The following is a 50284-nucleotide window of genomic DNA, read 5'->3' as shown; positions in this document are numbered from 1 at the left end:
GCGGGCGCTCCCGTGTAATATCTGTCCCATAATTCCTCCTGTGTCGGTAGCAAATCATACAATACACCATCACAATGCGGGACCAAACAGGTAGTGCAGTGTGATGAACTCCTACTTCAGCCCGTAACTCCTTATCCAGCCGGGTGTAGGCCTGACTGAACACTAAACTGTTGTCTGAGCGTAGCAGAGAGGGCTTCCTGACACGTCCAAGCGTGCCATACCGGCAGATTAAGTGTAATCCCCTATTTATAATGGGTTCCAAAAGTAGAGATCGGGCTACTATGGCCGACTTCTATTTCGGAGTGACGCTTCCCCAATATGCGGCACAGATCGGTCGCTCAGCGCTGATCAGACCGGCTCGCTACTGACGGTAGTGCCTTGATGGGGCGGCGATAATAGAGGGTATACACCGAAGCACATCAAACTCTAGCAGCACAGCTGGCTGACACTTGGGATTCCTCCTTTCCTTAAGCCCTGTTGCACTCGGTTGATCAGCTTTTATTCTTGCGCAGCAAGGTATCCAGCTTTTTCGGGCGCGTGATTCCAGTATTGCCTCACCTCGCCATAGGGTTCCTGCAACTTCTTGATCTCGTGCTCGTACTGTTCGCGTACATCCTTGGGGAATAATACTGGGTCATTACAGTTGCATGGATACCTGCCAGTCTGTATCAACATATCTGCTTACCCCGCATAATTCGATGAATCGTATTGATGACATCCTGATCGGGTTAGTCTTTTAATTCATATCCCTGTGTCGATTCTTATACTCCTTAAATGCTGAATGTTGCAGCACACTTGATTTAGGTGAGAGGCTCGTTACTGATGAATCCAGTACGAAAATTTTTGAAGGTTCACCATCAACAGCGTTATCTTTAGAGGAAAAGAAAAGTTTCTTCAGTAGCAAGAAATATAAAATCAGATGTGGGAAGAGCAACATGACAGGCAAATGTTATTGTCGATACCGAAGCGGGTGGCTGGTATGTTGCGAAATATGCTGCTGGATTTGCGCGGTAAAGAAGTCAAAACTTTACATTGATTGATAGTGTTGTGAATCTGCATGTAAAGTTTTCAGAAATTTAATGAGCGTCGGGTTTTTTATCAGAGGTAGTCATGAATCAGTTAAGCAAGTGGGTAGGTTGGTCACTGTTTTCCCTGCTGGGTGCGGCAGCTTTCGGTGTCATTGCCCTCAACCGAGGTGAATCGATTAGTGCAATCTGGATTGTTATTGCGGCAGTGTGTGTGTATTTGATCGCCTTTCGTTTCTATAGTCAGTTCATTGCCAATCGGGTATTGAAGCTGGATACAACGCGTATGACTCCAGCATATAAGCACAATGATGGACTGGATCATGTTCCAACCAATAAATATGTATTGTTCGGGCATCATTTTGCTGCGATTGCCGGAGCCGGGCCACTGGTTGGGCCGATTTTGGCAGCACAAATGGGGTATTTGCCGAGTATGTTGTGGCTGCTTGCTGGAGTCGTATTCGCCGGTGCAGTGCAGGATTTCATCGTACTGTTCATATCGATGCGGCGTAATGCCCGGTCACTCGGTGATCTGATCAAATCCGAACTGGGGCATGTTCCCGGTATGATCGCATTGTTCGGTGCGTTCTTCATCATGCTGATTTTACTTGCTGTATTGTCGCTGATTGTCGTCAAGGCATTGGCTGAATCACCATGGGGGACATTCACCGTTGCGGCGACGATCCCTATCGCAATGTTCATGGGGATTTATTCGCGTTATTTCCGGCCGTGTGCAATTGCTGAGATATCGCTGATCGGATTTACGCTGCTGATTCTGTCGATCATAGCCGGCCAGTATGTTCAGGAGGACCCTGCATGGGCAGCGGTGTTCTCGGCAACCGGTGAACAACTGACCTGGGTATTGATTGGCTATGGCTTTATTGCCTCAGTATTGCCGGTATGGTTGTTGCTGGCGCCACGCGATTATCTGTCGACTTTTCTTAAAATTGGCACAATCGTTGGTTTGGCAATCGGTGTCATTATTCTTTCACCGGAATTGAAAATGCCTGCGCTGACACAATTCATTGATGGTTCAGGCCCGGTCTGGTCGGGTGATCTGTTTCCGTTCCTGTTCGTGACAGTAGCCTGTGGTGCGGTTTCCGGTTTCCATTCGTTGATCGCATCCGGCACTACACCCAAAATGATCCAGAATGAAACTGATGCACGTTTCATTGGTTACGGCGCAATGTTGATGGAATCGTTTGTCGCGATCATGGCGCTGGTTGCCGCAGCAGCACTTGAGCCCGGTATTTATTTTGCCATGAATAGTCCGGCGGCGATCATCGGCACTACGGTGGAATCGGCTGTACAAACGATTTCCCAGTGGGGGTTCCATATCACTCCGGAAATGATCACACAAACTACACAGAACGTCGGTGAACACAGCATCATCTCGCGAACGGGCGGTGCGCCAACGCTGGCGGTGGGTATGGCGCAGATTTTGTCGGGAGTGATCGGTGATACTGCGATGATGGCGTTCTGGTATCACTTTGCTATTTTATTTGAAGCATTATTTATTCTGACGGCGGTTGATGCCGGGACGCGTGCCGGGCGTTTTATGTTGCAGGATCTGCTCGGTTCATTCATTCCGGCGATGAAACGGACTGATTCGCTGACAGCAAGCCTGATAGCTACAGGTATCTGTGTATCCGGCTGGGGGTATTTCCTGTATCAGGGCGTGATCGATCCATTGGGGGGTATCAATACCCTGTGGCCGCTGTTCGGGATCGCCAACCAGATGCTCGCCGGTATCGCACTGATCCTGTGCACATGTGTGCTGTTCAGGATGAAGCTCGATCGCTTTGCCTGGATTACAGTGATTCCGGCAGTATGGGTTTGCATTTGTACACTGACTGCTGCCTGGCAAAAAATATTTCATGATAATCCGCGGATCGGTTTTCTCGCGCATGCAGAAAAATATCAGGATGCAGTGATACAAGATATTGTGCTGGCACCTGCCCGGTCGATCGGGCAAATGCAACAGGTTATATTTAATGACTATATCAACGTTACACTGACGGCATTGTTCATGGCGGTACTCATCAGCATACTGATGTTCGGTATTCGAACTATTCTGCAGGCACGTATCATCCTTCATCCGACAACTCGGGAAGCGCCGTTCGAACTGTTACCTGCTTATGCATCTATTGAGAAATAATCGGGAGGAATTGCAATGATCAATAATCAAATAAAGCACGTCTGGCAACGGTTTGCGCAAAGTTTTCGCCTGATGGTAGGTGTGCCGGAATATAGAGTTTATGTCGAGCACATGAGAAGTGCACATCCCGAACAGGCGATCATGTCGCAAGAGGAATTCTTTCGTGAGCGTCTGGAAGCACGTTATGGTAGCAAAGGCAGGCTTAATCGCTGCTGCTGATTGGCACCTCAATGACTCTGGCCTCTCCCTCGACCTGTTTCCGAATGTTCAGCCGCTGGGTGAAAGCAGGCGAACTATGCAAGATGTGAGAGATCTGGAGGAGTAAGGTGGAATCGATTTCACGGAATACTTTATCGACGGTACCTTCACGGTGATAAAAAAGAGCTCCAAAATCAGGAAGATTAAGCGAGACAAAGATACGAAGCTCATGGTTATTGCAGATGTTGCTGTCTTACACTTACCGTGCGCACAGCTTCTGCTTCGCCACATGAAGTTACCCTTGTGAAGCGACGCTTGCTGAGACCATTACGTGGGATGGCCCTGATGAATTATGGAGGATCGTACCTGCGGCAATTATCCGCTTGATCAGTAAGTTGACAGCCCAGGGAATCGAGCTGATTGCCCCGTACCGGAAGAACCGTGTCCGTTGGGCAACTCAGGATGGTCGTTCACTCGAGCGTTGCCAGCAGTACCCCATTGTCCCCATTTCCCAACCCGGCTGATTTCTGAAACATTGTATAGTCGGATCTATAGTTTCTCAGGGGATTTCTGACGGTGAATCAGTGTTAATCGGGATTTACAGTCTTGCATTTGTATTCGGCGCGCTCTGGTTGCAACAGCAGTCGGTTCTGCCGGAATTTTATTGGGCAATCGGGCTGATACCAGTAGCGTTGGGGGTGCTGGTTCTTCTTCGATTTCAGACGCGCTTTTCTATACTGGCAGGTAGAGGTCTTCTGCTTGCTGTCATGCTGGGTGCCGGTTTTTTCTGGGCAGCGTTATGGGCGCAGGTCAGGCTGGCGGATGATCTTCCTTCTGCTTGGGAAGGGCAGGATATTGCGGTGATCGGGGTGGTTACGGAAATGCCGCAACTTACCCGGCAAAGTATGCGTTTCCGGTTCGAGGTCGAGCGAGTGTTGACGCCGGATGCTGCGGTGCCAGCCCATGTTCAGCTTTCCTGGTATCGCGATGGCAGGCGTGACGAAGGAAATTTGCCTCGGATCACGGCAGGTGAACGCTGGCAGTTGACTGTCCGGTTGAAGCGTCCGCATGGCAGTGCCAATCCGCATGTTCCGGATTATGAAGCCCGGTTGTTTGAACGGAATGTGCGTGCAACAGGATATGTGCGGGCAGGGGAGAGCAACAAACGGCTCGAGGTTCAGGAGATTCATCCGGTTTATTTGTTCGAGCGCAAACGGGATGAAATTCGCAGCCAGTTTCAACATTATCTGGCGGGTTATCCGTATGCAGGGGTGCTGATTGCACTGACAGTGGGCGATCAGCAGGCTATTCCGTCGGAACAGTGGGAGACTTTTACCCGTACCGGTACCAGCCACCTCATGGCGATTTCCGGTTCGCACATTACGTTACTGGCTGGGATGGTGTTTCTGCTGGCATACCGGGCCTGGCGGTATGCTGGTCTGGCGTTGTGGCTGCCTGCCCGCAAGTTTGCGCTGGTATGCGGGTTGATTGTCGCAATCGGCTATGCGCTACTGGCCGGTTTTGCTGTACCTGTGAGGCGCGCACTGTTCATGATGGCGATCATCGTGGTGGCATTCTGGAGAAATCAGCGTGTGCGCACGTTGCCAGTGTTGGGATGGGTGTTGTTACTGGTCGTGGTGCTGGATCCGTGGTCGGTGATTGCGCCGGGTTTCTGGCTGTCTTTTGCGGCGGTTGCGCTGATTTGTCTGGTTATATCAGGCCGGATTGGTCGGCCGGGGGTGGTAGCTGGCTGGATGCGTATCCAGTGGGCGATTACGCTCGGTTTGTTTCCGCTGCTATTGATTCTGTTTCAGCAGATTTCACTGATATCGCCCATCGCCAATGCTGTGGCGATTCCAGTGATTAGTTTCATCATCGTACCGCTGGCACTGCTGGCGACTATCCCGGGGCTGGAATTCCTGTTGCTGATTGCTCATCCCGTTCTTCAGATTACGATGGGGGTGTTGCAATGGCTGGGAGAGCTTCCTTTGGCAACATGGCAGCAGCAGGCGCCGCCTTTGTGGGCTGTGATTGCGGCCACTCTCGGCGTGGTATGGTTGTTACTGCCAGGTGGGCCGGGGCTGGGTGTATCAGCGGGTTTTCCTGCACGCTGGCTGGGAATCCTGGCAGGGGTACCATTATTTCTGATTTCCCCAGAAAAACCGGCCGAGGGAGAACTCTGGCTGACAGTGCTGGATGTGGGGCAGGGGTTATCAGTGGTGGTACGTACCCGCAACCATACTTTGCTTTACGATACCGGGCCGGGGTATGGTGAAAATGACAGCGGGAAGTATGTGGTTCTGCCGTTTTTGCGAGGGGAGGGCGTACAGGCGCTCGATATGATGATTGTCTCCCATGTCGACTCGGATCATAGCGGTGGGGCATTGTCGGTACTGAAGAGAATAAAGACAGATGTACTGCTGACTTCAATTGAAGATAATCATCCGATTCGTCAGGCTGTTCCCGATAATCGCCATTGTCTTGCAGGCGATGCGTGGTGGTGGGACGGAGTTTATTTCGAAATCCTGCACCCGGTCAAACCAGATACTTTGATTCGTAAACGTAAAACCAATGAATCAAGTTGTGTACTCAAAGTGACAACCTCGCATGGCAGTGTATTGCTGCCGGGAGACATCGGTCGGGTAACGGAAGAAGATTTGTTGCAACGTTATGCTCGTGAGCTTGCGTCCAGTGTGCTGATCGTGCCGCATCATGGCAGCCGATCATCGTCATCAGAGGTATTCGTGCGACAGGTTGATCCTGATCATGCCATCTTTACAGTGGGGTATCGCAGCCGGTTCGGGCATCCGCATGCAGAAATAGTCGAACGGTATCTTGAGCACGGCAGCCGCTTGTACCGCAGTGATCATGACGGTGCAGTACTGTTACGCTTTGTCAGCGGTAATATCACAGCTGATACGTGGAGAAGGCTCAATCGCCGTTTCTGGCATGATGAATGGCCTTCAGCAGACAGGGAGGATTGAATATTTTCCCGGATTCCCAGTGTGGCAGACTTTTCACTGATATGCCCGATATATATATGTCGTATGCATCGATGTTGCAATAGCAGCTGGAAACATCCCCTTCCGGTCTGTAGGAAAAATTCCTACAAGCTTTCCAGTCAAATTCCTACTGAAGATATAGTGGTAGCCTGCTTTACGGTATCTGCTCCCGGGTTAAAAATGCACACATCATTTTTGGAGTAACCCGGTTCAATTTGTACATATCAAAAGGAGCAGTGGAAATGGGGACAAATCAGATTCTGGATGAAATCAGGGAAGTCAATCTCAGTTATTTGCTGCTGGCTCAACAAATGCTGCGTGAAGACAGGATTGCTGCCATGTACCGTTTGGGTATCGATGAGGATATAGCCGATATCCTGGTCAAACTGACCAATAGTCAGTTGCTCAAAATGGCCGGATCCAACATGTTGTTGTGCCGGTTCCGTTTTGATGACAGCCTGATTGCAGAAATACTTACCAGTCATAAACAGGATCGTGCACTGACACAATCCCACGCCGCAATACTCATGGCAGGTCTGCCTGCTGAGAAAATTTCCTGAGTTCCCGCATAAAGGAGGAAAAATCATGAAAGGGAAAAGTATTTTATCCGAAGGTAAACAGATTCAGCTTGCTACGGAACTGGTTCGTCTGGGTGCAAGACTGCAAGTGCTCGAAGCATCCACCACGCTCAGCCGGGAACGACTTGTGAAGCTGTATAAGGAAGTCAAAGGTGCTTCTCCTCCCAAAGGTATGCTTCCCTATTCGGAGGACTGGTTTACAGGATGGCAGCCTAATATGCATTCATCATTGTTCATCAATATCTACAACTACATTACCCGATACACGAAAGTGCGCGATATCGATGCGATTATCAAGAGCTATCAACTGTATCTGGAACATATCGAAGCCAATCGCCTGCAGCGTATCCTGAGCTTCACTCGTGCCTGGACGCTGGTGCGTTTCGTAGAGAGCAAAGTGTTATCCGTCACATCCTGTGTCAAATGTACCGGTAATTTTCTGGTGCACAGCCTGGATATTCAATCCAATCATGTCTGCGGACTTTGCCATGTTCCTTCACGCGCCGGTAAAACCAAACGGGTGGCACAGGAAGCCAGGGCAGCACAAGAAGCTGGAGCTGGAGAACTGTGTGTGATCTGATGTTGAATAATATCTATTCTGTTTTGTTTTCACTGATTTATTCCCGATAACAAGCACCTGGCTCATAAATGACTGCCGGGTGCTTTGCTCCAATTTCCCGGAAAACTGACAGGACGTTGTAAATATACCTCACGCACGATATCAGCAAATTCTGGTGCTTGATCCTGAAATCCAGGATAATCGGCCATAATTAACTCTTTCCGGCCGATGGGGGTCATTTCCTGAGAATCCCCAGGCTTGTCAGCATTACCCATCCCGAAAATATTCTGACAATTGAATCTGCTCAAAGCACTGGCCACTGTCAGCAGTATGACACTGGTTTCACGTATCCTTGGTTTTGTACGAGATCTGATCATTGCAAGGATATTTGGTGCAGGGGTAGCGACCGACGCCTTTTTCGTAGCATTCCGTATTCCAAACCTGTTGAGGCGCCTGTTCGCGGAAGGTGCTTTTTCCCAGGCATTCGTTCCTGTTCTGGCGGAGTATAAAAACAACCGTACGGAGGAACAGACCCGGGAGCTCATCGATCACGTGGCAACCTTACTGGGTAGCGCATTATTCATCGTTACACTGGTGGGTATCCTGGCAGCACCATTGATTATTTATATCAGCGCGCCGGGTTTTGCCGGTGTGCCGGATAAATTCGAACTGACCATCGCGCTGCTTCGAATCACTTTCCCTTATATTTTTTTCATTTCATTGGTGGCGCTTGCGGGTGGAATATTGAATACTTACAGCCATTTCTCAGTGCCTGCCCTGACTCCGGTTTTACTGAATCTCTCCTTTATCGGTTGTGCATTATGGCTGGCACCATTGATGGATCCGCCTGTTCTTGCACTGGCCTGGGCTGTATTCATTGGCGGTATGTTGCAGCTGGCTTTTCAGATACCTTTTCTATTGCGCCTGAAAAGAATGCCGCGTTTACGTTTTGGATTCCGTGACAGCGGGGCATGGCGTGTACTCAAGCTCATGGGGCCAGCAGTATTCGGAGTTTCGATCGGGCAGATCAGTCTGCTGATCAATACTATTTTTGCATCACTGCTGATCACTGGCAGTGTTTCCTGGCTGTACTATGCTGACCGGCTGATGGAATTTCCGGCAGGTATGCTGGGGGTGGCGCTGGGTACCGTAATTCTGCCGTCACTGTCACGCCACTATACGCAGAACAGTACAGAGGAATTTTCACGTCTGCTGGATTGGGGATTGCGTCTGACTTTTCTGCTGACACTGCCAGCTGCTGTAGCCCTGGCATTGTTGGCCACTCCTCTCATTACGACGCTGTTTTATTATGGTGCTTTTACCGTGGAAGACGTGTGGATGACCCGTGAAGCACTGATTGCCTACAGTGTCGGGTTGCTTGGGTTGATACTGGTGAAAGTGCTGGCACCAGGCTTTTACGCCCGGCAGAACATCAAAACTCCGGTCAAGGTTGCAATTCTGACGCTGGCGGCGACTCAACTCATGAATCTCGCATTCATAATTCCCCTGAAACATGCCGGTCTGGCACTGGCCATCAGCCTGGGCGCTTGTCTCAATGCAGGGGTACTTTACTCCAAGTTGCGTTCGCAGGGAATTTATCAACCCTTGCCTGGCTGGGGAATTTTCATATTCAAGATTCTGGTTGCATTGATCGTAATGGGTGCCGGATTGTGGCTGGCAACCGGAAATAGTGCTGAATGGTTTGTGCTGACGGCGACCGAGCGTGCGATAAAACTGGGGCTGGTAGTAATACTGGGAGGGATTGGCTATTTTGCGTGCCTGTGGATGCTGGGGTTCCGATTGCGTGATTTTGCGCGGCAATAGCCTTTCTCGATGTGCACCGACAGATTCATTCTGCATATTTATCCGATCCTGCGTCAGGAGATGTCTCAGTGTACTGGATGCTGGTTTTATTTTTCCGACGTGAATCAAATTAAGATTGCTTCCCCGAGCTTGAGCCGAGAGATATTTTTGTTATATACTGCCGGCCGCAGCAAGATTTTATGAAATTTTTTAAAGGAACTTTTATAATGAAATTTGCTTACGCAGCTGTTATCGCCACCGCATTTCTGCTGGTAGCATGTGGACGTCCGTCGCAGGCTCTTCCAGAAACTGAAAGAGAGAATTACGAGAAAATCATATCCGGTCAAAAAATTGAATGTCCGCACGGTATTGACGGAAATGGCAAGTGTTTGAAAGAAGGTGAAACTGGTATCCCGGAAGGGCACTAAACTATACAGCTTCAAAATAAAACCGCCTTTCAGGCGGTTTTTTTATTATGGATGAACCAGTCGCAGCATTGTTTGAGGAGTATAGCTCGACGTAGAAACTGGGTTGAGTTATATACAGATGAGCCGCCAGATTGCCCATATCTTCAGGGAGGCGGTATGCACGTACTGTTCTGAATACTTACTTGAGTTGTTCGCGCAACAAGTCAAGTATGCGTTGAGCAGTTTCTGAACCTTCCGCAACACCATTCGCATTGAGCACGCTGACTTCACTGTTCAACCCAACCTCGCTTATTTTGATCTGGTATTTCTCCGCTGAAGCATCCTTATTATTATCATCAGTATCACTTGACCAGAAAGCCAGCTTGGAGAGTAAACCTTTACCTTCAGCCGCTCTGCGAGTTTCTTCATCAGGGCTGATATATCGGACAAAATAGATTCCACTCGAGCGATCCCGGTCTTCTACGGTAAAGCCGATCCGGTCGAGCTCATTGCCCACCCGTCGCCATGCGCGATCAAACGGCTCCTTTATGATCAATACGCCTTTACGGGTCTTGTCCAGGAAGGCACGTTCCTCGACTGTGCTGCTGGCAGCAACTTCGGCAGTTGCACGTTCCTCATCCACACCAAAGCGTTGCATCAGGCGGCTGAGCATTTCCGCTTCCAGCTCAGGGTCGGATTTGCGTGGTTGCCAGATGGTACGATTGGTGTTGCGATCTGCCAGTACCTCGATCATGCCGCGGTGGCTGATATAAACCTCGGTTATACCAGGTTGCTCCTGTTCCAGGCGAGTGCGGAACTTATCGCGCTCAGCGGTGGAATAAAGGCCATCCAGGAAAGTTGATAGTGCGCTTCGGATAATATCCTGAGGAATCTTGGCGCGATTTTCCGCCCAGTCGGTTTCCATGATTCCCACATCAGGTGCTTCCATTTTGAGCAGAAACCCCATGTCTTGCCAGAATTCCTTGATAACAGGCCATACTGTAGCAGGTTCACGGGGTATGACCAGCCAGCGTTGTGTGCCGGATCGTTCGATATGAATTCCATCCTGTGCCGCGGTGGCAGAGAGTACGGGTGATCCTGATCGATCTCTCAATTGCCCATTACGTGCGTTGCTGTAGGTTGAGAATGTTGCACTGCCGGATGCATCTACATCCGGTACGGCAAACCGGTCGTTTGTTTCAGGGCTGGTCAGATCTGGCGGAACTTCAAGCGGCGGAAGTTTGCCAGCCGACTTGTAATCAATCTTTTTGTTTTCGGGCAACAGACTGCAACCCGGAATAAGAGCCGCAAGTATGATATTTGCAATCAGAAGCGTTGCCAGATGCTTGTTGCGCATGGTAAACCTTTAAACCGTGATGCCAGCCTGGAGCATGGCTTTTCTGATTAGTTCGTGATATTGACTGGATAAAGCTGTCAATGGCAGGCGCAGACTATCGTTGATCAATCCCATCCTTGCGACGGCCCATTTGACCGGAATCGGATTGGCTTCGACGAACAGATCAATATGCAGCCTGAACAGCCGGGTATTGATTTCCCGTGCCCGGGCCAAGTCACCGGCAAAGGCAGCGGTGCACATCTCGTGCATCAGCCGGGGTGCGACATTGGCTGTTACCGAGATAGTGCCATGACCGCCGAGTAGCAGCAGTGCCAGTGCAGTAGCATCATCTCCGCTGTAGACCGCGAAATTATCGGGCACACGCTGCAATAAATCACATCCCCGCGCAATGTTGCCAGTGGCATCTTTGATACCGACGATACCGGGAATCTGCGCCAGCCGCAACGCAGTGTCGTTGCTGATATCTACTACGGTTCGTCCCGGTACGTTGTACAGAATCATCGGGATATCGACTGCTTCGGCAATTGCTTTGAAGTGTTGGTACAACCCTTCCTGGGTGGGTTTGTTGTAATAGGGGGCTACGGATAAGCAGGCGTCTGCGCCGGCATTCTTCGAAAATACCGTCAGCTCGATTGCTTCGCGCGTCGAATTGGCGCCTGTGCCGGCAATGACCGGAATGCGTCCGGCTGCGTGGGTGACAGCCGTGCGGATCAGCAGATGGTGTTCATCGAAATCCACGGTAGGAGATTCGCCTGTGGTACCAACCACGACGATACCATCCGTTTTCTGTTCGATATGAAAGTCGATCAGGGCGCAGAATCTGTCGAGATCCAGCGCCCCGTCTTCGAGCATGGGTGTAACGATAGCTACCAGGCTACCTGTGAACATGGCATATTATCCATCTGAAAACAATGATCGTTATTCTACCCGAAACCACCTGCCTTCATCCAACTTCAGCGATGGGTCATGAGGCAGTTTAACGTTGTGCGGTAAATTGCATGTGGCCGTTACTGTATTCCACCAGAATAGTATCTCCGGCAGAAAAATGGCCTTCCAGCAGCTCTTTCGCCAACGGATTTTCGATCTGAGCCTGAATGGCTCGTTTCAGCGGCCGTGCACCGAATACCGGATCGAACCCGACTTCGGCCAGTTTGGTCAGTGCCGGTTCTGAAACTACCAGTTTCATTTCCATTTGTGCCAGTCTTTTGCCCAGGTTGCTCAGCTGAATCCGGGCAATCGATTTGATATGCGCTTCACCCAGTGCATGGAAAACGACTACTTCGTCGATACGATTGATGAATTCAGGCCGGAAATAGGTTTTAACCTCTCCCATCACTGCCAGTTTGATGACCTGGTAATCGTCTCCGCTCATTTGCTGGATCATTTGTGAACCCAGGTTGGAAGTCATGACGATAACCGTATTCTTGAAATCCACGGTACGGCCCTGACCATCCGTCATCCGTCCGTCATCCAGCACCTGCAGCAGGACATTGAATACATCCGGATGCGCTTTTTCCACTTCATCGAGCAAAATGACGGAATAGGGTTTGCGCCGCACCTGTTCAGTCAGATAACCGCCCTCCTCATAGCCGACATATCCCGGTGGCGCACCGATCAGGCGTGCGACCGAATGTTTCTCCATGAATTCGGACATATCTACCCGGATCAGGTGTTCCTCGGAATCGAACAGAAATCCTGCCAGTGCTTTGCACAGCTCGGTCTTGCCCACCCCGGTCGGCCCCAGAAACAGGAAAGACCCATACGGGCGATTGGGATCAGCAAGCCCGGAGCGTGAGCGGCGGATTGCATCGGAAACCAGGCGGACGGCTTCATCCTGGCCGATGACACGTTCATGCAACTTGTCTTCCATGAACAGCAATTTCTCACGCTCACCCTGCATCATCTTGGAAACCGGAATGCCGGTTGCACGCGAAACGACTTCGGCGATTTCTTCGGCACCTACCTGGGTACGGAATAACTTTGGTTGTACAGCTTCCTCGGCCGATTCGGCGTGATGGAGCTGTTCGGCAAGCTGTGCTTCCAATTGCGGAATACGGCCATACAGTAATTCAGAAGCTCTCTGCAGATCTCCCTTGCGTCGGGCAGCTTCCTCTTCACGGCGTAGTTTATCCAGTTCTTCCTTGATTTCCTGTGAGCCTTTTGCACGGGACTTCTCTGCTTTCAGTATTTCATCCAGATCAGCATATTCCCGTTCCAGTTTGCTGATTTCTTCTTCAAGCAATGCCAGGCGTTTTTTAGAAGCATCATCCTTTTCTTTCCTGACAGCCTCACGTTCGATTTTCAGCTGGATCAGACGCCGGTCGAGCTTATCCATGACTTCCGGTTTGGAATCCTGCTCCATGCGAATGCGTGCTGCAGCTTCGTCAATCAGATCGATGGCTTTGTCCGGCAGAAAGCGGTCAGTGATATAGCGATGGGAGAGTTCGGCTGCTGCCACGATAGCCGGATCGGTGATTTCCACGCCGTGGTGCAATTCATATTTCTCCTGCAGACCGCGCAGAATGGCAATCGTTGCTTCAACGCCGGGCTCATCCACCAGCACTTTCTGGAAACGGCGTTCCAGTGCGGCGTCCTTTTCAACATATTTGCGATATTCATCCAGTGTGGTTGCGCCTACGCAGTGCAGTTCTCCGCGTGCCAGCGCCGGTTTGAGCATGTTGCCCGCATCCATGGCACCTTCCGCCTTGCCGGCTCCCACCATCGTATGCAGTTCATCGATGAACACGATGGTGCGGCCTTCATCCTGCGCCAATTCTTTCAGCACGGCTTTCAATCGTTCCTCGAATTCTCCGCGGTATTTGGCACCTGCCAGCAGCGCTGCCATATCCAGTGACAGCACCCGCTTGTTTTTCAGTGTTTCAGGTACTTCCCCGTTGACGATGCGCTGTGCCAATCCTTCCACGATTGCCGTTTTCCCGACCCCGGGCTCGCCAATCAGGACCGGGTTATTTTTGGTGCGCCGCTGCAGCACCTGAATCGTGCGCCGGATTTCATCATCGCGTCCGATCACGGGATCGAGCTTGCCTGACCGAGCACGCTCAGTCAGATCCAATGTGTATTTCTTCAATGCTTCACGACTGCCTTCTGCTTCGGCATCGGTCACCTTTTCTCCGCCACGCACGGAATCGACCGCCTGTTCCAGCGCAGCACGTGTCGCTCCATATTGTTTCAGCAATCGTCCGGTTTCTCCTTTGTCTTCCAGCGCTGCCAGCAGGAACATTTCCGAGGCGATGTACTGATCTCCTCTTTTCTGCGCTTCCTTGTCCGTCAGATTGAGCAGATTGGCCAGATCGCGGGAAACATTGATTTCTCCGCCCGTACCTTCCACTTTAGGCAGAAGTTTGAGGCTTTGCGTCAGTGCTTGGCGCAATGGTTGGGCATTCACACCGGCGCGCTGCAGCAGAGAAGTGATGCTGCCGTCATCCTGCTGCATCAGGGCGAGCAGCAGATGCTGCGGTTCGATATAGGGATGATCCTGACCCAGCGCCATGCTTTGCGCATCGGCGAGTGCCTGTTGAAACTTGGTGGTGAATTTGTCAAACCGCATATCATCTCCTGAAAATAAAATAGGTTGGAATGCCCCTACTATATGATGTAACCGTGAAATTTCAAGCTGGCTGCAGGATTTGATTTTGTAATCAAAAATATCTTGTTCCGCATAATGTGTTTTGTCTAACAGAATGATCCAGTCGGTGAGTGGCGGTATAATCGGCCCTTTCCAAATACAGCAAGATTATTGTCTTGAGTCGTTTTATGTCTTCCAAACCTGAACTTTTCCAAAGGACGCCATGGTTGAATGGCGAAGATATCGAAGCCAAACGTACAGAGTTGCGGGCCTATTTTCACACTACCCTGGACAAGTACGAGCAGCTGTTCGAGACTTTGCGCGGTGACGAGGCCTATTACGACAGGCCGATTTCATTGCGTCATCCCCTGATTTTTTATCTGGGACATACCGCTACTTTTTTTGTCAACAAACTGGTGTTGGCCGGAGTACTGGCAGAGCGTATCAACCCGAGGCTGGAATCCATATTTGCGGTGGGTGTGGATGAAATGAGTTGGGATGATCTGAATACAGCTCACTATGACTGGCCGACGGTTGAGGAGGTGATGGCTTACCGCCGCGCCATGCGTGACAAGGTGGATGCGCTGATCAGCTCCTTGCCGCTGACTTTGCCCATTTCATGGGAAAGTCCGTGGTGGGCGATCGTGATGGGTGTGGAACACGAACGTATCCATCTTGAAACTTCTTCCGTATTGATCCGCCAGCATAAACTCAAATATGTACAGTCTCATCCCGCCTGGCAACCCTGTCGTAACAGCGGAAATGCACCGGAGAACGAGATGATCCTGGTTCCGGCGGGGAAAGTGGTTCTGGGTAAAGACAAGGCAGATCCTGTTTACGGATGGGATAACGAATATGGTCACCATGAGGCTGAGCTTTCTGCCTTCCAGGCCAGCCGTTATCTGGTAAGCAATCAGGAATTTCTTGGTTTCGTGGAAGCACGAGGGTACGAAACGAATGATTACTGGGAAGAAGAAGGGCTGGCGTGGCGGCAGTTCAGTGGGGCTGCGTGTCCGACTTTCTGGATACGGGAAGGTGACCAGTGGCGCTTGCGCCTGATGACAGAGGAAGTACCCATGCCCTGGAACTGGCCGGTGGAAGTCAATTACCATGAGGCCAAGGCATTCTGTAACTGGAAGCAGAAAACAACCGGGCAGCCGGTGCGTTTGCTGACCGAAGACGAGTGGTACCGTTTGTATGATGTCGCAGGGCTGACCGAGGTACCGCATACGGAACCGGCAAAAGGTAACATTCATCTCGATCACTATGCTTCCAGTTGTCCGGTGGATGAATTTCAGCAGGGTGAATTTTTCGACATCGTGGGTAACGTCTGGCAGTGGACGGAAACACCCACCTATCCTTTTACCGGTTTTGAAGTGCATCCGTTGTACGATGATTTTACGACCCCCACTTTTGACGATCGGCACAATCTCCTCAAAGGAGGATCGTGGGTCGCGTGCGGCAATGAATCCATCTGGGTGTCACGCTACGCTTTCCGCAGGCATTTTTTTCAGCATGCCGGATTCCGTTATGTGATTTCCGATATGCCTGCCACCCACCACAGTTCACATTATGAAACTGACAAACTGTTGTCGGAGTATGCCGAATTTCACTATGGTGATACCTATTTCGGGGTGCCCAATTTCTCGGTGGCACTGGCCGAGTTGGCCATTGCTGCGATGAGCGGCCGTCCGGCACGCAGGGCGCTCGATCTGGGGTGTGCTTCCGGGCGTGCAACGTTCGAACTGGCACGACATTTCGATCATGTCACCGGTGTCGATTTTTCTGCGCGTTTCATCAACCAGGGCGTGGCACTGGCGGAACATGGCATCCTGCGTTATACCCTCGTGGATGAGGGAGAGCTGGTTTCCTACCGGGAACGTACACTTGCCGGACTGAATCTGGAGAGTGTCAGGCACAAGGTCGAGTTTTTCCAGGGGGATGCCTGTAATCTCAAACCGATACTGACAGGTTACGATCTGATTCTGGCAGTCAACCTGATCGACCGTTTGTATGAACCTGCCAAATTCCTGACCATGGTGCATGAGCGGCTGAATCCGGGGGGGATGCTGCTGATTGCATCGCCTTATACATGGCTGGAAGAACATACCAAACGGGAACACTGGATTGGCGGTTTCAAACGGGATGGTGAAAATTTTACTACGCTGGACGGCTTGAAAGAAATACTGGGTAAACATTTCCGGCTGATTGGAGCGCCATGTGAAGTGCCTTTCGTGATTCGTGAAACCCGGCATAAATTTCAACATACCTTGTCGGAAGTGACAATCTGGGAGAGAGTTGTTTGAGCGTCGATTTCGACCGCGAAATCGATCGTACCGGGACATGCAGTACGAAATATGACGGCCGTCAGGCAACGTTCGGTCATCCGGATGTCATGCCGTTGTGGGTGGCGGATATGGATTTTGCTGCTCCGGCAGCAGTGACTGAAGCACTGGTCGCACGCGCTGCCCACCCGGTTTACGGCTATACGCTTTTTCCTGACAGTCTGTATGAAGCGTTGATCAACTGGCTGAAATTGCGTCATGGCTGGAAAGTAGAGCGGGAGTGGATCGTCCTTTGTCCCGGGGTAGTCCCTTCACTGAGCACGGTAATTCTTGCGCTGAGTGGGCCAGATGAATCTGTCATCGTTCAGCCGCCGGTATATTATCCGTTCTTCTCGGTGATCAAAAAGACAGGTAGAAAACTTCTGACCAGTGCATTGCAACTGGTGGAAGGAAGCTATCGGATGGATTTTGCTGATCTTTCACAGCAGGCGGTTTCTGCGCGCATGCTGCTGTTCTGTTCACCACATAATCCGGTTGGCCGGGTGTGGAGCAGACCGGAACTGGAGAGGTTGCTGGATATTGCCAGACAACATCGACTCATCATCGTATCCGATGAAATTCACGCTGACCTGATTTACCCCGGTAACAAGCATCATATCCTCGCCAGCCTGGCCGGTTCTCCAGAATCAATTATTACTGCTGTCGCACCGAGTAAAACGTTCAACATCCCCGGACTTAATTTATCTGCTTTGATTGTTCCCGATCCGGCGTATCGGGCAGCTATTCGTGACCGGCTGGAAATGATGCACGTCAGTGCCGCCAATCCGTTCAGCGTAGTGGCGTTTGAAGCAGCTTACCGTGCCGGAGGTGAATGGCTGGAAGCGCTGATGACCTATCTCGCAGATACGCGGGAAATGGTACGACAATATCTGGCTGAATATCTGCCGGAGATTCGGCTGATTCTTTCACAGGGTACCTACCTGTTGTGGCTGGATTGTCGCAGGTTGGACATGAGTGACGATGAAATCAAACATTTCTTCATTTTCGAGGCGGGGATCGGTATGAACCCCGGCATCTCGTTTGGCAAGGAAGGCAGCGGTTTCATGCGTATGAACATCGGTGCGCCCCGACACCGTATCAGGCAGGCGCTGGAGAGCATTCGCAGCGCACTTGAACGAAGAAGAAACAGCATTTCCTAAAAAGGATTGATTTATTTTTCAGGAAAATGCTGGTAAATAGATGAATACGATTGTAACTGCGAGTTTTTCTGTTTTTTACATTCTGGAATTTCCGCTATGTCTCGTAGCCCTCGGCAAGAATCACTATCCGATCCCGTCAATAGCAGTGAACTCACCATTACCGATGTTCTGACGCACGCAAAACCACAAACCAAGCAACAGGCAACTTTCCAGCGCCTGATCCGGCAAATTGACGAGCAACGAGCTCAGGTTGCGGAGTGGCACACTTATAGCGAACGCTACGGTCAGCGCGTGGGCAGCGAACTGATGCCCCTGTTTGCACAACTGCGCGAAAAACGCATCGCCATGCTGCATCTGCTTGACACGCAATTTCATCAGCGCAATGTCATTCGTGGCAAGCAACAGCGCGCAAAGTTGTGCGACATCATTCTCAACCTGGCGCATGAGTTGTTGCTTGAGCAGCGCGATGAGGAAATCGTGGCGCTGTATGACAAATATAGCGATCCCAGTTATGACGATCAGGCCGGGATTGATAAGACCATTTCGCAGGATGTGATCGAAGAACTGTTTGGTGTGCGTCTGGACGATGACAATGCGGATGTCAGCATGGAGGAAATGCTGGCAAAAGCCATGCGCCAACGGCAGGAAGAAGAAGCCAAAAATAAAGCCGGATCAGGCTCACGCCGCCGTAAATCAGCCAAACAGGCGGCCGCTGAGGAGAAACGTGCGGCAGCAAAAAAAGAAATCAGCCAGTCCGTGCGTGAAATTTATCGCAAACTGGCCAGTAGCCTGCATCCTGATCGCGCAAGCACCGATCTGACGGCGGATGAGAAAACCACCCTGATGCAGCGCGTCAACCAGGCTTATGATCGGAGCGATTTGCTTGAGCTGCTGAATATCCAGCTCGAAATCGAACAGATTGATACCAATTACCTCACCAACCTGCCTGATGAACGTATTGAACATTACATTCAGGTACTGCGTGAGCAACTGGCGGAACTCAAGGCGGAGCTTGCGTCGTTATTGATGCCCTACTGGAAGCTGGTGCCTTATACACAAAAGATCAGGCCGACTCATGTTGACAAGGCAATGGATGCTGAAATCACGCGGCTGGAAATGGATCTGCGGCAAGCTGATATTGATCTCATCGCTTTCCAGGATGCCAAACAGCTCGCGACCTTTATTAAGCACTATCAGGTGAATGATGGGTTTGACGAGTTTGATGATGGGTTGCAAATGTTGGGTGATTTACTGAGCAGTTTTTCTGCGCCACCTCCCCGCCGACGTAAGCGCTGAACACCCATCCGGGCATACCTCAAATGCCGGGACGGCAAATTTGATTTTTCAATAATGAGACCAAACTAAACAACCACCGGCTTTAGCCGGTGGTTGTTTAGTTTCATAAAGCTATCTGTAGCGTCCTGGTTTGCTTTGCGCCGGTAAAGCGCTACCATAGTTGAGCAAACTGATTTGTTAACAAGAAAGGAAATCACCATGAAAACTGTCAAACATTTGCTACAGGAAAAGGGGCATACTGTAGTTGCCATTGGTCCGGATGATTCAGTATTTAACGCCATGCAGAAAATGGCAGCCGATAATATCGGTGCATTGCTGGTCATGAAAGATGAGAAACTCGTCGGTATTCTTACAGAGCGTGATTTTTCCAGAAAATCGTATCTGCTGGATAAGCCGGTGAAGGATACACAGGTGAAGGAAATCATGACCCGTCAGGTGGCTTACGTCGATCTGAACAATACCAATGAGGATTGCATGGCCCTGATAACAGAAATGCGTGTCCGGCATTTACCTGTTCTGGATGATGGCAAGGTTATCGGTCTGCTTTCAATAGGGGATTTAGTGAAGGATGCTATTTCGCAGCACCAGTTCGTCATTAATCAGCTTGAACGCTACATTTACGATACGCGGGAAATTTGACAGGAAAAATCTTCCCGCGTTATTAAAAGGGGTGGTTATTGAGCTAATATGATGCATGGAATATTCCATGCATCTGGCGAGATGCCAGGAATGATTACGTCACTAAACCATTTTCGGTTTAGTCTGTTTATCTGCTTGTACAGATCTGCCTGTGCAGACAGGCAGATCTGAAATGAAATACCACGCATCGAATCAGTAATGGCGAGTAGAGAAATTATCGCAATCGTTGTCCCTGGCCATCCTGGTCGTTGCTAGTCGCGTGAGTGGTGTGGCAATCCAGAAAATACCGTGACGGTAGGTGTGATGGTTATCCTGTGCGTCCTGTCAGTTCCATCTCGGATGGCTTCACCCCCCAGCGTTTGTCATGACGGAGGATTATCGTTACGCCTGAAGCGTTACAGGTATATTAATGATTGAGTGAGCCGATTCAATTCTGGATTGTTACAGTTCTGCGGGGACCACGTTGGATAAAAACACAGGACGAACAAAGACCTCTTTTCTTCGATCATGTTTATCAAACTAAACAAGGGGTTGGATCTGCCTATCAGCGGCGAGCCGGAGCAGTGTGTGTATGCTGCGACTGCAGTACGCCATATCGCTGTGGCGGGAGTGGATTACATCGATCTCAAACCGACCATGAAGGTAACAGAAGGTGACAGGGTCAGGCTTGGACAACCCTTATTCGAATATAAAAAACTGCCTGGTGTCGTATTCACTGCTCCCGGTGCCGGGCGCATCGTGGCGATTAACCGGGGGACAAGGCGCATACTATTATCGGTCGTCCTTCAACTGGATGAACAGGAGGATGAAGAGACTTTCATCAAATATGCTCCGGATGAACTATCTAATCTGGCAGATGAGCAGGTCAAAGAGAATCTGCTGATCTCCGGCTTGTGGACGACATTACGTACTCGTCCCTATAGTAAGGTGCCTGATCCTGCTACACGGCCTGCCGCAATTTTCATTACCGCTATAGACAGCAATCCCCTAGCTGCGGATCCCGTACCCATTATCACGGCAGAGATGGAATCCTTTAATCACGGCCTGAGAATTCTGTCGCGTTTGACTGATGGGCCATTATGGGTCTGTCAGAGTCCCCAGGCGAAATTATCGTTACCTGAAGATTTGCCACAATTGCAGCAAGCCCGGTTTGCCGGGCCGCACCCTGCCGGTCTTCCCGGTACGCATATCCATTTTCTTCAGCCAGTCAGTGCATATAAAACGGTCTGGTATCTGAATTATCAGGAGGTAATTGCCATCGGTAAGCTGTTCGTAACCGGGCGCCTCTGGACTGAGCGTATCGTGGCGCTTGGCGGGCCCGGGGTCAAGAAGCCGCGTCTGTTACGTACCCGGTTGGGAGCTTCACTAGAGGAGTTATTGGCTGGTGAACTGGTTGAATCAATGGATAAGCGTGTTATTTCCGGTTCAGTCTGGTCCGGTCGCAAGGCGGTAGATGAACTGGCTTTTCTGGGGCGGCATCATTTGCAGGTCACTGTAATTGGAGAGAAGAGTGAGCGGGAATTCCTGGGTTGGCTTAACCCCGGGGGAAATAAATATTCCAAGTTGAATGTACTGTTTTCCAGTTTCTTTCGCAAAAAGAGAAAGTTCGAATTTACGGCCAGCCAGCAAGGCAGCCCGCGTGCCATGATTCCGATCGACACTTTTGAAGAAGTCATGCCACTCGATATATTGCCTGCACAACTCTTACGCGCGTTGCTGGTGATGGATACCGATATGGCGCAAAAGCTGGGTTGTCTCGAACTGGATGAAGAAGATCTGGCGTTATGTTCATTCATATGTGTGGGTAAGCATGACTATGGTGTAATCCTGCGAGAGAATTTACGACAAATCGAGAAAGAAGGATAAGCACTCCATGCGTCGTCTGCTTAATAATATAAAACCACATTTCGATCGAGGCGGAAGATTCGAAAAATATTACGCCTTATACGAAATGGTGGATACTTTTTTATATACGCCAGACGACTCGACCCGCTCTGCACCGCATGTGCGCGATGCGATTGATCTTAAGCGCCTGATGAGTTATGTGGTCATCGCATTGCTGCCCTGTATTCTATGGAGTTGGTATAACACTGGTTATCAGGCGAATCTTGCGCTGCAGGAACTGGGAGAGATCGGCCAGAACTGGCGTAACAATCTGCTGCTGACACTGAATGTCGGATTCGATCCCGGCAGTGTCCTGGCCAGCACAATACATGGTTTACTGTATTTCCTGCCTATTTACCTGACGACACTGGCGGTAGGTGGATTCTGGGAAGTGTTGTTCGCGTTGGTACGTAAACATGAGGTAAATGAAGGATTCCTGGTTACTTCCATGTTGTTCGCATTGACCTTGCCACCTAATATGCCGCTGTGGATGGTTGCACTGGGAATCAGTTTCGGAGTGGTGATCGGCAAGGAAGTTTTTGGCGGAACCGGTAAGAATTTTCTCAATCCTGCATTGGTGGGGCGCGCGTTTCTCTATTTTGCCTACCCTGCGGATATTTCGGGTGATCTGGTCTGGGTAGCGGTTGACGGTTACACGAGTGCGACACCATTGGGATTGGGTGCGATTGGCGGCATGGAAGCGGTGACGGCAGGTGGCTACACCTGGTGGAATGCCTTCATCGGTTTGATGCCTGGTTCCCTGGGAGAAACTTCGACGCTGGCTTGTCTGCTGGGTGCAATATTTCTGATTTATACCAAGGTCGCATCCTGGCGTATCATTTTTGGTGTGTTCTTTGGGATGGTGGCAACCAGTTTTTTGTTTAATATATTAGAAAGCGATAATCCGATGATGGCCATGCCCTGGCACTGGCATCTGGTGCTGGGTGGTTTCGCTTTCGGTATGGTATTCATGGCGACTGATCCGGTTTCTGCTGCCATGACCAACGCCGGGCGCTGGGTGTTCGGTTTATTGATCGGTTTTATGACGGTCTTGATCCGGGTGGTGAATCCGGCTTTTCCGGAAGGGATTATGCTGGCTATCTTATTTGCCAATGTATTTGCACCGCTGATCGATTATGTTGTCATCCAGCTTAATATTCGTCGGAGGCTGCGTCGTCATGGCTGAGCCGAATTCAGCTCCCGTTCAGCATAGTGCCCGGAGAACGGTGGGTGTAGCGCTGGCCGTGTGTCTGGTTTGCTCCCTGTTCGTGACCAGTGCTGCAGTGACGCTCAGGCCGATACAGATAGCCAATCAAGTCAAGGAACGTCAACGTGTGCTTGTAGAACTTGCCGGTCTGACTGCATTGGGATTATCTATCGAGAGTGCTTATCGTCTGTTCGACGTGCGTATGGTTGAGCTTGCGAGTGGCAACTTCGTGGATGATCAGGACACGGAACGATTCGATATTACCAAAGCAGCCAAGGATGAGGCGCAATCCACCGCATTGACGCGTGAAGAGGATATCGCGCAGATTCAGCGGAAACCTAAATATCTGCCAGTTTATCTAATTCATAATGAAGCTGGAAAACTGGAAACATTGATCCTGCCCATATACGGCCACGGATTATGGTCTACGCTTTACGGTTTTATTGCCTTGGAAGGGGATTTGCGCACAGTCAAAGGGCTCCGGTTTTATCAGCATGCGGAAACACCGGGATTAGGAGGCGAAGTGGACAATCCGCGCTGGCTTACCTCGTGGGAAGGTAAAGTCATTTTTGACGAAGCTTGGCAACCGCGTATCGAATTGATCAGAGGGTCAGTTGGAAGCGCTACGCCTGACAGTCAGCATAAAGTGGATGGTTTATCCGGTGCAACCATGACTACGCGAGGCGTCGATAATTTATTGAAATTCTGGTTTGGAGAGAATGGTTTTGGCCCTTTCCTGCTTCGTTTACGTGAAGAAAGGAGTTGAATGATGGCACAATCCGTCCGCAAAATTTTATTTACACCCGTTGTTAACGAAAATCCGATTACACTGCAAGTACTGGGGATCTGTTCAGCGCTGGCGGTTACCAGCAAAGTATCTACAGCTTTGACTATGTGTATTGCTTTGACGCTGGTCGTAGCCTGTTCCAGCATGCTGATCAGTCTGATTCGTCATTACATCCCTACGAATATTCGTATTATCATACAAATGACGATTGCCGCCTCGCTGGTGATCGTGGTTGACCAGTTCCTGCGGGCATTTGCCTATGAGGTCAGTCGGGAGCTCTCGGTATTCGTCAGTCTGATCGTTACCAATTGTATCGTCATGGGGCGGGCAGAGGCATTTGCCATGAAAAATCCGCCCTGGCCGAGTTTCCTTGATGGATTGGGTAATGGTCTCGGGTACAGCGCGATTTTGCTGATAGTCGGGATAATACGTGAACTGTTCGGTTCGGGCTCCCTGCTGGGAGTTACGATCCTGCCACTCATTCGGGATGGTGGTTGGTATGAACCCAATGGATTGTTATTATTGCCGCCCAGCGCTTTCTTTCTGATCGGATTGATCATCTGGGGGGTGCGCTCCTGGAAAACGAATCAAGTCGAGCAACCCGAGTTCCGCATCCAGCAGACCCATAATCCTACTGAGATCATAAGATGAACAGTCTGGCCGGTTTATTTATTACCGCAGTTTTCGTCGAGAATCTTGCGCTTACTTTTTTTCTTGGCATGTGCACTTTTCTGGCCATTTCCAAAAAAATAGAGGTGGCGTTCGGCATGGGAATTGCCGTGATCGTCGTCCAGACATTGACGGTTCCCATCAATAATCTGGTTTATCAGTACCTGCTTCGTGACGGTGCTCTGGTCTGGGCAGGTCTGGCGGAGATTGATTTAACTTTCCTCGGGCTCGTCAGTTATCTTGGGGTTATCGCCGCGATAGTACAGATTCTGGAAATGTTTCTGGATCGTTTCATGCCGGCTCTGCACAGTGCATTGGGCATCTATCTGCCACTGATTGCCGTGAATTGTGCCATTCTGGGTGGTTCATTGTTCATGGTGGAACGTGACTATAATTTTACTGAGAGCCTTGTATATGGTCTCGGCTCCGGTTTCGGTTGGGCGTTGGCAATTGTTGCGCTGGCTGGTGTACGTGAAAGACTCAAATATTCGGATGTGCCAGACGGTTTACAGGGACTGGGCATTACTTTTATCAGTGCGGGATTGATGGCTATGGGATTCATGGCCTTCTCCGGCATTCGGCTTTAACATTTGTGAATAAAATCGTTATATCCCCTCCCTGTTTCCATGGCATAGCAGACGCGATATTTGCGACTCATCTATCCGACATGCTTCGTCATTGTATGTTGAATACTTTATTTCCAGGCTATTTGTCGCGATTACGTTACAGGCCCTAATCCGAAATCGCGTATGCTGGAAATCTTTCTCGGTGTTTTCTTCTTTACTGCGATAATTATCGTCCTGGTATTTGTCATCCTTGGTGCGCGTGCCAAATTGGTAACGCATGGTCGTGTCACAATCAATGTGAATGATGAGCGCACTATCGAAGCATTGACCGGAGGGAAGCTGCTCGGTACGCTGGCCACTGCTGGTATTTTTGTCAGCTCTCCCTGTGGTGGAAGCGGTACATGTGGTCAATGTCGTGTCAAGGTATTCGAAGGTGGCGGAGATATTCTGCCCACCGAGACTTCCCACATCAACAAACATGACGCGCGGGCCGGCTACCGTTTGTCCTGCCAGGTTTCCGTCAAACAGAACATGAAGATCGTTGTACCCGATGAGGCATTTGGGGTAAGAAAATGGTCTTGTAAGGTCCGTTCCAATCATAACGTCGCTACGTTTATCAAAGAGCTGGTACTGGAGCTTCCCGAAAGTGAACAGTTCGATTTTCGTGCCGGCGGTTATATCCAGATTGAGTGTCCGCCCTATGTCAGTGCATTCAAGGATTTCGATATAGAAGAACGTTTCCGCAAAGATTGGGATCATTATGATTTTTGGCGCTATGTTTCGAAAACACAGGAACCTGTCATGCGCGCCTATTCGATGGCCAATTATCCCGAAGAGCGGGGCATCATCATGTTGAATGTACGCATTGCAACGCCTCCACCTCAGCGTGAAGATGTACCACCAGGCCAGGCTTCATCCTATATTTTTTCGCTCAAGCCTGACGATTCGGTTACGGTCACGGGGCCATTCGGCGATTTTTTCGCGCGCGATACCGAAAACGAAATGATTTTCATTGGTGGTGGTGCAGGCATGGCACCCCTGCGCTCCCATATTCTCGATCAGTTATGCCGGCTCAAATCCCGGCGCAAAATTTCCTTCTGGTATGGTGCTCGCTCCAGGAATGAAATGTTCTATGTCGAGGATTTTGACAGGCTATCGAAGGAATATGACAATTTTAAGTGGTACGTTGCTTTGTCCGATGCATTGCCTGAGGATAACTGGCAGGGGTATACTGGTTTCATCCACCAGATATTGTTCGATAACTATTTGAAAGATCACCCCGCTCCGGAGGATTGCGAATATTATCTGTGTGGCCCGCCCATGATGAGTAAGGCAGTTATCGATATGCTGATTGGTCTGGGTGTCGAACAGGAAAATATATTGTTCGACGACTTTGGAGGATGACAATCATTATGATGAAAGCTTCACTATCCATGTCTCCCCGGTCGATTATGATCATCATTGCAGCTTTCCTGATTATGATGGCACTGCTTGGACGGATTTTTTTTGCTTCTTCTCTTACCCAGTCACACGTGCATGGCTATACCATGGGGACGAAGTACAGTGTGAAATACCGTCATCCGGAGGGTGGTTTTACACCTGATACAGCACAAAAACAGATAGAGTCGGTTCTCGACGAAATTAACCGGGCTATGTCTACCTACGATCCTGAATCGGAACTTTCACGCTTGAATCGAGCAACTACATCTGATTGGATCCCGGTTTCCGACTCATTATTTACCGTACTTGAAGCGGCGCTGGAGATAGGTGCGCGGAGTGAAAAAGCTTTCGATATTACGGTCGGACCGGCGGTAAATCTCTGGGGGTTCGGGCCCGAGTTCCATTCCGAACGAATTCCTGATAAAAGTGAAATTGCTGCGGTACTTCCGGCAATCGGTCAGGATAAGCTCGTGCTCGATCGAGAAACGCATGCTATCCGCAAGCTACACTCTGATATCTATATAGATTTATCTGCTATTGCCAAAGGATATGCGGTCGACCGGGTAGCGGAAATATTCGATGCACGGGGCATTGAACATTACCTGGTCGAAATCGGCGGTGAGATTCGAGCACGTGGTACCAATGCGCAGAATACTCCCTGGCAAATTGGAATCGAGAAACCACATCACCAATATGGTCGTTCCGCTCCATATAAGATACTGTCCTTGCAGGATACAGGATTGGCAACTTCAGGAGATTATCAAAATTTCTTCGAAATTGAAGGCCATCGTTACAGCCACCTTATCGATCCCACTACCGGCTGGCCGGTGGAAAATGGAGCGTCTTCGGTTACCGTACTGGCGGAAAGTTGCATGGTTGCAGATGCATGGGCAACGGCATTGTTGGTGCTCGGGCACGAGCGTGGCCTGACTATTGCTGAAGATCAAGGCATCGCGGTTCTCTTCATTGTCAACCAGGAAGGTGTTATCAAAGGATATACGAGCAGTCATTTCCCGGCGGAGCGTGCATCCGATTTTACTCAGATTTTTATTGCAACCTTCCTGGTAATGGGGCTTGCGCTTATCGCCATGGCGATCGGGGTCATCGGCGGACGTCAGCCTCTTGCCGGCAGTTGTGGTGGGCTGGGTCGCATGGGACTGGGATGTGAAGCCGGTTGTGATCAGTCTTGCGCAAAACACGATGGTAAAAATAGCGTGCACTAAAAATGCCTGATCTCGGGTTTTGAGGCAAAATTTTTTCGCATGAGTCAACGTATTTTATGCGAGACGTGCCGGAAGATCAGACAGAAGGAGCGCGACATAACGCAATATTACGCGAGATGCAGGAATGGAAAGGTAATGTTGTATTCCGAGGCAATCATGCGGAGTGCCAAGACGTATCAGACCATGAGTAGTGGTTAACGGGTTTTGCAGGTTTATTGCAGCATTGGTTTGATGATTTCTTCGATCTGTTTTTTCTTGATTCTTCCCAAGTGGGTATCGACGATCATGCCGCTGCGGTCGATCGTGACGGTAAAAGGCAGAGCACCCTGCAGGTTGCCCATGGCTTCTGCAAGTGAAAAGGCATCGAATTCCCCGACCAGCACAGGGTAGTTGATATTGAATTCCTTACTGAACGCGGCTACTTTATCGGTATCGTCTATGGCGATACCGAGAATGACCAGATCTTTTTGATGGTATGCCGTATAGGTATCGATCAATTCCGGAATTTCATCGCGGCAAGGCAGACACCAGGTTGCCCAGAAATTGGCGATGACGATTTTTCCCCGCCATTGTGACAGAGCTTGAGGGGTGCCATCCAGAGCGGACAAGGTTGCATCGAAGAATTTATCAGCTCCGGCCTTTCTGTCAGCACTCGACAGGGAGACTGTGATGCCCATTTCTCTGGATTTGTAAGCGAAACCAGCAGCCAGTGAAAGAATTGCAACGATGACGTAGAACGAGAACCTGTTAGGCTTGGACATAGAGAATTCTGAAAGAAAGTTTATGTGAAATGCGGAAACCGGGTTTATATCAGATATACCGGTACCGGAAGGAAGTTTTCTACACTGGCAGACCGGTAATCAGCCGGTTATCAGAGCAGGATTGCGTCCAGTACCGTGATGAAGTCTCTTTTATCGAGGTAGCCAATGATTTTGATGTTTGGAATCTCGACTCCCTGCCGGTCAAAAAACAGAATTCCGGGCGGGCCAAAGAGCTTGAAACGTTTGAGTAAAGCAGCATCATCCGGTGTGCCGTCTGTGACATTGATCTGCACCAGTTCGACATTTTTCAAGCGTGCCTGAACCTGCGGGTCAGTGAAGGTAAAGCGCTCCATTTCTTTGCAGGAAATACACCAGTCTGCATAAAAGTCGATCATGACATAACGTCCTTGTGATTGCCGGATGAGTTCATCCAGCTCGGCAGTCGTTTTAACCCGCTTGAATGGCAGAGATTCATTTGTGTTCACAGAGGGTTCGGCAAGCTGGCCGGAAGGTGTGGCAGCAGCCAGGCTGAGTTTGGATAGAGGTTGCAGAATATCCCGACTTCCGGAAAGTACGCCAATGAGCAAGGCAACACCTACCAGCAGCGCGATGACACCGATTCCCTTGAGAAATTTGTTGAAACCTGATGCATGGCCGGGCAGTGGATCGAGTGCATGCAGGTAGATTGCCGAAATGATCAGCAGTGCCGCCCAAAGCAGCATGTGCACAACTTCCGTGATGACGGGCGAGACCAGCCAGATTGCTACGGCCAGCAGCAGGACGCCGAAAAACTGCTGGACAGCTTTCATCCAGGCACCGGATCTGGGCAGTAATGCACCGGCCGAGACGCCCAACAGCAGCAATGGCATACCCATTCCCAGTGCCATGATGAACAGTGCGGAACCGCCCAGTACGACATCGCGCGTCTGGCTGATATAAATCAGTGCACCAGCCAGCGGGGCAGCGACACAGGGACTGACGATCAGAGCAGACAATGCTCCCATTCCAAATACACCGGTAAGCTGGCCTCCCTTGAAATGACCTGTTTCTTCGACCAGCTTGTTTTGTATAAAAGATGGCATTCGCAGTTCGTAGAAACCAAACATCGAGAAAGCCAGAGCCACGAAGACCAGCGCAAATGTTCCCAATACCCAGGCATTTTGCAGTGCAGCAGACAGCATGGTGCCAGACAGACCCGCTGCTGCGCCGGCGATGGCATAAGTGATCGCCATGCCCAGTACATAAGCCAGCGCCAGCATGAACCCGCGCAGTTTCGACATTTGCTGCCCTTTACTGGCGATGATTCCGGACAGAATCGGAAACATGGGAAATACGCAGGGAGTAAAGGCGAGCAGCAAGCCAATACCAAAGAATCCGCTCAGAATCAGCCAGAAATTGCCACTGGCGAACAAGCGCTCTATTTTGTAGGATTCCGTTTCAAACAATGGTGCATTGTCTGTCTGGAACAATTCGGCTGTAGCATCGGTTCCGGTAGCTCCGGCTGCCTGAACATCTCCACTGATCGTGCCGGCAACCGTGTCGATTGCAGCTTTGACAGTCGGCAGCAGAATGTCATTTACCTTGTTGATCGGTGCATAGCACACACCGATGGGCTCGTTGCAGCCCTGGTAAGTGGCAGACAGGGAAAGTTGCTCCGGTGCAGATGCATCCCGACGTAGCGAAATAATGGCTTCCAGGGGCTGGTAGTAAACTTCCGTCTGACCAAAAGCGGGATCCTGCTTCATTTTACCCGGCGGGAGGGCTACCTGGTCGACATGGATACCTGCACTTTTCGATTCGAAGTTGATTTTATCCCGATAGAGGTAGTAGTCTTTGGCGGGTGTCAGGCGAGCAATCAGCGTGCGGTCATCCCGGACTTCGAGCGACAGCTTGAAAGCTTCATCCGGTGGCAGCAGTTCCTGCTCGGTCTGTTCGGAACCGACACCGAGCCGTTGCAGAATACTCATCAATCCCCCTGATGAACCTTCTTCGGCCATGGTGTGAGTGCTTACCAGGCACAGTAACAGTAAAATGGTTTTTATCCAGCGCATTGGCTATCTCGGTTAAGTATCTGTTTCGGTTGTTTCGTGAGCAATCCACTGTAAATAAGCAGACAATCCGTTATCGACAGGGACAGCAATAATCTCGGGGAGTTCATAGGGGTGCAGTGATTTGATTGCCTGTTCCACTGCTTCATAACGCTGCCGGGTGGTTTTGATCAGCACCGGAACTTCACTGGCTGTTTCAGTCAGGCCCTGCCACCGATAAACAGAAGTACACCCCTGCAGAATGTTGATGCAGGCAGCCAGCCGGCGGTCAACCAGCATTTCTGCCAGCTCCCTGGCGCTTGTGTCATTCGGGAAGTTGGTCAGAACGAGCAGAATTTGTGATGATCCGGTCATTTCATGGAGTTCTGAGAATAGTCGTCCCGGCAGGTGATCTGAATTTCTATGATATTCTATTGTAGTAAATGCGATTTCTCGTGGCAATCAACAAGAAGATGGTGTGAAACGATATGATGAAAAATCTGTTTGTGTTACTCCAGTCTATTACAGCTATTTTTCCTGTCAGTATTTTCTTTACTTACATCATTATGGATGAAGGTGATCAGTTTACCTACGAACATTATCTGGTTACAGCACTGAGCGCTTTCCCTTTCTTCATGGTTCTGCTGATCAAATATTTCATATCCGGGTTCGAGAACAAGTAGTGTTTTCAGTCGATATGAGAATCCGGCATTTCGGACTTACGTCAATATCGATGGTATAACCTTGTTTCTGGAGCCGGATACCACTACCGCAAATGAACAAAATTACTTATTTTCTTGCTGCATCCATGTTTTTTGTTTTCTTATGGGGGGTGCCATTGACCGCCCGGGCAGAAAAAAGTTACGCCAGTGACCAGGTGGAAGTGTTGATGCGAACTGGTCCCAGTCAGCAGCATGCGATCGTAAGGATGCTGAAAAGTGGTGTGGCGCTGGAAGTATTGGAGCGTGACCAGAACAAGGGATATTCCAGAGTCAGGACTACCGGAGGTACAGAAGGTTGGGTGCTGTCCCGATATTTGATGGCTGAACCCGCGGCGCGTGAATTGCTTGAAAAATTGAGCAGTGATTTTTCCGGATCGGACAGCCGGCCGGATAGCATTCGTGCACAGGCTGATCTCGTCAGACATGAATTGGGGATGCAGAAGAAGCAGGCAGAAACCCTTGAGAAAGACAATAAACGACTGGAAGCCGAATTGTCCAAAATCAGGCAATTGTCTGCCAACGCAGTGCAATTGAATGGTGAGAATCAGGAAATGCGGCAACAGGTAGCTGATCTGAAGATGAAACTCGGTGAACTTGAACAGGAGAATCATGCGCTCAGCGGACAGATTGAACGCGAATGGTTTTATGCCGGGGCACTGGTGCTGTTTGCCGGTTTGTTTCTGGGGCTGGTCATTCCGCGTATTCAATGGCGCAAGCGGTCACGTTACAACGACTTCTAAACAACCGACAATCGATCAATACAGGATCAACGCACTTGGGTGCTGGATACGTATTGAAAAATGGTTTTTCCGGCGTGATACCCAGCCACGTACTTCAAGTGGTCTGTTTAAATAGGTTTCAAGCGGAGGGAACAAGGCTAGATCCCGGTTGGCAAAAGACAGATCGAGGTTGTCACTGATAATGAGCCGGCTGAATCGGTGGTTTCGTTTGAGTACTTTGGCCTTTACCCGGTAGCGCTGCCAGCCGAACGGCTTCTCGGTCAATTTGATCAGCGGGCGCGGTTGATAGTGTTGCATTGACCAGATTCCGAGTTTCCTGGTTTCTGCCCGTTGTTGTGCCCTGATGAGCGTATTGGCATGGAGCAGGTTGGGCGGGATCAGGTTGGCTATGGCCAATCCCTTCTCCACCAGGGAAAGATTGATATGTTCTCCATCCGGAAGATACAAGTGAGCCAGCATTCTTTTATAGTGATCATGTGTTTGCCGGTCATGTTCCAGATATACGCTGCGCCCCTGTAATTTCCCTCGCAGCCACTTTTTTGCATCTGCCCCGCCCGGTTCTCCCGGGTGGTACCGGTTTCCGGTTTCAGGTGCATTTATACCCAGCAACCTTACCCGCTTGTTGTTCTCGAGTACGATGGTGTCGCCATCGATGACCCGGGTAACCCGATATTTGCTGCGGGCCGGTGGAGTGGCTGGCTGTAAGGGTTTGGCTGCTGGTGTGGGTATATCTGAATAAAGCGTGCGGCCATGAGAGTCTGTAGAACGATAGATGGTCTCGGCCAGACCGGACTGGGCATGTAGAAGAATCAGCAGAACTACAAGGGGATAAATCGCCCTGAAAAAGAATGATGGGATGAGCTGTATCCGGAGTGCTCTGGTAAAATGCATAACTTTGAATCCAGTCGGAATTATTCAGATTGAATGGTCTGTACAGCCAATAGCGGCGACAAGACACAAAACCAGGGATATTACGCATGCCACTGAAATTTTGGAAGGCGGGAGGCGGATCGGCTGATGGCTGACGATGCGTTGATCGAGTTCAGTAAAGTCAATTTTTCCTACGGTCTCCGGCCGATCCTGAAAGGGGTCGATATGCGCATGTCGCGGGGGCAGGTGATTGCCATCATGGGCGGCAGCGGATCAGGGAAAACCACACTGCTGCGCCTGATCGGCGGTGAAGTCAGGCCTTCGGCAGGTTCCGTCACCGTAGCGGGACAGGTCGTACATGAACTTGGCCGGAATGAATTATTCAGGCTGCGGCGCAAAATGGGCATGTTGTTCCAGTTTGGTGCTCTGTTTACGGATTTGTCGGTATTCGATAACGTTGCCTTTCAAATGCGTGAACACACGAATCTGCCTGAGTCAATGATTCGGGATCTGGTACTGATGAAACTGCATGCGGTGGGTTTGCGCGGCGCATATCATCTGATGCCGGCACAGCTTTCCGGCGGGATGGCACGACGTGTGGCGCTGGCACGCTCTATCGCACTCGATCCCATGCTGATGATGTTTGATGAACCGTTTACCGGACTGGATCCGATTTCATTGAGTGTGATCGGCGGTTTGATCCGTCGTTTGACGGATACGCTTGGCATGACGTCCATTCTGGTGACGCACGATGTTCAGGAATCATTACGGATAGTCGATTACATTTATTTCCTGGCAGATGGCGTGATTGCTGCTCATGGAACGCCTGACGAAGTGCGCGAATCGAAAGTACCGTTCGTCCATCAGTTCATCCATGGTGAAACAGATGGCCCGGTGCCATTTCATTACCAGGCACAAGCTTATTCGCAGGATCTGGGCATAGGCGTCATGGAGAGATGACCGGACACTGACGGCATGAATGATAGGAATGATCAGTTTGGCTAAACGTATCAGGACCATTATTGAATCGATCGGGCACAGAGTGGCCGACAGTATCTGGCGACTGGGATGTGCAACCCGTTTCGTATTGCTGGTACTGTTGAAATCCCTACCTAGTTTTCTGCGTTTCCACTTGATTACACGCGAAATATATTTCGCCGGTGTTCTGTCACTGATCATCATTCTGGTATCCGGATTGTTCGTCGGTATGGTGCTGGGTCTGCAAGGGTACGAAACATTACAGAAATTCGGTTCTGAATCAGCCGTAGGAACGCTGGTGGCGTTATCTCTCGTACGAGAGCTGGGCCCCGTCATTGCGGCATTGCTGTTTGCCAGCCGTGCCGGTTCAGCCATGACGGCCGAAATTGGTTTGATGAAAGCAACTGAACAACTGGCTGCCATGGGAATGATGGCGGTGGATCCGATCGCACGTATCGTTGCACCCAGATTCTGGGGAGGCGTCTTTTCCATGCCGTTGCTGGCGGCGATGTTTTCAGTTATGGGCGTGTTTGGCGGATATCTGGTGACAGTGGTTTTCATTGGCGTAGATGAAGGATCTTTCTGGTCACAGATGCAGAATTCGGTTGATTTTCGTTATGACATTGTGAACGGTGTCATCAAAAGTTGTTTCTTCGGGGTGGTCGTAACGGCGATTGCTGTATTTGAAGGGTTTGATGCGCCGCCGACGGCTGAAGGGGTATCGGGGGCGACCACCCGTACGGTGGTAACCTCTTCGCTCGCGATTCTGGGGCTGGATTTCGTTTTGACTGCATTCATGTTCAGAGGAGTAAGCTGATGCAACGTACCATGATGGATTTCTGGGTGGGTCTGTTCGTCATGGCGGGTATTGGCGCACTGCTGGTTCTTGGATTGAAAGTGGGTAATCTGACCGATTTTCAGCCGGAAGGAAGTTATGTACTGGTGGGGAATTTCGAGAACATTGGTGGTTTAAAGGTCAGAGCACCGGTAAAGAGTGCAGGTGTAGTGGTGGGGCGTGTGACGGATATACAGTTCAGTGTGCAGACTTATGATGCAGTAGTCACCATGAAAGTGGATACGCGTTATCAGTTTCCGAAAGATACTTTTGCCAGCATTCTGACATCGGGATTGCTGGGCGAACAATATATCGGACTGTTACCGGGAGGTGACGAGGAGATGCTCAAGGATGGTGAAAAGATCATGAAAACCAACTCGGCTATTGTGCTTGAGGAGATGATCGGGCGATTCCTGTTCGATAAGGCCTCAGAGAAAAAGAATTCGGATCCGGAAATTTGAAATAGGTGATAAAACATGAAAATACGCATTGGTAACGTTCTTTTACTGGCATTACTCGCTGTTGTATTGCCTGTGTCGGCGCAGAACAGCTCACCGGATGCGCTGATCAGAAATACGGTCGATGAGGTAGTCGCCGTGCTGAAACAGGATGACGGAATCAGAGCGGGCAATCAGGACAAGGTATTAAGTCTCATCCGGGAAAAGATATTGCCCCATTTCAACTTCACGCGTATGACCCAGCTGGCGATGGGTAAGAACTGGTCTCTGGCCGGTCCGGAGCAAAAGAAATCCCTGGTGAAGGAGTTTCGTACACTGCTGGTACGAACCTACTCCAATTCACTGACCACTTACCGCGATGAAGTCATCAAGGTCAGTCCGACAAATGTCGGTTCGCAGGATACCAAAGCAACAGTCAAGACGCTGGTGATTCAGGGTAGCGGGAAACAGCCCGTGCCGATCGACTATGCCATGGAAAAGAGCGATAGCACCTGGAAAGTATATGATGTGACGGTTGCCGGAGTCAGCCTGGTTACCAATTATCGGGGTACCTTCAACAGCCAGGTCAGAGATGGTGGCGTGGATGGATTGATCACGGCGCTTGCAGAGAAGAATGCATCGATGCGGGGAAAGTAGTGTGGCCGGAACGGATGCACGTATTCGCCTGGAGGGAAACCGTCTCTTTGTCGGCGGCCCGGTAACTTATGACAACGTAGTTGAGGTGATCCGCACAGGTGATGCAGCGATCAAAGCAGATGATATGCTGATCGACCTGGCGGGGGTTACCTGGGTGGATTCCTCGGCTGTCAGCATGCTGCTTGAGTGGATGCGTACCGCACAGACATATGACCGGAGAATCGAATTCATCAATCTGCCGTCAAATCTGGCTGACCTCATAGAACTGTATGATGTAGGCAGCCTGATTCCAACTGATAAACCGGCAGAATCCGTCTGATCTGACGGATTCTGCCATTTCCCTGCTTTTATTTCAGTAATACGCTGATGTTTTCCATTACCAGATGACCCCGGCGATCGAGGTACGGCAACTGAGCAAACGCTACGGTAAGCTGGTTGCACTGGATAATATCGATCTGGTCGTTCAACCGGGGGAATTCTTCGCGTTGCTGGGGCCCAACGGAGCTGGTAAAACCACGCTGATCAGTATTCTGGCGGGTCTGACCCGGGCAAGCCAGGGATCTGCCAGAGTAATGGGGTACGATGTGCTGTCCGGATATCGTGAAGCCCGGAAAAGGCTGGGGGTGGTTCCGCAGGAGCTGGTGTACGACCCCTTTTTCACGGTGCGTGAGATGCTGGTCATCCAATCTGGCTATTTCGGAATCAGGTGCAACGATGCCTGGATCGATGAAATTTTGCAGCATCTCGATCTCGCTGATAAGGCACATACGAATGTACGTGCGCTGTCAGGCGGTATGAAACGACGTTTGCTGATCGCGCAGGCTCTGGTGCATAAACCGCCGGTGATCATTCTTGACGAACCTACGGCGGGGGTGGATGTGGATTTGCGCCAGAGTTTGTGGCAGTTCATCCGGCAGCTCAATCTCGAAGGTCATACGGTCGTGCTGACCACGCATTATCTGGAAGAAGCCGAAGCTTTGTGTAACCGTGTGGCAGTGCTCAAGCAGGGCAGAATCGCAGCGCTCGACAGTATGCATAATCTCGTACGCAGTACCCGGGACTATACGCTGGAGTTGCGTTTATCCACCGACACACTGCCATCCGGGCTGGGTACGTGGCCAGGCGGGCATGACGGCTGCCTGCACAACCTGAAAATAAAGAATTACACCGAGATCGAGAAAATATTGTCGGTATTGCGCCAATCCGGAATCGAGGTGCTCGATATGCGGTTACTCCAGCCTGATTTGGAGACTGTATTCATGAAGATTATGGAAACGGACGCAGCGGGGATATCATGACCGGTTTTTATACCCTGTTTCACAAGGAGCTGTTACGTTTCTGGAAAGTCAGTCTCCAGACGATTCTCGCGCCAGTATTATCCAGCCTGCTTTATCTGCTGATTTTCTCGCATGTTCTTGCGGCACGGGTAGAAGTGTATGGCAGTATTCCCTATACCGTTTTTCTGATTCCCGGGCTGGTGATAATGGCCGTCTTGCAGAATGCTTTCGCCAATTCATCTTCCAGCCTGATCCAGTCGAAAATAACCGGAAATCTGGTATTCATTCTGCTGTCGCCACTTTCTTATCTGGAAATTTTTCTGGCCTATGTCAGTGCTTCCACATTACGCGGATTGATGGTCGGCCTGGGTGTCTATGCGGTCGCTGCCTGGTTTTATCCGCTGCCGCTGCAATCACTGTTCTGGGTCGTGCTGTTTGCATTGCTTGGCAGTGCTCTGCTGGGGGTGATGGGTGTCATTGCCGGGATCATATCGGATAAGTTCGATCAACTGGCAGCATTCCAGAATTTTATTATCCTCCCGCTGACATTCCTTTCCGGGGTGTTCTATTCCATCCATTCTCTGCCACCGGTATGGCAGTTTTTATCTCATCTGAATCCCTTTTTTTATATGATCGATGGTTTCCGCTATGGTTTCTTTGGTGTTTCCGACATCTCACCTTATATCAGCATGATTGTTGTATCGTGCTGTCTCGCAGCTATTTCGGGATGGGCATTGTGGATGCTGAAAAGCGGTTACAAAATCCGCTCATGAGCAAGTTTATTTTTATATCTGAGAAATAAAGGAGAAGACATGGTTACTGCAGAATCAATCGAGCATTCGATTAAAGCCACTTTACCCTGCACCTGGATCAGGGTAGAGGGAGATGACGGTCATCATTTCAGTGCTGTGATCGTCAGTGAGTCGTTTCAGGGAAAAAGTATCGTCGGGCAGCATCAACTGGTTTACCAGGCACTTGGCGAGCGGATGCGTGAGGAAATTCATGCCCTGTCAATGAAAACCTATACTCCCGAACAGTGGGAAGCGGCCAGAACCTCGAATTGATATCCGACCTGATATGCCGGTCAGGACGACTATTGGCTAAAGCAGTAAACCAGCCATGGAGTCCGGCAATCATGTGCAGCGATTATCATTCAGTGATCTTACCGGTTAGAAAAGCAATACCCACCTTCCCCTGATCGATGGAGACAGTCCGGATCGATCAGTCTGCGATTTCGTCCATTTCTTTTTCCACTTTTACGCGGCTGTCCGCAGTCGCAGGTTCCCGGAATGGCAGCCATTTCGCAAGTGCGACAAATTGTCGCATTTGCGTGGTGACTGCCGCAGAGCAATCCCTCCTGCTGTAAACGAATTTCATCTATTTGTCATGTGGTTAGCGTGTCCTGCCACGACCGTGAGCGCTCATCTTTGCAACGGGCGCGACAATTTGTCGCATTGTTATTTACTTATGCGGATCAGATAATGTTTTCCGGCTGCCAGCCATTTTTAAGAAGAATAAATGGTCGCAGCAAGGTTGCCATTTTCATCATTTATGGATGACTGAAAGGATGAAATGGATGCCGGTATGGCTGCAGATGAGTTTCGTCTTGCTTTATGCGTATAAACAGAACAAAGGGGTAGATTGCATGAAAAAAATTAAACTGGAATGGTCATTATTTTCATTGACAGTAGCCGTGCTGTTGGGAACGGGGCTGGAGGTATCAGCGCATACCCGTTTCGAGACCGGTACGGTTGGTGAGGGAGTCAGAGTCACGAATAATGTGGTGATCGGGCATCCTTGTGGAACCAATCCTATAATTGGAACATCTGTCGTATTTCCCGATGGTGCTGATTCGACCGTTCTGGTTGATGGCCAGCCTCAAGGCAGTCCACTGACCGATTTCGTATCAAACTGGGGTGACAACGTTCGCCCTTTGCTGAGCCGGGCAGCCTTTGATCATATACAACCCAAGCAAGGTGCTGCAGGAAACGTGGTTGGGTTCTGGGCAGCCGGTGGCCCGGGGATGCCGGAAGGAATGGTGGCTTATGTCCCCTTCCGGTTAAATGCAGTGAACATCGTACCCGGCTCTTGTGCAAAAAGTGTAACTTTTCAGGTGTCTATTGTTGACATCTGCCAGATCACAGGTCCAGGCGGATTGCAAACAGAGGGTGTAGTAGAATTGTGGACGCATAATGACCTGGGAACAATTTTTGACAGCAACATAGATAATGGCCCTGCTCCATTGAAGATCACGCGTAACCTGACTGCCAATCCACTACCCGAATCATGTGGTCAGGGTGTGGATGTAACGGTGAAGCCTTCTGCAGCACAAATCAACCGCGACATGCCTATCGTCTACGAGCGCAAGCAGATCTGGCCCAGCAAAACAGGAAAAAAACACTCACTGAAATTGAAATAAAAGTACGAGAGATCGCGTCTTCTGCTCAGGCTGTTTTACATCTACAGCATTGAAGGTCACCTGATCAGCAGGTAGTGCAGGGTGAGTAAATGGCTCTGAGCAGAGTCTGTGAATCAGTCGCTGCCGAGTTGGATATCCTCTTATCCTTTTCGATTCTTCCGTTTCTGTCGGTTCTCAACCCTCGAATAACGGGCTGACCGGATATTCCAGTGCTTCCTTGATCGCGACCAGCGACAGGACAGCTTCGCGCCCGTCGATGATGCGGTGATCATAGGAAAGTGCCAGATAGTTGATCGGCCGGATTACAATCTGCCCATTCTCGACGACCGGGCGTTGCTTGGTGGCATGAATGCCAAGAATTGCGCTTTGGGGCGGGTTGATGATCGGTGTCGAGAGCATCGAGCCAAATACGCCTCCATTGGTAATGGAGAACGTACCTCCTGTCAGTTCTTCCAGTGTGAGTTTCCCCTCCTGTGCCCGTCTGGCCAGATCAGCAATCTGTTTTTCGATCCCGGCGAAGGTGAGCTTATCGGCATCACGGATGATCGGCACGACCAGACCACGTGGACTGGCCACTGCTATGCCGATATCGTAATAGTCGTGATAGATGATGTCATTTCCATCTACCGATGCGTTGATGATAGGAAATTTCTTGAGGGCGGCAACCACAGCTTTGACAAAAAATGAAGTAAAGCCGAGTTTGATACCATGTTCTTTCTCAAAGCTGTCCTTGTAACGGGCGCGCAAATCCATGATTGCCTGCATGTTGACTTCGTTGAACGTAGTCAGAATGGCTGCTGTAGATTGGGACTGTACCAGCCGTTCAGCAATGCGCATGCGTAAACGCGTCATGGGTACGCGTTTTTCCAGCCGATCTGGTTTTTCTGTCTGATCGACTGGTATCGGGGAAGTGTCTGCCTGGGGTATACCAGCAGCAGATTGATCGGTGCGGGAATCAGACTGCTGATCGGTAACGGCACTGTTTTTGTTTCTGACATGGGCCAGCACATCCTGCCGGGTGATGCGTCCGCCACGGCCTGTACCGTGAATGGCTGCAATTTCTTCCATGGTAAGACCATTTTCCTCGGCAGCTTTTTTGGCTGACGGCATGAGCGGCTGAGCCGGATGCATGGATGCTACCGTAGATTCTGTGATTTCCAGGTGTCCGGAATCAATCGGAGCAGGCTGCTGTGCAGCAGTTTTTGTCTCTTTGGCAGCGGTATCGATACGGGCAATGATTTCTCCACTGGTGACGGTAGCGCCATCGTTCCGGATAATTTCAGCCAGGATTCCGGACTGCGGAGCAGGGAGTTCCAGTACGACCTTATCAGTTTCGATGTCGATCAGGTTCTCACCCCGTTCAACATACTCGCCTGGCTGTTTATGCCAGTTGATCAATGTGGCTTCCGCTACCGATTCTGATAATGCGGGGACTTTGACTTCGATCAGCATGATGAACTCTCCATGATTTTGTCAGATTGTGTCGCGGAACGCTGCCTCGATCAATTCTTTCTGTCTGAATCTGTCCATCGCCAGATAACCGACTGAGGGGGAAGCAGATGAGGGGCGAAGTGCGTACCCGAGTATCTGATCAGGCCGCATATGTCGCAACAGATAGTGCTGGATACGGTGCCATGCACCCTGGTTGCCTGGCTCTTCCTGACACCAGAGGATTTCCGTAGCATGGTCGTACCGGTTGATTTCTGCCTGAAAATCTTCGTGAGGAAACGGGTAAAGCTGTTCCAGCCTGATGATTGCCATATTGGTGATATGGTGTTCGCGCCGATAGGCTGTCAGCTCGTAGTATATTTTTCCGCTGCAGACGATCAGCCGTTTTACCTTCTCGATTTCGAATGCTTCCGTTTCAGGGAGGATGGGCTGGAAACGACCATTTGCCAGTTCTTCCAGAGATGAAACTGCTTCCTTGTGGCGCAGCATGCTTTTGGGTGACATGACGATCAGCGGTTTACGTATCGGCCGGATGATCTGACGCCGCAGAAGATGGAATATCTGTGCTGGAGTGGAAGGAACACATACCTGAATGTTGTATTCGGCGCATAGCTGCAGATATCGCTCCAGACGGGCCGATGAATGTTCCGGACCCTGGCCTTCATAACCGTGCGGCAGCAGCAGAACCAGTCCGCACAGGCGCCCCCACTTGGCTTCCCCGGAAGCAATGAACTGATCGATGACTACTTGAGCGCCGTTGGCAAAATCGCCAAATTGTGCCTCCCAGATGACGAGCTCATTTGGCTGGGCGGTGGCATAACCGTATTCGAAACCTAGTACGGCTTCTTCTGACAGTATCGAGTCTATGACGACAAAATCAGGCTGCCTGGGTGTGATATGGCGCAAAGGGATATACGTTCCATCTTCCCATTGATCCTGCTCACGATTCTGGTCGTGCAGGACGGCATGACGATGAAAAAAAGTGCCACGCCCGCAATCCTGCCCGGAAATACGAACCGGGTAACCTTCTTTCAGCAGAGCAGCGTAGGCGAGGTTCTCAGCCATTCCCCAATCCAGCGGTAAACTGCCTTCCCCCATTTTCCGGCGATCCTGGATAATCTTTTCGACCCTGGGGTGTAACTTGAATGTGGCTGGAATGGTAGTCAGGCGTTCCGACAGATATTTCAGATCTTCAACCGGTACTCCGGTTGTTACCGGCTGGTTCCATTTCTCAGAAGCCTGGAAGGGTACCCAGTTGGCCACATTGGGAGATTTGTAGTCATAGCAGATAGTCGTATTGGGGTTACGCCCTTCATCCATGGCATCCTGATAGGACTGCACCATATGCTCCACATCGGCGTTATCGACTACACCCTGGCGGATGAGCCCATCGGCATACAGTTTACGGGTGCCCGGATGCTGGTGGATGACGCGGTACATGGAAGGCTGGGTCACCATCGGCTCATCCTGCTCGTTATGCCCCTGCTTGCGGAAACAGACCAGATCGATCACGACATCTCTATGGAACTGCATCCGAAAATCAAATGCGATTTCTGTAGCCAGTACTACTGCCTCAGGATCGTCTCCGTTGACATGGAAAACCGGTGCGTCGATCATCTTGACGACATCGGTGCAATATAACGTGGAGCGGCTGTCGCGCGGATCCGATGTGGTGAAACCAATCTGGTTGTTGATGATGATATGAATCGTTCCACCCGTGCCATAACCGCGTGTTTGTGACAGATTCAGCGTTTCCATCACGACACCCTGTCCGGCAAAGGCAGCATCACCATGAATCAGCACCGGGATGACATGATCTCCGTTTTTGTCGCCGAAGCGGTGCTGACGAGCGCGTACCGAACCTTCCACTACCGGGTTGACGATCTCGAGGTGTGACGGATTGAATGCAAGCGCCAGACGCATGATGCCGCCCGAAGTCATGACTGCAGAAGAAAATCCCTGGTGATATTTGACATCCCCTGAAGTCAGCGCTTGTGGGTGCTTGCCTTCAAATTCCTGAAACAGCTCGGAAGGCATTTTTCCCAACGTGTTGACCAGTACATTCAGGCGGCCGCGATGAGCCATTCCCATGACGATTTCCTGTACACCGGATATCCCGGCGTGTTGCAGCAGCTTGTCCAGCATTGGAATGAGGCTTTCATTACCTTCTCCGGAAAAGCGTTTCTGGCCGACATAACGATTGTGCAGATATTTTTCCAGTCCTTCTGCAGCAGTTAATCGCTCGAGAATATGACGTTTGTACTCTGGCGTAAAACCGGGCTGGGCGTTGATGGATTCCAGCCGGTTCTGTATCCAGCGTTTCTGTTTGGTGTCTGCAATATACATGTACTCGGCACCAATGCTGCCGCAGTAGGTTTGCTGCAGACGGTGTAGAATCTCCTGCAAAGTGGCGTGCTCGGGACCGACCAGGGAGCCGGTATTGAACACCTTGTCCATGTCAGTGTCGGTAAGCCCGTGAAATCCCGGATCGAGTTCGAGAATATCCTGTTTCTGCTGCAGATCGAGCGGATCGAGGTTGGCTCTGCGTACCCCCAGGAACCGGTAGGCGTTGATCAATTGCAGAACAGCAACCTGCTTGCGTTCCTGTGTTTCAGTATCAGACGGTTGTTCAATCGCCTGCTTTGATGGAGTCCCGGACAGAGGTGGTTTGTGCAGGGTGGCAGATCGTACCAGTGACTCAACGACAGGAGTATGAGGGATGTCTCGTACAGAGATGGTTTCTGTCGGCTGCAGTGAATCAAAATACTGGCGCCATTGATCCGATACCGCAAATGGATCTTCCAGATAGCGTTCGTAGAGCATTTCGATGAATGCCGCATTGTTGCCGAACAGTTTCGAATCTTCTAAAAGTTGTTTTGTCACGATAACCACCTGGAGCCTGTGAAGTCACTGCAACATTTTTTCCGGAGTACTGGGGGAGAGAACAGGCGATGGACGTGCATGACCTCGACTGTTCCCGATTCCCGTCAGCCGCCGCAGACTCGTTTACAAGTCTGGTCTTTACCTGGCAGGGTTGCGGTCGTCATGGCACATCTCTGCGAGGTGCGCCCACGTACAGTTGACGTGGCCGGCCTATTTTTTGTTCCGGATCGGAAATCATTTCGTTCCACTGAGCAACCCAGCCAACGGTGCGGGCTGTGGCAAAAATGGCGGTGAACATCGACGTCGGAATACCCAGTGCGCGTTGTACGATGCCCGAATAGAAATCGACATTGGGGTAAAGCTTCTTGGTAATGAAGTAGTCATCCTCCAACGCGATTTTTTCCAGCTCTAGCGCCAGCTTGAACAACCGGTCGTTATGTAACCCCAGTTCATCCAGGACCTCATGGCAGGTTTCACGCATCAATGTGGCGCGCGGATCAAAATTTTTGTAGACCCGGTGGCCAAAGCCCATCAGCCGGAAAGGATCGTTCTTGTCTTTGGCTCGCGCAATGTATTCGTTGATACGTGAAACATCTCCGATTTGTTCAAGCATGTTGAGGCAGGCTTCATTCGCGCCCCCATGTGCCGGACCCCATAAGCAGGTAATTCCGGCTGAGATACAGGCAAACGGGTTGGCTCCGCTCGAACCGGCCAGGCGGACAGTCGAAGTGGAGGCATTCTGTTCATGGTCTGCATGCAGAATCAGGATGCGATCCAGTGCCCTGACGATGACCGGATTGGGAGTATATTGCTCGGCCGGTGTGGCAAACATCATGTGCAGGAAATTTTCCGTGAATCCCAGATCGTTGTGCGGATAGATGAACGGCTGGCCAATATTGTATTTATAGGCAATGGCCGTGATCGTCGGCAGCTTGGCAATCAGGCGGAATGCAGACTGTTCGCGATGTTGTGCGTCAGAGACATCCATGGCGTCATGATAAAAGGCAGACAATGCGCCGACTACGCCGACCATGACTGCCATGGGGTGCGCATCACGGCGGAATCCGCTGAGAAACTTGATCAGCTGCTCGTGCAGCATCGTGTGGTTTTTGATGTTGTCGACAAATTTCGCTTTCTGGTCGGGTGTCGGCAGCTCGCCATTCAGCAGAAGATAACTGACTTCCATGAAATCACAGCGGGTGGCCAGTTGCTCGATCGGATAGCCACGGTACAACAGAACACCTTTGTCACCGTCGATGAACGTAATGGCCGATTTGCAGCTGGCCGTCGACACAAAACCGGGGTCGTAGGTAAACATGCCGCTCTGGGCATACAGCGAACGAATATCGACGACATCCGGGCCTTCATTACCGGACACAATGGGCAGTTCAATCTCTTGTTTGCCTTTACCCGGTGACAAAGTGGCTACGTTTTGTGGGGGCATAGTTTTCTCCATTTATCCTGTAATTTAAATTGTTTCTGCAGATGCCCGAATTTCGGGTCAATTTTCCTGTAAAAGTTTCAATACAGGCTGAAACTGATTATTGGGCTCTTTAGTGTTGCCAATAATTATGTTCCACAGGTCGTGATCGGAAAGCGACAGTAGCATTTCAAACAGCTCAAGCTGGTGTTCATCCAGCTGTTCATAATGATTGTCTATGAAACGCTGCAGGACGATGTCCAGTTCCAGCATGCCGCGACGACAACGCCAGCGCATGCGGGCCTGATGATTCATACCGTTTTATTCAGCATCATGATTTTTATGCTTTCTATTGCGGCAGTGGGATTTAATCCCTTGGGGCAGGCATCGACACAGTTCATGATGGAGTGACAACGGAATAAACGGTAGGGATCTTCCAGATCATCCAGTCGTTCCGAGGTGGCCTGATCCCGGCTGTCGGCCAGAAAGCGATAGGCTTGCAGTAATCCGGCCGGGCCAACAAATTTATCGGGATTCCACCAGAATGAAGGGCAGGAAGTTGTACAGCAGGCACACAGAATACACTCATAGAGCCCATCCAGCCGGGCGCGCTCCTCCGGGGATTGTAATCGCTCTGTCTCCGGCGGTGGATCATTGTTGACCAGATAGGGTTTGATCGAGTGATACTGTTTGAAAAACTGGCTCATATCGACAATCAGATCCCGGATGATCGGTAACCCCGGTAAAGGACGGATCTCCACCGGTTCACGCAGGCCGGCCAGCGGCGTGATGCAGGCAAGTCCATTTCGACCGTTGATATTCATGGCGTCGGAACCGCAGACACCTTCCCGGCAGGAGCGCCTCAGGCTGAGACTGTCATCGATGGTTTTGATGCGTATCAGCGCATCCAGAAGCATTTTATCCGTAGGCTCAAGCTCAACGTCATAATCCTGCATGTACGGCTTTTCATCCTTGTCTGGATCATAACGGCTAATCGAAAACAGCATGGTGCACTCCTTTCTCCGTTTGTTGCGATTTAGTGAGAAAAACACCCGAATCGGGGAGGGAAAACGGTATTTGGGCGATGTTGCTCAGGGAAAAGGTTCAATATATCAGGATTTCCCCCGGTTTTTTATGACTTGTTTATTTTGTCTGATGAATCGATCCGGCTGGCCATGAACTGTTTGACCTGTTCGGCATCTGCCGCCATGCGTTCAAAACGTTGGGGCAGACTTTCCAGATTATCGTACCCGGCCGGCTGTTCCAGTTCAAATCCGACCGCTTCCCGGATGCTGTCCGCAAATTTGACGGGTAGTGCCGTTTCCAGGCAGATCAGTGGAATGCCAGGTTCGCGCAATGCCATCCCTGTTTTCAGCCCATCTGCAGTGTGTGTGTCGATCAGGACGTTGAATTTGCGGTATATCTCGCGAATGGTATTGATGCGTTCAGCGTGGCAGCTGGTCCCTGATGTAATGCCAAAATCTCTGATTTTTGCCCATAAATCGGTACCGGAGAGATCGAATGATCCTCCCTGATCGACCGATTTCCAGAGTTCTTTGACTCGTTCAGCATCCCGGCCGGTCAGATCGAAGATGAATCGCTCGAAATTCGATGCCTTGGAAATATCCATCGAGGGGCTGCTGGTTTGCCTGGTTTCAGCCGTTGAGCGTGGCCGGTACAAACCGGTGCGGAAAAATTCATCCAGTACATCGTTTTCATTGGTTGCCAGAATCAGTTTCCGAATTGGCAGACCCATCATACGAGCGACATGGCCGGCAAAAATGTTGCCGAAGTTGCCGGAAGGGACGGAAAACGAGACCACTTCGTCGCTGGAACGGGTGACTGCGAAATAGGCCTTGAAGTAGTAAACCACCTGTGCGGCGATGCGAGCCCAGTTGATTGAATTGACGGCGCCGATCCGATATTGCTGTTTGAATGCCTGATCATTACTGACTGTTTTGACGATATCCTGGCAGTCGTCGAATACCCCTTCGATCGCGATGTTGAAGATGTTTTCATCCTGGAGTGAAAACATCTGTGCTGTCTGAAAAGCACTCATTTTGCCGTAGGGTGACAGCATGAATACGTGGATCCCCTGTTTCCCGCGCATGGCATATTCCGCACTGGAGCCGGTATCGCCGGACGTTGCACCCAGAATATTCAGTTCATCGTTATTTTTTGCCAGAACGTATTCGAACAGGTTACCCATGAACTGCATGGCAATATCCTTGAATGCCAGCGTGGGTCCATTGGACAGGTGTAGCAGATGCAGATCGGGTTCGAGCGTCTGGACGGGTGTAATGTCTTTACTGCCAAATATCTCAGGGGTATAAGTGCGTGCGATCAGTGTGCGCAAATCGTCGGCAGGGATGTCATCCATGAAACGCGACAGAATTTCGAACGCAAGTGACGGGTAGTCGAGTGGTCGCCAGGATTCAAGCGTTGCCGAGCTGATTTCCGGATAGGCTTCCGGCATGGCCAGCCCGCCATCGGGTGCCAGGCCGGTCAGCAGTATTTCAGTAAATGTTCTGGGCGACATGCCGCCGCGAGTCGAAAGATAACGCATATTAGCCTGTGATAAGCGGGATACGAATATCGGGTATGTCCCGGTGGAAATGTGTCAATTCCGTGAAAATGCAGGGAATGGATCAGGCCCGGGTAAAACAAACCTGAAAAGCCCGTGCAGCTTAACTGCCGAGCTCCTCAAGCCGGATCCGGATGATTTTATCAGTCATGGCCGGGAGGTTCTGAATTTTTTCAATGGCGGTGTTGACGTTCTTTTCCCGTGTTTTGTGCAGCAGCATGATGATGTTGACCTTGTCCTCCTTGTCCGCATGTTCTTTCTGGATCATGGCGTTGATGGAGATATGGTTGTCTGCCAGGATACGGGTGATGTCAGCCAGCACACCGGGTTTATCCAGAACCTGGAGTCGCAGATAATAAGCCGTTTCGACTGCTTCCATCGGCACAATGGGAGTATCGGACAGCAGTTCCGGCAGGAATGCCAGCACCGGTACCCGGTGTTCCGGGCCGGAAGTGAGCAGACGGGTCACATCGACCAGGTCGGCAATGACTGCACTGGCAGTAGGTTCTGCTCCGGCTCCGGCACCGTAGTACAGTGTCGGGCCGACAGCATCTCCCTTGACGATGATCGCGTTCATCACGCCTTCAACGTTGGCGATTAGCCGTTTGACCGGGATCAGTGCCGGATGGACACGCAGCTCGATCCCGTTGGCGGTGCGCCTGGTAATACCCAGCAGCTTGATGCGATACCCCAGTTCTTCAGCATAGCGGATATCGTCATTGGCCAGTTTCGTAATTCCCTCGATGTAGGTTTGATCGAACCGGACCGGGATACCGAAGGCAAGGGCAGACATGATGGTAATTTTATGCGCTGCATCGATGCCTTCGATGTCATAGGTCGGATCAGCTTCGGCATAGCCCAGTTGCTGTGCTTCAGCCAGAACGGTAGTGAAATCCAGTCCTTTGGAACGCATTTCAGACAGAATGAAATTGCTGGTTCCATTGATGATGCCGGCGATCCATTCGATATGGTTGGCTGCCAGACCTTCACGCAAGGCCTTGATGATGGGAATGCCACCTGCCACGGCAGCTTCGAACGCAACGATGACATTGCGCTGTTGTGCGGCTGCGAAGATTTCATTGCCATGGATTGCCAGCAGTGCCTTGTTGGCGGTAATGACATGCTTGCCATGAGCGATGGCTTCAAGGATCGCCTGCTTGGCAATGGTTTGTCCCCCCATCAGTTCGATGACGATATCGATTTCGGGGTGTCGGGCAACCTCAAGCGCATCGGAAGTTACGATGACATCATCACCTGCTGTCAGATGACGCACTTTTTCCTGATCCAGATCGGCAATCATGCGGATGACGATATTGCGACCGGTTCTGCGAGTGATTTCCTGCTGGTTGCGTTTCAGAACGGTATAAGTGCCGCCGCCAACAGTGCCGACACCGAGCAGTCCTACATAAATTGGCTTCATAACAGAATTTGTATGTACATCGATGAAAGTAAACTGCGGATTATATACGGAATAAAGCGGGGCAAGTCGGTTGCCCGTTCAGTTACCCATGTTTGCAGGTAACAGGATCAACTGCCGTGGCGGGTGCGATAACGGTCGAGAAACTTCGCGATCCGGCCGATTGCTTCTGTCAAATCATCACTGTTGGGTAGAAACACGATCCGGAAATGATCGGGTTGCGACCAGTTGAACCCGGTTCCCTGTACCACCAGCACCTTCTCTTCCAGCAGCAGATCCAGTGCAAACTGTTCATCATCTTTAACTGGATAGTAGTCGGGATCGAGTCGTGGGAACAGGTACAGTGCACTCTGCGGTTTGAAGCAGGTCACGCCCGGGATGTCGGTCAGCAGTTTCCAGGCCAGATCACGCTGCCGTTTCAGCCGGCCGGTAGGCATGGTGAGATCATGTATGCTCTGATAACCGCCTAATGCAGTCTGGATGCCGAATTGTGCCGGAACATTGGCGCACAGGCGCATCGATGCCAGCATGTTGAGCCCGGTAATGTAATCCCGTGCATGAGTCTTGTTACCGGAAACGACGACCCAGCCGGAGCGAAAGCCGGCTGCACGGTAGTTTTTGGATAAACCGTTGAATGTAACGAATAAAACATCATCAGCCAGCGAGGCAACCGAAGTGTGGCTGGCAGAGTCGTAAAGAATTTTGTCGTAGATTTCATCCGCAAAAATGATCAGATTGTTACGCCGGGCAATTTCAATGATTTCGCGCAACAGATCATCCGGATACAGCGCACCGGTCGGGTTGTTGGGGTTGATGATTACGATGGCCCGGGTTCTGCTGCTGACCTGGGCTTTTATGTTTTCCGGATCGGGCAGCCAGCTGGATTGTTCGTCACAGGTGTAATGACGTGCAACCCCGCCGGCAAGCGAGATGGCTGCCG

General features: G+C 50.6%; 45 protein-coding genes. 29 read left to right on the top strand and 16 right to left on the bottom strand.

Annotated elements, in window-relative coordinates; translation table 11 throughout:
- Positions 1-1110: 1110 nt before the first annotated feature.
- The 5 genes from B5D58_RS06415 to flhC all read left to right on the top strand — a co-directional run bounded on the left by B5D58_RS06415 (position 1111) and on the right by flhC (position 7541).
- Positions 1111-3183, top strand: coding sequence for a carbon starvation CstA family protein (locus B5D58_RS06415; RefSeq protein ID WP_011112883.1), 2073 nt, complete (start codon positions 1111-1113; stop codon positions 3181-3183).
- Positions 3184-3198: 15 nt separating this feature from the next.
- Positions 3199-3402: a YbdD/YjiX family protein gene (locus B5D58_RS06410; protein ID WP_011112882.1), complete on the top strand. Its 204-nt coding sequence runs from the start codon at positions 3199-3201 to the stop codon at positions 3400-3402.
- A 563-nt stretch (positions 3403-3965) separates the two neighbouring features.
- Positions 3966-6365: a DNA internalization-related competence protein ComEC/Rec2 gene (locus B5D58_RS06405; protein ID WP_011112881.1), complete on the top strand. Its 2400-nt coding sequence runs from the start codon at positions 3966-3968 to the stop codon at positions 6363-6365.
- A gap of 260 nt (positions 6366-6625) precedes the next feature.
- The gene (gene flhD, locus B5D58_RS06400) at positions 6626-6943 is read left to right on the top strand and encodes a flagellar transcriptional regulator FlhD (protein WP_011112880.1); all 318 of its coding nucleotides are present in this window, start codon (positions 6626-6628) and stop codon (positions 6941-6943) included.
- Positions 6944-6968: 25 nt separating this feature from the next.
- Positions 6969-7541, top strand: a complete 573-nt coding sequence (flhC, locus tag B5D58_RS06395) for a flagellar transcriptional regulator FlhC (protein WP_011112879.1) — start codon at positions 6969-6971, stop codon at positions 7539-7541.
- 62 nt (positions 7542-7603) lie between these two features.
- On the opposite strand, the gene B5D58_RS06390 is transcribed toward flhC, so the two are convergent.
- Entirely contained in the window at positions 7604-7795 is a 192-nt protein-coding gene (locus B5D58_RS06390) for a hypothetical protein (protein ID WP_041356871.1), read from the bottom strand.
- Positions 7796-7814: 19 nt separating this feature from the next.
- Between B5D58_RS06390 and murJ the strand changes: the two genes are divergently transcribed.
- Both murJ and B5D58_RS06380 read left to right on the top strand, forming a co-directional pair.
- Positions 7815-9344 (top strand): murein biosynthesis integral membrane protein MurJ, encoded by a 1530-nt coding sequence (murJ, locus tag B5D58_RS06385; RefSeq protein ID WP_011112878.1) that lies wholly within the window; start codon positions 7815-7817, stop codon positions 9342-9344.
- A gap of 179 nt (positions 9345-9523) precedes the next feature.
- On the top strand, positions 9524-9751 hold the full coding sequence (locus tag B5D58_RS06380) for a hypothetical protein (RefSeq protein ID WP_074671145.1): 228 nt from the start codon (positions 9524-9526) through the stop codon (positions 9749-9751).
- 178 nt (positions 9752-9929) lie between these two features.
- Here the strand turns inward: B5D58_RS06380 and bamC are convergent, their stop codons facing one another.
- The 3 genes from bamC to clpB form a co-directional block, all read right to left on the bottom strand.
- Complete coding sequence (gene bamC / locus B5D58_RS06375) at positions 9930-11087, bottom strand: outer membrane protein assembly factor BamC (protein ID WP_011112877.1); 1158 nt, start codon at positions 11085-11087, stop codon at positions 9930-9932.
- A gap of 9 nt (positions 11088-11096) precedes the next feature.
- A complete protein-coding gene (gene dapA / locus B5D58_RS06370; RefSeq protein ID WP_011112876.1) occupies positions 11097-11975 on the bottom strand; it encodes a 4-hydroxy-tetrahydrodipicolinate synthase in 879 nt (292 codons plus the stop codon).
- Between the two features lie 88 nt (positions 11976-12063).
- Positions 12064-14655 (bottom strand): ATP-dependent chaperone ClpB, encoded by a 2592-nt coding sequence (gene clpB, locus B5D58_RS06365; protein WP_011112875.1) that lies wholly within the window; start codon positions 14653-14655, stop codon positions 12064-12066.
- A 206-nt stretch (positions 14656-14861) separates the two neighbouring features.
- On the opposite strand from clpB, the gene ovoA reads away from it, so the two are divergent.
- From ovoA to B5D58_RS06310, 11 genes are all read left to right on the top strand, one after another.
- Positions 14862-16979, top strand: coding sequence for a 5-histidylcysteine sulfoxide synthase (ovoA, locus tag B5D58_RS06360; protein WP_011112874.1), 2118 nt, complete (start codon positions 14862-14864; stop codon positions 16977-16979).
- Positions 16976-18157: a pyridoxal phosphate-dependent aminotransferase gene (locus B5D58_RS06355; protein WP_011112873.1), complete on the top strand. Its 1182-nt coding sequence runs from the start codon at positions 16976-16978 to the stop codon at positions 18155-18157. The genes ovoA and B5D58_RS06355 overlap by 4 nt, the downstream gene beginning before the upstream one ends.
- Positions 18158-18253: 96 nt before the next feature.
- Positions 18254-19453: a J domain-containing protein gene (locus tag B5D58_RS06350; RefSeq protein ID WP_011112872.1), complete on the top strand. Its 1200-nt coding sequence runs from the start codon at positions 18254-18256 to the stop codon at positions 19451-19453.
- Between the two features lie 198 nt (positions 19454-19651).
- A complete protein-coding gene (locus B5D58_RS06345; RefSeq protein WP_011112871.1) occupies positions 19652-20092 on the top strand; it encodes a CBS domain-containing protein in 441 nt (146 codons plus the stop codon).
- A 507-nt stretch (positions 20093-20599) separates the two neighbouring features.
- Positions 20600-21958, top strand: coding sequence for a Na(+)-translocating NADH-quinone reductase subunit A (locus B5D58_RS06340; RefSeq protein WP_011112870.1), 1359 nt, complete (start codon positions 20600-20602; stop codon positions 21956-21958).
- A 7-nt stretch (positions 21959-21965) separates the two neighbouring features.
- A complete protein-coding gene (locus tag B5D58_RS06335; RefSeq protein WP_011112869.1) occupies positions 21966-23162 on the top strand; it encodes an NADH:ubiquinone reductase (Na(+)-transporting) subunit B in 1197 nt (398 codons plus the stop codon).
- The gene (locus B5D58_RS06330; RefSeq protein WP_011112868.1) at positions 23155-23949 is read left to right on the top strand and encodes a Na(+)-translocating NADH-quinone reductase subunit C; all 795 of its coding nucleotides are present in this window, start codon (positions 23155-23157) and stop codon (positions 23947-23949) included. Before B5D58_RS06335 ends, B5D58_RS06330 begins: the two co-directional genes overlap by 8 nt.
- A 3-nt stretch (positions 23950-23952) precedes the next feature.
- Positions 23953-24621 carry an NADH:ubiquinone reductase (Na(+)-transporting) subunit D gene (locus B5D58_RS06325; protein WP_041357345.1) on the top strand — a complete coding sequence of 223 codons (669 nt, stop codon included), beginning with the start codon at positions 23953-23955 and terminating at the stop codon, positions 24619-24621.
- Positions 24618-25226, top strand: coding sequence for an NADH:ubiquinone reductase (Na(+)-transporting) subunit E (gene nqrE, locus B5D58_RS06320; protein WP_011112866.1), 609 nt, complete (start codon positions 24618-24620; stop codon positions 25224-25226). The genes B5D58_RS06325 and nqrE overlap by 4 nt, the downstream gene beginning before the upstream one ends.
- A 162-nt stretch (positions 25227-25388) precedes the next feature.
- The gene (gene nqrF, locus B5D58_RS06315; protein WP_011112865.1) at positions 25389-26609 is read left to right on the top strand and encodes an NADH:ubiquinone reductase (Na(+)-transporting) subunit F; all 1221 of its coding nucleotides are present in this window, start codon (positions 25389-25391) and stop codon (positions 26607-26609) included.
- Between the two features lie 8 nt (positions 26610-26617).
- The gene (locus tag B5D58_RS06310) at positions 26618-27868 is read left to right on the top strand and encodes an FAD:protein FMN transferase (protein ID WP_011112864.1); all 1251 of its coding nucleotides are present in this window, start codon (positions 26618-26620) and stop codon (positions 27866-27868) included.
- A gap of 212 nt (positions 27869-28080) precedes the next feature.
- Here B5D58_RS06310 and B5D58_RS06305 read toward each other — a convergent pair whose 3' ends face one another.
- From B5D58_RS06305 to cutA, 3 genes are all read right to left on the bottom strand, one after another.
- Positions 28081-28629: a TlpA family protein disulfide reductase gene (locus tag B5D58_RS06305; protein WP_011112863.1), complete on the bottom strand. Its 549-nt coding sequence runs from the start codon at positions 28627-28629 to the stop codon at positions 28081-28083.
- A 110-nt stretch (positions 28630-28739) separates the two neighbouring features.
- Positions 28740-30680: a protein-disulfide reductase DsbD gene (gene dsbD / locus B5D58_RS06300; protein ID WP_011112862.1), complete on the bottom strand. Its 1941-nt coding sequence runs from the start codon at positions 30678-30680 to the stop codon at positions 28740-28742.
- A 12-nt stretch (positions 30681-30692) separates the two neighbouring features.
- Complete coding sequence (cutA, locus tag B5D58_RS06295) at positions 30693-31031, bottom strand: divalent-cation tolerance protein CutA (protein WP_011112861.1); 339 nt, start codon at positions 31029-31031, stop codon at positions 30693-30695.
- Positions 31032-31147: 116 nt separating this feature from the next.
- On the opposite strand from cutA, the gene B5D58_RS06290 reads away from it, so the two are divergent.
- Both B5D58_RS06290 and B5D58_RS06285 read left to right on the top strand, forming a co-directional pair.
- Entirely contained in the window at positions 31148-31339 is a 192-nt protein-coding gene (locus tag B5D58_RS06290; protein ID WP_041357340.1) for a hypothetical protein, read from the top strand.
- Between the two features lie 92 nt (positions 31340-31431).
- Positions 31432-32118 (top strand): TIGR04211 family SH3 domain-containing protein, encoded by a 687-nt coding sequence (locus tag B5D58_RS06285; protein ID WP_011112859.1) that lies wholly within the window; start codon positions 31432-31434, stop codon positions 32116-32118.
- Positions 32119-32133: 15 nt separating this feature from the next.
- On the opposite strand, the gene B5D58_RS06280 is transcribed toward B5D58_RS06285, so the two are convergent.
- Entirely contained in the window at positions 32134-33009 is an 876-nt protein-coding gene (locus B5D58_RS06280) for a thermonuclease family protein (RefSeq protein WP_011112858.1), read from the bottom strand.
- Positions 33010-33135: 126 nt separating this feature from the next.
- On the opposite strand from B5D58_RS06280, the gene B5D58_RS06275 reads away from it, so the two are divergent.
- The 9 genes from B5D58_RS06275 to B5D58_RS06235 all read left to right on the top strand — a co-directional run bounded on the left by B5D58_RS06275 (position 33136) and on the right by B5D58_RS06235 (position 39591).
- Positions 33136-33948 carry an ABC transporter ATP-binding protein gene (locus B5D58_RS06275; RefSeq protein WP_011112857.1) on the top strand — a complete coding sequence of 271 codons (813 nt, stop codon included), beginning with the start codon at positions 33136-33138 and terminating at the stop codon, positions 33946-33948.
- Between the two features lie 19 nt (positions 33949-33967).
- Complete coding sequence (gene mlaE, locus B5D58_RS06270; RefSeq protein ID WP_011112856.1) at positions 33968-34783, top strand: lipid asymmetry maintenance ABC transporter permease subunit MlaE; 816 nt, start codon at positions 33968-33970, stop codon at positions 34781-34783.
- Positions 34783-35262 (top strand): outer membrane lipid asymmetry maintenance protein MlaD, encoded by a 480-nt coding sequence (mlaD, locus tag B5D58_RS06265; protein WP_011112855.1) that lies wholly within the window; start codon positions 34783-34785, stop codon positions 35260-35262. Before mlaE ends, mlaD begins: the two co-directional genes overlap by 1 nt.
- Positions 35263-35277: 15 nt before the next feature.
- The gene (locus B5D58_RS06260) at positions 35278-35895 is read left to right on the top strand and encodes an MlaC/ttg2D family ABC transporter substrate-binding protein (RefSeq protein WP_011112854.1); all 618 of its coding nucleotides are present in this window, start codon (positions 35278-35280) and stop codon (positions 35893-35895) included.
- A 1-nt stretch (position 35896) separates the two neighbouring features.
- Positions 35897-36214, top strand: coding sequence for an STAS domain-containing protein (locus tag B5D58_RS06255; protein ID WP_234989019.1), 318 nt, complete (start codon positions 35897-35899; stop codon positions 36212-36214).
- A 64-nt stretch (positions 36215-36278) separates the two neighbouring features.
- Complete coding sequence (locus B5D58_RS06250) at positions 36279-37193, top strand: ABC transporter ATP-binding protein (protein WP_011112852.1); 915 nt, start codon at positions 36279-36281, stop codon at positions 37191-37193.
- Positions 37190-37945 (top strand): ABC transporter permease, encoded by a 756-nt coding sequence (locus B5D58_RS06245; protein ID WP_011112851.1) that lies wholly within the window; start codon positions 37190-37192, stop codon positions 37943-37945. The genes B5D58_RS06250 and B5D58_RS06245 overlap by 4 nt, the downstream gene beginning before the upstream one ends.
- A gap of 39 nt (positions 37946-37984) precedes the next feature.
- Positions 37985-38236 carry a BolA family protein gene (locus B5D58_RS06240; RefSeq protein WP_011112850.1) on the top strand — a complete coding sequence of 84 codons (252 nt, stop codon included), beginning with the start codon at positions 37985-37987 and terminating at the stop codon, positions 38234-38236.
- A 581-nt stretch (positions 38237-38817) separates the two neighbouring features.
- A complete protein-coding gene (locus B5D58_RS06235) occupies positions 38818-39591 on the top strand; it encodes a hypothetical protein (protein WP_143023683.1) in 774 nt (257 codons plus the stop codon).
- A 174-nt stretch (positions 39592-39765) separates the two neighbouring features.
- Here the strand turns inward: B5D58_RS06235 and odhB are convergent, their stop codons facing one another.
- The 8 genes from odhB to B5D58_RS06195 all read right to left on the bottom strand — a co-directional run.
- Positions 39766-41043, bottom strand: a complete 1278-nt coding sequence (gene odhB / locus B5D58_RS06230; protein WP_011112848.1) for a 2-oxoglutarate dehydrogenase complex dihydrolipoyllysine-residue succinyltransferase — start codon at positions 41041-41043, stop codon at positions 39766-39768.
- A 21-nt stretch (positions 41044-41064) separates the two neighbouring features.
- Positions 41065-43923, bottom strand: coding sequence for a 2-oxoglutarate dehydrogenase E1 component (locus B5D58_RS06225; protein ID WP_011112847.1), 2859 nt, complete (start codon positions 43921-43923; stop codon positions 41065-41067).
- Between the two features lie 160 nt (positions 43924-44083).
- Entirely contained in the window at positions 44084-45367 is a 1284-nt protein-coding gene (gltA, locus tag B5D58_RS06220; RefSeq protein WP_011112846.1) for a citrate synthase, read from the bottom strand.
- 57 nt (positions 45368-45424) lie between these two features.
- Positions 45425-45658, bottom strand: coding sequence for an FAD assembly factor SdhE (locus tag B5D58_RS06215; protein ID WP_011112845.1), 234 nt, complete (start codon positions 45656-45658; stop codon positions 45425-45427).
- Positions 45655-46350: a succinate dehydrogenase iron-sulfur subunit gene (locus B5D58_RS06210; RefSeq protein ID WP_011112844.1), complete on the bottom strand. Its 696-nt coding sequence runs from the start codon at positions 46348-46350 to the stop codon at positions 45655-45657. Before B5D58_RS06210 ends, B5D58_RS06215 begins: the two co-directional genes overlap by 4 nt.
- A 125-nt stretch (positions 46351-46475) precedes the next feature.
- Positions 46476-47909, bottom strand: coding sequence for a threonine synthase (thrC, locus tag B5D58_RS06205; protein ID WP_011112843.1), 1434 nt, complete (start codon positions 47907-47909; stop codon positions 46476-46478).
- A 121-nt stretch (positions 47910-48030) separates the two neighbouring features.
- The gene (locus B5D58_RS06200; RefSeq protein WP_011112842.1) at positions 48031-49347 is read right to left on the bottom strand and encodes a homoserine dehydrogenase; all 1317 of its coding nucleotides are present in this window, start codon (positions 49345-49347) and stop codon (positions 48031-48033) included.
- A 107-nt stretch (positions 49348-49454) separates the two neighbouring features.
- Positions 49455-50284, bottom strand: an 830-nt coding sequence (locus B5D58_RS06195; protein WP_078737660.1) for an aminotransferase class I/II-fold pyridoxal phosphate-dependent enzyme, incomplete at its 5' end; no start/stop codon positions are given.

This window comes from Nitrosomonas europaea, from assembly GCF_900167395.1.
GTDB classification, from domain to species: Bacteria; Pseudomonadota; Gammaproteobacteria; order Burkholderiales; family Nitrosomonadaceae; genus Nitrosomonas; species Nitrosomonas europaea.
This window is presented reverse-complemented; position numbering and strand designations above follow the sequence as displayed.

Coding starts and splice junctions, on each gene's coding strand:
- B5D58_RS06415 (WP_011112883.1), top strand. CDS start 1,111: ATGAATCAGTTAAGCAAGTGGGTAGGTTGGTCACTGTTTTCCCTGCTG.
- B5D58_RS06410 (WP_011112882.1), top strand. CDS start 3,199: ATGATCAATAATCAAATAAAGCACGTCTGGCAACGGTTTGCGCAAAGT.
- flhD (WP_011112880.1), top strand. CDS start 6,626: ATGGGGACAAATCAGATTCTGGATGAAATCAGGGAAGTCAATCTCAGT.
- flhC (WP_011112879.1), top strand. CDS start 6,969: ATGAAAGGGAAAAGTATTTTATCCGAAGGTAAACAGATTCAGCTTGCT.
- B5D58_RS06390 (WP_041356871.1), bottom strand. CDS start 7,795: ATGGGTAATGCTGACAAGCCTGGGGATTCTCAGGAAATGACCCCCATC.
- B5D58_RS06380 (WP_074671145.1), top strand. CDS start 9,524: ATGAAATTTTTTAAAGGAACTTTTATAATGAAATTTGCTTACGCAGCT.
- bamC (WP_011112877.1), bottom strand. CDS start 11,087: ATGCGCAACAAGCATCTGGCAACGCTTCTGATTGCAAATATCATACTT.
- dapA (WP_011112876.1), bottom strand. CDS start 11,975: ATGTTCACAGGTAGCCTGGTAGCTATCGTTACACCCATGCTCGAAGAC.
- clpB (WP_011112875.1), bottom strand. CDS start 14,655: ATGCGGTTTGACAAATTCACCACCAAGTTTCAACAGGCACTCGCCGAT.
- ovoA (WP_011112874.1), top strand. CDS start 14,862: ATGTCTTCCAAACCTGAACTTTTCCAAAGGACGCCATGGTTGAATGGC.
- B5D58_RS06350 (WP_011112872.1), top strand. CDS start 18,254: ATGTCTCGTAGCCCTCGGCAAGAATCACTATCCGATCCCGTCAATAGC.
- B5D58_RS06345 (WP_011112871.1), top strand. CDS start 19,652: ATGAAAACTGTCAAACATTTGCTACAGGAAAAGGGGCATACTGTAGTT.
- B5D58_RS06340 (WP_011112870.1), top strand. CDS start 20,600: ATGTTTATCAAACTAAACAAGGGGTTGGATCTGCCTATCAGCGGCGAG.
- B5D58_RS06335 (WP_011112869.1), top strand. CDS start 21,966: ATGCGTCGTCTGCTTAATAATATAAAACCACATTTCGATCGAGGCGGA.
- B5D58_RS06330 (WP_011112868.1), top strand. CDS start 23,155: ATGGCTGAGCCGAATTCAGCTCCCGTTCAGCATAGTGCCCGGAGAACG.
- B5D58_RS06325 (WP_041357345.1), top strand. CDS start 23,953: ATGGCACAATCCGTCCGCAAAATTTTATTTACACCCGTTGTTAACGAA.
- nqrE (WP_011112866.1), top strand. CDS start 24,618: ATGAACAGTCTGGCCGGTTTATTTATTACCGCAGTTTTCGTCGAGAAT.
- nqrF (WP_011112865.1), top strand. CDS start 25,389: ATGCTGGAAATCTTTCTCGGTGTTTTCTTCTTTACTGCGATAATTATC.
- B5D58_RS06310 (WP_011112864.1), top strand. CDS start 26,618: ATGATGAAAGCTTCACTATCCATGTCTCCCCGGTCGATTATGATCATC.
- B5D58_RS06305 (WP_011112863.1), bottom strand. CDS start 28,629: ATGTCCAAGCCTAACAGGTTCTCGTTCTACGTCATCGTTGCAATTCTT.
- dsbD (WP_011112862.1), bottom strand. CDS start 30,680: ATGCGCTGGATAAAAACCATTTTACTGTTACTGTGCCTGGTAAGCACT.
- cutA (WP_011112861.1), bottom strand. CDS start 31,031: ATGACCGGATCATCACAAATTCTGCTCGTTCTGACCAACTTCCCGAAT.
- B5D58_RS06290 (WP_041357340.1), top strand. CDS start 31,148: ATGAAAAATCTGTTTGTGTTACTCCAGTCTATTACAGCTATTTTTCCT.
- B5D58_RS06285 (WP_011112859.1), top strand. CDS start 31,432: ATGAACAAAATTACTTATTTTCTTGCTGCATCCATGTTTTTTGTTTTC.
- B5D58_RS06280 (WP_011112858.1), bottom strand. CDS start 33,009: ATGCATTTTACCAGAGCACTCCGGATACAGCTCATCCCATCATTCTTT.
- B5D58_RS06275 (WP_011112857.1), top strand. CDS start 33,136: ATGGCTGACGATGCGTTGATCGAGTTCAGTAAAGTCAATTTTTCCTAC.
- mlaE (WP_011112856.1), top strand. CDS start 33,968: ATGATAGGAATGATCAGTTTGGCTAAACGTATCAGGACCATTATTGAA.
- mlaD (WP_011112855.1), top strand. CDS start 34,783: ATGCAACGTACCATGATGGATTTCTGGGTGGGTCTGTTCGTCATGGCG.
- B5D58_RS06260 (WP_011112854.1), top strand. CDS start 35,278: ATGAAAATACGCATTGGTAACGTTCTTTTACTGGCATTACTCGCTGTT.
- B5D58_RS06250 (WP_011112852.1), top strand. CDS start 36,279: ATGACCCCGGCGATCGAGGTACGGCAACTGAGCAAACGCTACGGTAAG.
- B5D58_RS06245 (WP_011112851.1), top strand. CDS start 37,190: ATGACCGGTTTTTATACCCTGTTTCACAAGGAGCTGTTACGTTTCTGG.
- B5D58_RS06240 (WP_011112850.1), top strand. CDS start 37,985: ATGGTTACTGCAGAATCAATCGAGCATTCGATTAAAGCCACTTTACCC.
- B5D58_RS06235 (WP_143023683.1), top strand. CDS start 38,818: ATGAAAAAAATTAAACTGGAATGGTCATTATTTTCATTGACAGTAGCC.
- odhB (WP_011112848.1), bottom strand. CDS start 41,043: ATGCTGATCGAAGTCAAAGTCCCCGCATTATCAGAATCGGTAGCGGAA.
- gltA (WP_011112846.1), bottom strand. CDS start 45,367: ATGCCCCCACAAAACGTAGCCACTTTGTCACCGGGTAAAGGCAAACAA.
- B5D58_RS06215 (WP_011112845.1), bottom strand. CDS start 45,658: ATGAATCATCAGGCCCGCATGCGCTGGCGTTGTCGTCGCGGCATGCTG.
- B5D58_RS06210 (WP_011112844.1), bottom strand. CDS start 46,350: ATGCTGTTTTCGATTAGCCGTTATGATCCAGACAAGGATGAAAAGCCG.
- thrC (WP_011112843.1), bottom strand. CDS start 47,909: ATGCGTTATCTTTCGACTCGCGGCGGCATGTCGCCCAGAACATTTACT.
- B5D58_RS06200 (WP_011112842.1), bottom strand. CDS start 49,347: ATGAAGCCAATTTATGTAGGACTGCTCGGTGTCGGCACTGTTGGCGGC.